The organism is Natronorubrum sp. A-ect3, from assembly GCF_041821125.1.
In the GTDB taxonomy this organism is placed as follows: domain Archaea; phylum Halobacteriota; class Halobacteria; order Halobacteriales; family Natrialbaceae; genus Natronorubrum; species Natronorubrum bangense.
Genome location: NZ_JBGUBB010000004.1, coordinates 168685 through 220793, shown reverse-complemented (window position 1 = coordinate 220793; position 52109 = coordinate 168685). Strand labels below are relative to the sequence as shown.

Annotated in this window: 49 protein-coding genes and 1 pseudogene (1 of these 50 running past the window's edge); 22 read left to right on the top strand and 28 right to left on the bottom strand. The window is 62.7% G+C overall.

The annotated features are described in order from the left end of the window. Positions 1–247, top strand: a 247-nt coding sequence (locus ACERJA_RS14990) for a nucleic acid-binding protein (protein ID WP_373609061.1), incomplete at its 5' end; no start/stop codon positions are given. A 131-nt stretch (positions 248–378) separates the two neighbouring features. Further along, positions 379–615 (top strand): hypothetical protein, encoded by a 237-nt coding sequence (locus tag ACERJA_RS14985; protein ID WP_373609060.1) that lies wholly within the window; start codon positions 379–381, stop codon positions 613–615. On the opposite strand, the gene ACERJA_RS14980 is transcribed toward ACERJA_RS14985, so the two are convergent. Next, a complete protein-coding gene (locus ACERJA_RS14980) occupies positions 612–866 on the bottom strand; it encodes a hypothetical protein (protein ID WP_373609059.1) in 255 nt (84 codons plus the stop codon). The two genes, ACERJA_RS14985 and ACERJA_RS14980, sit on opposite strands and share 4 nt — an antisense overlap. A 129-nt stretch (positions 867–995) precedes the next feature. Between ACERJA_RS14980 and ileS the strand changes: the two genes are divergently transcribed. The 4 genes from ileS (at position 996) to ACERJA_RS14960 (ending at position 8428) form a co-directional block, all read left to right on the top strand. Then, the gene (ileS, locus tag ACERJA_RS14975; RefSeq protein ID WP_373609058.1) at positions 996–4208 is read left to right on the top strand and encodes an isoleucine--tRNA ligase; all 3213 of its coding nucleotides are present in this window, start codon (positions 996–998) and stop codon (positions 4206–4208) included. Between the two features lie 596 nt (positions 4209–4804). Further along, positions 4805–5206: an ArsR/SmtB family transcription factor gene (locus tag ACERJA_RS14970; RefSeq protein ID WP_373609057.1), complete on the top strand. Its 402-nt coding sequence runs from the start codon at positions 4805–4807 to the stop codon at positions 5204–5206. Further along, positions 5203–6174, top strand: a complete 972-nt coding sequence (locus ACERJA_RS14965) for a permease (RefSeq protein ID WP_373609056.1) — start codon at positions 5203–5205, stop codon at positions 6172–6174. Before ACERJA_RS14970 ends, ACERJA_RS14965 begins: the two co-directional genes overlap by 4 nt. A gap of 88 nt (positions 6175–6262) precedes the next feature. Next, positions 6263–8428 carry a hypothetical protein gene (locus tag ACERJA_RS14960; protein ID WP_373609055.1) on the top strand — a complete coding sequence of 722 codons (2166 nt, stop codon included), beginning with the start codon at positions 6263–6265 and terminating at the stop codon, positions 8426–8428. A 55-nt stretch (positions 8429–8483) separates the two neighbouring features. Here ACERJA_RS14960 and ACERJA_RS14955 read toward each other — a convergent pair whose 3' ends face one another. The 4 genes from ACERJA_RS14955 to ACERJA_RS14940 form a co-directional block, all read right to left on the bottom strand. Beyond that, positions 8484–9026 carry a heme NO-binding domain-containing protein gene (locus ACERJA_RS14955; protein WP_006065283.1) on the bottom strand — a complete coding sequence of 181 codons (543 nt, stop codon included), beginning with the start codon at positions 9024–9026 and terminating at the stop codon, positions 8484–8486. 159 nt (positions 9027–9185) lie between these two features. After that, positions 9186–10040, bottom strand: coding sequence for a ribose-phosphate diphosphokinase (locus ACERJA_RS14950; RefSeq protein ID WP_373609054.1), 855 nt, complete (start codon positions 10038–10040; stop codon positions 9186–9188). Positions 10041–10130: 90 nt separating this feature from the next. Further along, positions 10131–10661 carry a hypothetical protein gene (locus tag ACERJA_RS14945; RefSeq protein ID WP_006065285.1) on the bottom strand — a complete coding sequence of 177 codons (531 nt, stop codon included), beginning with the start codon at positions 10659–10661 and terminating at the stop codon, positions 10131–10133. Between the two features lie 88 nt (positions 10662–10749). Further along, positions 10750–11619: a hypothetical protein gene (locus tag ACERJA_RS14940; protein ID WP_373609053.1), complete on the bottom strand. Its 870-nt coding sequence runs from the start codon at positions 11617–11619 to the stop codon at positions 10750–10752. A gap of 81 nt (positions 11620–11700) precedes the next feature. Between ACERJA_RS14940 and glmM the strand changes: the two genes are divergently transcribed. After that, positions 11701–13065, top strand: a complete 1365-nt coding sequence (gene glmM / locus ACERJA_RS14935) for a phosphoglucosamine mutase (protein ID WP_373609052.1) — start codon at positions 11701–11703, stop codon at positions 13063–13065. Between the two features lie 39 nt (positions 13066–13104). Here glmM and ACERJA_RS14930 read toward each other — a convergent pair whose 3' ends face one another. Then, on the bottom strand, positions 13105–14904 hold the full coding sequence (locus tag ACERJA_RS14930) for a site-2 protease family protein (protein WP_373609051.1): 1800 nt from the start codon (positions 14902–14904) through the stop codon (positions 13105–13107). A gap of 572 nt (positions 14905–15476) precedes the next feature. Here ACERJA_RS14930 and ACERJA_RS14925 point away from each other — a divergent pair. Next, on the top strand, positions 15477–15791 hold the full coding sequence (locus tag ACERJA_RS14925) for a hypothetical protein (protein WP_373609050.1): 315 nt from the start codon (positions 15477–15479) through the stop codon (positions 15789–15791). A gap of 90 nt (positions 15792–15881) precedes the next feature. Here ACERJA_RS14925 and ACERJA_RS14920 read toward each other — a convergent pair whose 3' ends face one another. Further along, complete coding sequence (locus tag ACERJA_RS14920; RefSeq protein ID WP_373609049.1) at positions 15882–17051, bottom strand: hypothetical protein; 1170 nt, start codon at positions 17049–17051, stop codon at positions 15882–15884. A gap of 6 nt (positions 17052–17057) precedes the next feature. Continuing rightward, on the bottom strand, positions 17058–17429 hold the full coding sequence (gene hisI / locus ACERJA_RS14915; protein ID WP_006065290.1) for a phosphoribosyl-AMP cyclohydrolase: 372 nt from the start codon (positions 17427–17429) through the stop codon (positions 17058–17060). A gap of 134 nt (positions 17430–17563) precedes the next feature. Here hisI and ACERJA_RS14910 point away from each other — a divergent pair, with 134 nt between their 5' ends. Beyond that, positions 17564–17884 carry a cupin domain-containing protein gene (locus ACERJA_RS14910; RefSeq protein ID WP_373609048.1) on the top strand — a complete coding sequence of 107 codons (321 nt, stop codon included), beginning with the start codon at positions 17564–17566 and terminating at the stop codon, positions 17882–17884. Positions 17885–17968: 84 nt separating this feature from the next. Here the strand turns inward: ACERJA_RS14910 and ACERJA_RS14905 are convergent, their stop codons facing one another. Continuing rightward, positions 17969–18739 (bottom strand): hypothetical protein, encoded by a 771-nt coding sequence (locus ACERJA_RS14905; RefSeq protein ID WP_373609047.1) that lies wholly within the window; start codon positions 18737–18739, stop codon positions 17969–17971. Between the two features lie 97 nt (positions 18740–18836). Between ACERJA_RS14905 and ACERJA_RS14900 the strand changes: the two genes are divergently transcribed. Next, entirely contained in the window at positions 18837–19448 is a 612-nt protein-coding gene (locus ACERJA_RS14900; protein ID WP_373609046.1) for a class I SAM-dependent methyltransferase, read from the top strand. Positions 19449–19524: 76 nt separating this feature from the next. On the opposite strand, the gene ACERJA_RS14895 is transcribed toward ACERJA_RS14900, so the two are convergent. Beyond that, on the bottom strand, positions 19525–20553 hold the full coding sequence (locus ACERJA_RS14895) for an NAD-dependent epimerase/dehydratase family protein (RefSeq protein ID WP_373609045.1): 1029 nt from the start codon (positions 20551–20553) through the stop codon (positions 19525–19527). A gap of 241 nt (positions 20554–20794) precedes the next feature. Here ACERJA_RS14895 and ACERJA_RS14890 point away from each other — a divergent pair, with 241 nt between their 5' ends. Further along, a complete protein-coding gene (locus ACERJA_RS14890) occupies positions 20795–21598 on the top strand; it encodes a sulfite exporter TauE/SafE family protein (RefSeq protein ID WP_373609044.1) in 804 nt (267 codons plus the stop codon). Positions 21599–21720: 122 nt separating this feature from the next. Then, positions 21721–22233 carry a hypothetical protein gene (locus ACERJA_RS14885; protein WP_373609043.1) on the top strand — a complete coding sequence of 171 codons (513 nt, stop codon included), beginning with the start codon at positions 21721–21723 and terminating at the stop codon, positions 22231–22233. Between the two features lie 78 nt (positions 22234–22311). Here the strand turns inward: ACERJA_RS14885 and serA are convergent, their stop codons facing one another. The 3 genes from serA to ACERJA_RS14870 form a co-directional block, all read right to left on the bottom strand. Next, positions 22312–23898: a phosphoglycerate dehydrogenase gene (gene serA, locus ACERJA_RS14880; RefSeq protein WP_373609042.1), complete on the bottom strand. Its 1587-nt coding sequence runs from the start codon at positions 23896–23898 to the stop codon at positions 22312–22314. A gap of 505 nt (positions 23899–24403) precedes the next feature. Next, positions 24404–24811, bottom strand: a complete 408-nt coding sequence (locus tag ACERJA_RS14875; protein WP_006065297.1) for a hypothetical protein — start codon at positions 24809–24811, stop codon at positions 24404–24406. A gap of 101 nt (positions 24812–24912) precedes the next feature. Then, positions 24913–25809 carry an EamA family transporter gene (locus ACERJA_RS14870; protein ID WP_373609041.1) on the bottom strand — a complete coding sequence of 299 codons (897 nt, stop codon included), beginning with the start codon at positions 25807–25809 and terminating at the stop codon, positions 24913–24915. Between the two features lie 147 nt (positions 25810–25956). On the opposite strand from ACERJA_RS14870, the gene ACERJA_RS14865 reads away from it, so the two are divergent. The 4 genes from ACERJA_RS14865 (at position 25957) to ACERJA_RS14850 (ending at position 28994) form a co-directional block, all read left to right on the top strand. Beyond that, on the top strand, positions 25957–27147 hold the full coding sequence (locus ACERJA_RS14865) for a mechanosensitive ion channel family protein (protein WP_373609040.1): 1191 nt from the start codon (positions 25957–25959) through the stop codon (positions 27145–27147). A gap of 115 nt (positions 27148–27262) precedes the next feature. After that, complete coding sequence (locus tag ACERJA_RS14860; protein ID WP_373609039.1) at positions 27263–27718, top strand: universal stress protein; 456 nt, start codon at positions 27263–27265, stop codon at positions 27716–27718. A gap of 97 nt (positions 27719–27815) precedes the next feature. Next, positions 27816–28472, top strand: a complete 657-nt coding sequence (gene serB, locus ACERJA_RS14855) for a phosphoserine phosphatase SerB (protein WP_373609038.1) — start codon at positions 27816–27818, stop codon at positions 28470–28472. A 108-nt stretch (positions 28473–28580) separates the two neighbouring features. After that, on the top strand, positions 28581–28994 hold the full coding sequence (locus tag ACERJA_RS14850) for a hypothetical protein (protein WP_373609037.1): 414 nt from the start codon (positions 28581–28583) through the stop codon (positions 28992–28994). 240 nt (positions 28995–29234) lie between these two features. Here the strand turns inward: ACERJA_RS14850 and ACERJA_RS14845 are convergent, their stop codons facing one another. The 4 genes from ACERJA_RS14845 to ACERJA_RS14830 all read right to left on the bottom strand — a co-directional run bounded on the left by ACERJA_RS14845 (position 29235) and on the right by ACERJA_RS14830 (position 33510). Further along, positions 29235–30011, bottom strand: coding sequence for a hypothetical protein (locus ACERJA_RS14845; protein WP_373609036.1), 777 nt, complete (start codon positions 30009–30011; stop codon positions 29235–29237). 136 nt (positions 30012–30147) lie between these two features. Beyond that, positions 30148–31359, bottom strand: coding sequence for a homoserine O-acetyltransferase (gene metX / locus ACERJA_RS14840; protein ID WP_373609035.1), 1212 nt, complete (start codon positions 31357–31359; stop codon positions 30148–30150). Positions 31360–31364: 5 nt separating this feature from the next. Then, complete coding sequence (locus ACERJA_RS14835) at positions 31365–32705, bottom strand: O-acetylhomoserine aminocarboxypropyltransferase/cysteine synthase family protein (RefSeq protein ID WP_373609034.1); 1341 nt, start codon at positions 32703–32705, stop codon at positions 31365–31367. 148 nt (positions 32706–32853) lie between these two features. After that, the gene (locus ACERJA_RS14830) at positions 32854–33510 is read right to left on the bottom strand and encodes a DUF6517 family protein (protein ID WP_373609033.1); all 657 of its coding nucleotides are present in this window, start codon (positions 33508–33510) and stop codon (positions 32854–32856) included. Between the two features lie 210 nt (positions 33511–33720). Between ACERJA_RS14830 and ACERJA_RS14825 the strand changes: the two genes are divergently transcribed. Further along, the gene (locus ACERJA_RS14825; protein WP_373609032.1) at positions 33721–34953 is read left to right on the top strand and encodes an MFS transporter; all 1233 of its coding nucleotides are present in this window, start codon (positions 33721–33723) and stop codon (positions 34951–34953) included. A gap of 128 nt (positions 34954–35081) precedes the next feature. Then, positions 35082–35585: a plastocyanin/azurin family copper-binding protein gene (locus ACERJA_RS14820; protein ID WP_373609031.1), complete on the top strand. Its 504-nt coding sequence runs from the start codon at positions 35082–35084 to the stop codon at positions 35583–35585. Between the two features lie 161 nt (positions 35586–35746). Here the strand turns inward: ACERJA_RS14820 and eif1A are convergent, their stop codons facing one another. After that, complete coding sequence (gene eif1A, locus ACERJA_RS14815) at positions 35747–36037, bottom strand: translation initiation factor eIF-1A (protein ID WP_006065309.1); 291 nt, start codon at positions 36035–36037, stop codon at positions 35747–35749. Positions 36038–36161: 124 nt separating this feature from the next. On the opposite strand from eif1A, the gene ACERJA_RS14810 reads away from it, so the two are divergent. Continuing rightward, positions 36162–36341: a hypothetical protein gene (locus ACERJA_RS14810; RefSeq protein WP_373609030.1), complete on the top strand. Its 180-nt coding sequence runs from the start codon at positions 36162–36164 to the stop codon at positions 36339–36341. 13 nt (positions 36342–36354) lie between these two features. Then, the gene (locus tag ACERJA_RS14805; RefSeq protein WP_373609029.1) at positions 36355–36558 is read left to right on the top strand and encodes a hypothetical protein; all 204 of its coding nucleotides are present in this window, start codon (positions 36355–36357) and stop codon (positions 36556–36558) included. On the opposite strand, the gene ACERJA_RS14800 is transcribed toward ACERJA_RS14805, so the two are convergent. The 10 genes from ACERJA_RS14800 to ACERJA_RS14755 form a co-directional block, all read right to left on the bottom strand. Next, positions 36524–38497 carry a DUF460 domain-containing protein gene (locus ACERJA_RS14800; protein WP_373609028.1) on the bottom strand — a complete coding sequence of 658 codons (1974 nt, stop codon included), beginning with the start codon at positions 38495–38497 and terminating at the stop codon, positions 36524–36526. The genes ACERJA_RS14805 and ACERJA_RS14800 overlap by 35 nt on opposite strands. A 42-nt stretch (positions 38498–38539) precedes the next feature. After that, positions 38540–40417, bottom strand: a complete 1878-nt coding sequence (locus ACERJA_RS14795) for a serine hydrolase (protein WP_373609027.1) — start codon at positions 40415–40417, stop codon at positions 38540–38542. Between the two features lie 369 nt (positions 40418–40786). Continuing rightward, positions 40787–40996 (bottom strand): DUF2892 domain-containing protein, encoded by a 210-nt coding sequence (locus tag ACERJA_RS14790; RefSeq protein ID WP_373609026.1) that lies wholly within the window; start codon positions 40994–40996, stop codon positions 40787–40789. Between the two features lie 163 nt (positions 40997–41159). Then, positions 41160–42272 carry an alanine--glyoxylate aminotransferase family protein gene (locus ACERJA_RS14785; RefSeq protein WP_373609025.1) on the bottom strand — a complete coding sequence of 371 codons (1113 nt, stop codon included), beginning with the start codon at positions 42270–42272 and terminating at the stop codon, positions 41160–41162. Positions 42273–42678: 406 nt separating this feature from the next. Then, positions 42679–43989, bottom strand: a complete 1311-nt coding sequence (locus ACERJA_RS14780; protein WP_373609064.1) for a TIGR00341 family protein — start codon at positions 43987–43989, stop codon at positions 42679–42681. A 129-nt stretch (positions 43990–44118) separates the two neighbouring features. Then, complete coding sequence (gene rnz, locus ACERJA_RS14775; RefSeq protein ID WP_373609024.1) at positions 44119–45045, bottom strand: ribonuclease Z; 927 nt, start codon at positions 45043–45045, stop codon at positions 44119–44121. 132 nt (positions 45046–45177) lie between these two features. Then, positions 45178–45387, bottom strand: a complete 210-nt coding sequence (locus ACERJA_RS14770) for a DUF2892 domain-containing protein (protein ID WP_373609023.1) — start codon at positions 45385–45387, stop codon at positions 45178–45180. Between the two features lie 326 nt (positions 45388–45713). Continuing rightward, positions 45714–46883, bottom strand: a complete 1170-nt coding sequence (locus tag ACERJA_RS14765; protein WP_373609022.1) for a poly-gamma-glutamate hydrolase family protein — start codon at positions 46881–46883, stop codon at positions 45714–45716. Continuing rightward, complete coding sequence (locus ACERJA_RS14760; RefSeq protein WP_373609021.1) at positions 46880–48124, bottom strand: Mur ligase family protein; 1245 nt, start codon at positions 48122–48124, stop codon at positions 46880–46882. Before ACERJA_RS14760 ends, ACERJA_RS14765 begins: the two co-directional genes overlap by 4 nt. 37 nt (positions 48125–48161) lie before the next feature. After that, complete coding sequence (locus ACERJA_RS14755) at positions 48162–49331, bottom strand: poly-gamma-glutamate biosynthesis protein PgsC/CapC (RefSeq protein ID WP_373609020.1); 1170 nt, start codon at positions 49329–49331, stop codon at positions 48162–48164. 727 nt (positions 49332–50058) lie between these two features. Between ACERJA_RS14755 and ACERJA_RS14750 the strand changes: the two are divergent. Together ACERJA_RS14750 and ACERJA_RS14745 are read left to right on the top strand one after the other, a co-directional pair. After that, positions 50059–51155 (top strand): annotated as a pseudogene (locus tag ACERJA_RS14750) (DUF4179 domain-containing protein). A 162-nt stretch (positions 51156–51317) separates the two neighbouring features. Then, a protein-coding gene (locus tag ACERJA_RS14745; protein ID WP_373609019.1) for an AAA family ATPase crosses the window boundary here: on the top strand, positions 51318–52109 show its 5' portion. The gene runs 213 nt beyond the window's last position; the window shows 792 of its 1005 coding nt (coding positions 1–792); its start codon is at positions 51318–51320; its stop codon lies beyond the right edge, outside the window.

The window sequence follows — 52109 nt, the reverse complement described above, 5'->3', positions numbered from 1 at the left end:
CGTCACGTGGACGACGAGTATGGCCACACCGCCCGGCGTCCGCGAGCCGAACACGCTCGCGATCGTCGAGTTCGACGTAGAAGGGACGACGGTGCGTGCGATCGGGCAGGCGACGACCGACGACATCGAGACCGGCGACAAAGTTGAACCGGTCCACGTCGAGGAACTCCGCGAACCCGGAGCTGGCATCCGAGAACCCGAGAGTCAAGACTGGGATGGCTATCGCTTCGAGCCGAGTGACACGTGACGGAGGTGAACGACGACACCATCTCCTCGGTCACCGCGGACCAACTCGCTTCGTGAGCCCCGCCCCGTCGACTCACTCGAGTCCTCTTCGAGGGGACAGATTTACCTTGACTGGGTGGCTTCTCAGTAGCAATGGACTCGGCTCCCCCAGAAATCCTCGCAGAACTGCTCCCGCTTGTCGTCTATACGATTCTCGGCGGTGCGTTGACGGCAGGCGGTCTCGCTGTCGAGTACGCGAGTCTCCAGCACTTCGGTTCGGGCGAGGCGATGGTTGGCATCTGGCTCGCCGCGATTGGCATGGTCATGCTCTATGCAGGACTCTACGGAATCGGCTACCAGAAGGTCCTCGCGTCGGTTCGCTCGAGCTAACTCGAGTTGGCTCGGCGGGACGCTTCGTACACGAGTTTGACCAACAACGCGAGAACGCCGCCGTAGTAGGTGACTGTCCCCGTAAGCCACGTGAGTGTGACCAGCCCGTCATAGAGGAATTGCATCGGCGCTGGATAGCCGCCCCAGCCCGTTGCACTCGTGGTACGCAACCACCAGCCAACCAAGGCGATTGTAATGAGTTTCAGAACCTCCTGATCGAACAGGACAGCAATGGCGTCACGTGCATCCATACGTCGGCCGTTTCGAGTCCCTCCCCATAGACACACCGACCGATCGATGGCGACCGATCGTCCCGGCGTCCCCGCAGTCGGACCTCTGATATCGATTCCTCTTTACTGTCCCAGCCAGTTACGTCACGTATGAGCAGGTTCGGCGAGGTCGACGACCAGTACGATCCCCACGCCCTAGAGCAGCGGGTGTTCGACTACTGGGACGACGTCGACGCCTACGAGCAGACGGTCGAGCATCGCTCCGACGGTGAATCGTTCTTCTTCGTCGACGGCCCGCCGTACACGTCGGGATCGGCGCACATGGGGACGACCTGGAACAAGTCCCTGAAAGACGTCTACATCCGCTTCCTGCGCATGCAGGGGTACGATGTCACCGACCGGCCGGGCTATGACATGCACGGACTCCCGATCGAGACCAAAGTCGAGGAGAAACTCGGCTTCGAGAATAAAAAAGACATCGAGGAGTTCGGCGAGGAGAACTTCATTCAGGAGTGTAAGGACTACGCCGACGAGCAACTCGAGGGTCTCCAGTCCGATTTCAAATCCTTCGGTGTCTGGATGGATTGGGATAATCCGTACCGAACGGTCAGCCCCGAGTACATGGAAGCCGCCTGGTGGGGCTTCTCGAAGGCCGCCAACCGCGGTCTCGTCGAGAAGGGCCACCGCTCGATCTCGCAGTGTCCACGCTGTGAGACCGCAATCGCGAACAACGAAGTCGAGTACGAGGACGTCGAGGACCCGTCGATCTATGTCAAATTCGACCTCGAGGACCGAGACGGCTCGATCGTCATCTGGACGACGACGCCGTGGACGATTCCGGCAAACACGTTCGTCGCCGTCGACGAGGAGGGCGACTACGTTGGCGTGCGGGCCGAAAAAGACGGTAAAGAGGAACTGCTGTACGTCGCCGAGGCCAAATACGAGGAGGTCCTCAAAGAGGGGCGCTACGAGGAGTACGAGATCGTCGAAGAGCTGACTGGCGAGGACCTGCTCGGCTGGACGTACGAGCACCCGCTCGCCGAAGAGGTGCCCGATCACGTCGACGGCGACGGCGTGTTCGAAGTGTATACCGGCGAGTACGTCGACACCCACGGCAACGGTACCGGACTTGTTCACTCCGCGCCCGGCCACGGTGAAGAGGACTTCGAGCGCGGGACCGAGCTCGGCTTGCCGATCTTCTGTCCCGTCGGCGGCGACGGCGCCTACACCGACGAAGCCGGCAAGTACGAAGGCCAGTTCGTCAAGGAGGCCGACGACGAGATCATGGCCGACCTCGAGGACAACGACGCGCTACTCGCGTCGGGGACGGTCGACCACAGCTACGGCCACTGCTGGCGATGCGATACAGGCATTCTCCAGATCGTCACCGAGCAGTGGTTCATCACGATCACGGATGTCAAAGACGAACTCCTCGAGAACATCGAGGACAGCGAGTGGTACCCACAGTGGGCTCGCGACAACCGCTTCCGTGACTTCGTCGAGGAGGCACCGGACTGGAACGTCTCCCGACAGCGCTACTGGGGCATTCCGCTGCCGGTTTGGACGCCCGAGGACCGAGATGACGACGAAGACATGATCGTCATCGCGACGCGCGAGGAACTCGCCGAACGGGTCGATCAGGATGTCGATCCCGAGGCCGTCGACCTCCACAAGGACACGGTCGACGACCTGACGATCACCGAAGACGGGACCACCTACACCCGCGTTCCCGACGTCTTCGACGTCTGGCTCGACTCCTCGGTGGCGTCGTGGGGTACGCTTGACTTCCCATCCGATGACAGTCGATTCGACGAACTCTGGCCCGCCGACTTCATCCTCGAGGCCCACGACCAGACCCGCGGCTGGTTCTGGTCCCAGCTCGGGATGGGTACCGCCGCAATGGGCGAGGTGCCATACGACAAAGTCCTGATGCACGGCCACGCACTGGACGAAGATGGCCGTAAGATGTCCAAATCCGTCGGCAACGTCGTCGAGCCCGACACGGCGATCGAGCGCCACGGCTCCGACGCGATGCGGATGTTCCTCCTGTCTGCGAACCCACAGGGCGACGACATGCGCTTCTCGTGGGACGAGATGGGCACGATGGAGAACCACCTCCGGACGCTGTGGAACGTCTTCCGCTTCCCGCTGCCGTACATGCGCTTAGACGGCTTCGATCCGTCCGAGACTGACCTCGAGGGAGTCGACGACGACCTCGAACTGGTCGATGAGTGGGTTCTCGCCCGGCTGCAGGCCACCAAGGCCGAGATGACCGAGCACTTAGAGGAGTTCCGACAGGACCGCGCACTCGAGGCCCTCCTCGAGTTCGTCGTCGAGGACGTCTCCCGATTCTACGTGCAGGCCGTCCGCGAACGGATGTGGGAAGAAGAGGACAGTGGCTCCAAAATGGCCGCATACGCGACGATCTACCGGGTGCTCCGGGAGAGCGTCACCCTGCTTGCCCCGTTCGCGCCGTTTGTCAGCGAGGAGATCTACGGTACGCTCGCCGGCAAAGGCGACCACGACACCGTCCACATGGAAGACTGGCCGGCCGTCGAGGAGTACTGGGTCGACGAACAGCTCGAGGAAGACGTTGCCCTGCTGCGAGCGATCGAAGAAGCCGGCGCGAACGCGCGCCAACAGGCCGGTCGCAAGCTGCGCTGGCCCGTCCCGCGGGTCGTCGTCGCGGCTGACGACCAGCGCGTCGTCGAAGCTGTCGAGCGACACACGACGCTGCTCGAAGAGCGACTCAACGCCCGCGAGATCGAACTCGTCTCGCCTGACAGTCAGTGGGGCGAACTCGACTACAGCGCCGAAGCCGACATGAGTAAGCTCGGCCCGGCCTTCGGTGGCCGTGCCGGCGAGGTCATGAACGCACTCAACGAGGCCCGTATCGAGGAGACGACCCTCGAGGCACTCGAGGACGCCGTTGAGGACGTGCTCGAAGACGGCGAGTCGATCACTGAAGAGATGGTGTCGTTCGTCACCGAGACACCTGACGGTGTCGCCGGGACCACGTTCGGCCTCAACAATGACGACCGCGGCGTCGTCTACGTCGACGCCTCGCTGACCGAGGACATCGAAAGCGAGGGCTACGCCCGTGAGGTCATCCGCCGCGTCCAGGAGATGCGCAAGGACCTCGACCTCGACGTCGAAGAACGGATCGCACTGGATCTCGCAATCGACGACGACCGCGTCGCCGACCTCGTCGCTGAGCGCGAATCCCTCATCCGCGAGGAGGTTCGTGCCGACGAACTGGGCGACCTCGAGGTCGACGACGGTGCCCGCAAGGAGTGGGATGTCGAGGGTGTGGCGATGGAGATCGCACTCGAGCCGCTGGCAGCTGCGGAAGCGTCGGACTAAACGCGCCGAGCGGAGCGGGGCGACTTTTTTGCTCTCTTGTGAGCGAAGCGAAGCAAGGTCAGCGAGAGCGTGCTCTCGCCAGACAGATTTTTGGAGGAGCGGTGAGCGCTAGCGAACCCGACGAAAAAAAGGTGGATGCCGAGGTCGCACTCGAGCCGCTGGCAGCTGCGGAAGCGTCGGACGAAGCCAACGTTCGCGTGTCTCCAAACGGAGATAACTCGAACCGAGATGGGGCTCGAGAGGAGCCGTCCAGCGTCGTTCATCGAGCATGTTCGAATCGGAAACTCTCGATTCGAGAGACGCTCCGAGACGACGGCGATGTGTCGACCAGCTGTGCGTGGCAGTCGACTCGAGATGAGCGTCGCGCTACCGGGTGTTTTCGAGAGGTATACCAGAACACAGGCAGTGGCCCCACTGGCGAACCCGTCTCGAATCAGCTCGGCTCGAGCAAAACGGTTAAGCCGAATCGGACTATCCCGATATGTATGGGACTACTCGATCGCCTCCTTGGACGCGATGCTGACGAGACGGATGATGACTGTTGCTGTGGTGTCGAAATCGAAGAGATCGACTCGAGCGACGAGGACTGATCGACAATGACCGATCAGCACGGACTCGATGCGGACGGACCGAGCGAATCGGCAAGCGGGACGATCAACCGAATGAGCGGTGGTGCTTGCTGTGAAGGGGCATTTCCCGCAAACCGCACGGCAAGCGACGAGCTGATCGACGACGAACTGCACGTTTTCAAGGCGCTCGCGAACGAAAAGCGACTCCGGATCATCGAGGCACTTCGGGATGGCGAGCTGTGTGCCTGCGAACTCGAGACGGTCCTCGATGCACCACAGTCGACCGTCGGCACTCACCTCTCACAGCTCCGCGAGGCTGGTATCGTACGCACCCGCAAAGAGGGGAAATGGACCTACTATCGAATCGCAGATACGGCGAGTCTCCAGCTGCTCGACCTCGCCGCCGCACTGGGTGAGTACGAACGGTGATTCCTGCCGGCTACGAGGCGGCGCTGATCGAGTCCGCCGAGTACTTCGTCCATCTGGCGCTCGTGCTCGCCCCGCTGTTCGTCGGGGCGTCGTTTCTCGTCGGCCTCGCACAGGAGTATCTGCCACCGGAGCGAGTCGAGGCGATGCTTCGGTCTCGAGACCACGGGAGCGGAAACGTCCTCGCTGCTGGACTCGGCGCAGTGACGCCGTTCTGTTCGTGTTCGACGATCCCGATTCTCGCGGGCTTGCTCGGTGCCGGTGCGCCGATCGGCCTCGCGTTCTCGTTTCTGCTCGCCTCGCCGATCGTCAACTGGATCGCCGTCATCCTGCTGTTCGGACTCTTTGGGGCCAGTGTGACCGTCGCCTACGTCGTGATGGCGCTGTCCGCAGCGATCGTCGGTGGCATCGTCATCGGCACGCTCAACCTCGAGAACTACGTCAAAGACGTTCGCATCACTGCTGGCGGACGCGAGATCACGACCGATGGGGGAGCGACAACTGGCGGCGCGAGCTGTGCGTGTAGCGGCTCACCATCTCGATCACATCGAGAGCGGGTTTCCGCGGCCGGTCGCGGGGCGCTGTCGTTTTTCTGGGATACGCTTCCCTACATCATCATCGGGATCACGATCGGGGCGCTCATCCACGGCGCGGTCCCGGAGGCGTTTCTCCAGCGGATCGCCGGCCCGTCGAACCCACTCGCGACGCCGATGGCCGCACTGGCTGGCGCACCGATCTACGTGAGCATTAGCGGCATGTTGCCGATCGCTCACTCGCTGGCCGAACAGGGGATTCCGATCGGGACGGTGATCGCCTTCGTCATCGGCGGCGCTGGAATCAGCATTCCGAACCTGATCCTGTTGAACAAGCTCTTCGAACGGCGACTGCTTGCCGTCTATGCGGGCACCGTCGTGACCACCGGGGTCGCCGTCGGCGTGCTGTTCAACACGGTGCTGGCTGGACTGCTCTGACGACGGCGCGTTTCGGTTCGTGGTGCAAGATTTTCTGAAAATAGTCACGTCGTAACAGTCATGGTTGCTGACTCGACAGAGCAGGGTAGTGATCACTCGAGTCGCCGTCTGTCTTGTCGTCGTGGTGTTGCTCGGGGCGATTCCAGCGGGTGTCGCCGGTGGATCGGCGACAGCACCGACGCCCGAGACAAGCGCCACACAACACACACTCGACGCCGGAATCAATAGTGGCGAATCGGCAGCCACGCCCACCGTGAACCGTGACGCGACGCGGCTGGCCAGCACGAGCGACGTCCTCGAGCGGACGACGACGCTCCGACAGCTCCCGGCACAACCAGGGACGTTCGAGACGGCGATGACGTTCGACGTGCCGGAGCCCATGACCGGCCTGGAGATCGACCTCGAGTCGGAAGCCGAGGTGCACACTGCTGCGGGTTTCGAGGCGACCGATCGAGGAACGTACCGGTGGGATGAGACAACCGAGTCGCCGACGGTGCGGTTTACGATGCCGGCGAACCGAACGGGGATGGTCGACGGCCACACGAGCCAGCCCGTCGCTGAGACAGCGGTGACGGCACCGACGATCGACGGAGAGCGCGGCTACAGCTTCCTCGAGACCGGCGAGTGGGGCGTCGTCCGGGTTCCCACCGTGGGCCTCTCCTATCGAACGGCGACCAGCGACCCGATCGGTATCGAGGAAACAGTTACCGTCGACGGCCCCGGCGCAGCCGGCACGGAACTGGCCGTCTTTGGGGAGGTGACCGAACACGAACGGACCGTCGACGGAGAACGGATCAGGCTGGTCGTGCTCGAGGCCGCCGACCTTCGAGAGCGACCGACCGAGATCCTTGACAGCCTCGAGGCCGCAAGCGGGCGTCTCGACGTGGGCTCGAGCACCACCGAGGCCGTCATCGTCGCCGTGCCGACCGACGTTGACTGGGGGTCACGAGGGTTGCAGTACGGCCCCAGTGACGCGTGGGTCGTCGCCGACGCGCCGCTTGCGGAGGCAACCAACGTCTGGCTCCACGAATACGTCCATATCCGACAGCGGTTTGCCAACCCCGGTGTCGGCACGGCAAGCGACAGCGAGTGGCTCATCGAGGCCCAAGCGGAGTACTACGCGGGCCTGCTCGCGTACGAACAGGAGTTGATCCCGTTTCGCGAGTTCAGTCGGTTACTCGAACGCGGCACGGCGTCGCCGGCCGCTGATGCCGTACTCACGGAGCCATCGACCTGGGGAGACAGTAACGCGAACTACCGCAAGGGAGCGCTGGTGTACGGTGATCTCGATCGACAGCTGCGACTCGCAACCGATGGCGACCGCAGTCTCGACGACGTCTTCCGGTCGCTGAACGCCAAGGATGGACAGGTACGCGAAGCCGACGTGCTCGAGGCCCTCGAGCGAGCCGGCAATGCGGCGATTCGGGAGCGTGCCGAACGATACACCCGAACCACAGAGACGCCGGAGCCGTGGACTCGATTCGAGCACCGTGACGCGTTCGACCAGCCACGGGCGACCATCGAGTACGGACTCGGCACAGACCCGATCAGCGTCGACGATCACTCCTGGGAGCGCTGGGATCGCACGGATATCGACGGCATCGATGACCGATGGCGTCCCGACAGCGGGACCGATCGCGGCGTGCTCGCAGTGCCGGCCGGCGAGCGCGTCACCGTTCCGGTCGCGGCCAGCAACGTCGGCGAGCGGGCCGGTACCGCTGATGTGGTTCTGCAAGCCGGCGGTGAGATCGTCGCCGAGAGCCAACACCACCTCGAAAGCGGCGAGCACGCGAGCGAGACGCTGTCGTGGACCCCGACAGATCCCGGCATCTACGACGTTCTGGTCGGAGACGATCGACTGACGGTGGTCGTTCGCTCGACGACGAGTCTGACCGTGACCGACCTACGGGTGAGTCCGGAGCGTATCGACCCCGGCGAGTCGGTGACGGCGACGGCGACGGTCACGGCCGGCGACGACCGGCCGGCCGCGGGCACACTCGAGTTCCAAACCGCCGCGGAGACCGTCAGCGGACAGCCGATCGCCCTCGCACCCGGCGAGACCGGCACTGTCGAGGTCGACCTCCAGTTCAACGAGGATGGGCGCTACGAGATCGTCGCTGGCGGGCAGTCGACGACGGTCACCGTCGGTGGCGTGCTCGGGAGCATCGAGTCGATGCCCGGCTTCGGCGGGATCGCCGGCATCGTCGCGCTCGCAGTGGCACTCGCCGTTGTGCTGGTCGGTCGACGACGATAACGGATCGAGCACCCACGGCAGCACATCGAGCCGTCCGTCACTGGCAGTGCACTCGTTAGACGCGTTCCACCCGAAACACACACGTCTGGTCACCGTCAGCAGTACACGACGTTTCGGTGACTGTCGCGTCCGTCTCGAGTGCATCGGCCATCCCCTCGAGAACGCCCTGTGCCACCCCGCAGTAACACGGCTCCCGGTGGGTTCGGTAGGTCACACGAACGCAGTCTGGCGACTCGCGGGTTCCCGAAACGGCTGGCACCGCGTTCGCGTTCGTCGTTGTGTCGACGCTCTCAACGATCGACTCGAGACGCTCGAGGACGGCGAACAGGTCCCCATCATCGCGAACGTGCGCGGCGAACGTCGACAGGAGTTCGGGAGCGAGCGTTCGACCGAAATCACGTTCGATCTGCCGGCGGTCCTGGACAGCCAGCGACGAGAGCGTCTCGAGGATGGCCTCGATTTCGGCGTCGTCGTACGACGAGACAGGGAGATACAACGTCGGCTCGATGCCAGCTCGGTCGACGATCGAGGCCCATGTCTCCTCATCGGTCTTTGCGATGACGTACTCCTCGAGTGTTTTGTGGATGATTCCGTGCATCAGGTCTCACTCCCTCCGGTTGCCTCTGCAGGCGACGGCCGGCTGCTCGAGTCAACCAACAGGCAGCCATCGGCCCGGGCCGAATAGTCTCTCCGTGAGAATGTAACGAGGAGTGACTTAACAGTTACACCCACCCGAACGCTGCCGCGTCGCGGTCGCTCAGAGGTGTTCGGCGATCGACGGCGCGACCGAGACACCACTCACCGGCCGTTCGATCGTATCCGTGCCGTAGATCGCCTCGACACCGGCTCGAGAGAGTTTCGTCACTGCGTTATCGGCGAGCAGCGGGTGGACGCAGGTGAGGAACACGCGGCCAACGCCACGCTCGTGCAGGACGGCGACGGACTCGCTCATCGTCGACCCAGTCGCGATGATGTCGTCCGCAACGACGACGTCGCGGCCGGCCACGTCGACATCGCTCGGGGTGATCTCGACGTCGGTGCCGGAGTGGCGTTTCTTCTCGAAGTAGTCCGTCTCGCCGTCACCGTAGGCGTCACGAACCGTCTCGGCGAGTTCGATCGCGCCCGCGTCGGGCGAGAGGAAGACTGGATCCTCGAGGTCGTCGGGAAGCGGTTCGGCGAGTCGGCCGGCAGCGTCGATAGCGGTCGCCGTCGGCTCGAAGAACTCACACACTGCTTCTTCGTGAGGCGTGACGGTCAGCACGCGATCCGCGCCAGTCGAGATGGCACGGGCAACCGCACGGGCGGAGATCGGGTGGCCCGCCTCGAACGCCTTGTCCTGGCGGCCGTAGCCCATGTACGGCAAGACGGTGACAACCTCTTCGGCACCGGCTTCGCGGACGGCATCCTGCAACTGGAGCAGTTCGATGTGGGCGTCACTCGAGACGGTCGAGGCGACGACGATCGCGCGGTCGTCGTCGAAGTCGGGCGCAGCAGCGAGCAGTTCGCCGTCGGGAAACCGATTGTACTCGGCAGTGGCGAGCGAGACGTCGAGTTCACGGGCAAGCGCAGCGGCAAGCGTCTGCGAGTCAGCACCGCTGACGATCGTGGTCATACTCGAGTGGACTGGACGAAGCATAAAACCCGTTTTCGTTCTCGCGTACACCGTGAGTGACTCGCAGTGTCGTGGTGGTGGCTCGAGCGATTACGACTCGGCGTCGTCGATATCGGCGTCGCCGTCGCCACAGGGGCCACCGCTAGTATCACTCAGGAACGTCAGTGTCCCCTCTCGGCCGATTCGAACGTAGAGATTGAGACAGTCGGGGTCGTTCCATCTGGCGGGCGTAATCTCGACGGGCTCGCCCTGATCGAGGCGGGCGACCACGCGAAACTGACCCGGCTCAGTCGGCCAGTTCCGATCGAGGGTCACGTCCTCGTTTGCCTCGAGGGTCTCGGTCGACCAGGCTTCGATCTCGCGATCGAACTCGACGAGGACGTCAACCGTGTGTGCGGTCTCGCCCGAGTTGTCGACGATGACATCGCCGAGCACGGTGCCCTCGACGCTGGTCGAACTGTCCGTTTCGCTCGGTTGAGAGTCGGCCTCGTCACCGGTATCCGGTTCGTCGGCCTCGGTGGAGTCGTCTGGGTCGTCGTCGCTGCCGGAACAGCCGGCGACGGCGCCGGTCAGGGCAGTCCCGGTGACGGCGAGGAGTTTGCGGCGTGGAAGTTCGTTCATGTTCGGAGCGAACGAATTCAGGATAGTTAAACAGTCCGGCAGAGACGACAGTATCAATCAATAGCCAGATCGGGACTGTGCCGGCCAGTTATCGCAGGACGGCGAGTCCTGTCACGTCTCCGACGCCAAGTGTTCGCGAGCGCCACGGACCGTTGGCGTCCGTCGGCGTCGCCGAGAGGAAGGTTCCCCGTTCGGTGACGGCGTACCACGTCTCGCCGTACCCGACGCCGACGATGGATGACCCCGAACGGTCGTACTCCTGCCAGTCGTCCTCGCCGTAGGCATAGACCGTCTCCCCGGAGACGGCGTGGGCCCGTGCGAGTCGGCCCCGATCGCTTCGGGGGTCCGCGGCGACGACCTCGAACGATCCCTCGAGGACCTGCATCCAGCCATTGCCGAGCTTGTAGAGGCCGTCGCCGGTGGCGGCAAGCGGGACGCCGGCCGCAGAGACATCCCGGACGGCCGTGAGCCCGGCGTGGTCGAGCGTGTCGTCGTGAACGCGGTAGACACCGTCATCGGTGCCGATGAGGTCGCCGTCGATGGCACAAACCGTGTCGATACCGGCGGCCTCAATCGACTCCCAGTCGCCGTCGTCGGCGGGAGCGTCTCCTGCCAGTCGGGCAATCTCGCCGTCGGGACTGGCCGCGAGCAATCCTGCGTCGTCGAGGCCGACAGCGACTGCGGGACCGAAGCCGGTTTCGATGAGAGCTGGATCGTCAGCTGCGGACTCGTCGCCCTCGGCTGGGGGCACCAAGAGCCGGACGTCCTCGTCGGTTGCGACCGCAACGATCCCGTCGGCCGCTGCAACATCGTGTGCGGTACAGCGGTCACAGAGGCCAAACTCGCCGACAGTGTCGTCGGCGACGCGGACACGGACGACACCGATCGAACTCGAGACGTAGGCCTCGGTGGCTCCCTCGCGATCGCCGTAGACGCGTTTCTCTTCGATCGAGTGCATACGTAGACGTCGAGTCCCCACCCCGAAAGCGTTCTGTCTGCTCCGGAATCCCTTTGAGGTGGCCCCGCGGACTAGCGACTAATGCAAGTGTTCGGATCGAGCGGGACACGGGGCGTCGCCAACGAGGAGCTGACACCCGCGTTCGTCCTGCGCGTCGCGAAAGCGGCGGGGACGGCCTGGGGGGCCGATCGGGTTGCCATCGCGCGCGATACGCGATACACTGGACGGATGCTCGCCGATGCGGCCGCAAGCGGACTGGCGAGCACCGGAACCGATGTCGATCGGATCGGGATCGTTCCGACACCGGGGGCACAGTCGTACGCCGAACGGGAAGGCGTCCCCGTCATTATGATCACGGCGTCGCACAACCCGCCACAGTACAACGGGATCAAACTCGTCGGCAGCGACGGGATCGAACTCGTCGTTTCGGAACTCGAGGAGATCGAAGACGTGTTGCTGGGAGAGAGGTTCACGGTCGCCCCGTGGGACGAGACCGGCCGCTCTCGAACGATCGACGGCGTCACAGAGACGTACGTCGACGAGCTGCTTTCGGCAGCCGACCGAGAAACGATCGCCGACGCCGACCTGACGGTCGCACTCGATCCCGGACACGGTGCCGGCGCGCTCACCAGCCCCGAGTTCTTCCGGACACTCGGCTGTCGTGTCGTCACCGTCAACGGCCAGCCCGACGGCAAGTTCCCCGGCCGGAATCCCGAACCCGTCCCCGACAACCTCGAGAATCTCGGCCAACTGGTCCGGGCGACCGACGCCGACGTCGGCATCGCCCACGACGGCGACGCCGACCGCGCCATCTTCTTCGACGAAACCGGTGCGTACGTCAACGGTGACGCGACGCTGGCTGCCCTCGCCGCCGCCGAACTCGAGGCCGGCGACACGACGGTCTCAGCAGTTAACGTCTCCCAGCGGCTGGTCGACGTCGTCACCGAAGCCGGAGCCGAACTCGAGTTGACACCCATCGGCTCGACGAACATCATCACCCGGATCGAAGAACTCGAGGCGAAAGGCGAGCACGTGCCGATCGCCGGCGAAGGCAACGGCGGGATCTTTTTCCCGTCGTTCCGGCTCACTCGAGACGGTGCGTTCACCGCAGCCCAGTTTCTCGAACTCGTCGCCGAACAACCGGTCAGCGAGATCGTCGCCCCCTACGACGGCTACGCGAACGTCAGACACAACCTCGAGTACGAATCGACGGCCGAACGCGACGCGATGTTGGACGCCGCCGCAAACCACGCCCAGTCGTCCGACGCCGACCTCAATACGCGCGATGGGTACCGACTCGACCACGGCGACGCGTGGGTGCTTGCCCGCCCCTCCGGCACCGAACCACTCGTCCGAATCTACGCCGAAGCCCGCGACACCGAGCGCGCACGCGAACTGGCCGACGGGCTGTACGAGACGCTGTCCGAGGCGAAAGCTGACGCCTAACTAGGATGCTCTCGAGGGCAGATTTACCCTACCCACGTCTCAGCCAAGCATTGGACTGACGAGTACGAGCGCGATTGCACCCGCTGTGAGCACGCTCGCAGCGACCATCGCCACGGTCGCGACTCGGTCAGGGTCGTCGAGTGACAGTCTCGAGCCGATGCCTTCGACGGTCGTCGAGAGCAGTTTGGCACCGTCGAGTGGATAGCAGGGAATGCAGTTGAACACGCCCAGCAACAGGTTGAGCCACCACGTCCAGAACAGGACGTTCGCGGCGAGGAAGACGCCGCCACCGAAGATCGACAGCGGCCCAGTAACGGTGTAGAAGTTCGCGACCGAGCCGACGAAGCCACCGAAGTTGGCCGTCGAGAGTCCGCCGATCAATCCGGCAAACGGGAGTGTAAACACCGCCAGCGCCCGCTCGAGTGCGGACGAGCCCAGCCCATCCGCCGCGGGCTGGCCCTGCAGGATGGCGAGGTGTTGCTCGCTCGGGTGTGGATCGACGCCGAGATCAGTCACTGTCACGCCGCTCGTTCCCGCGACTGGCGTGATGCCGAGGATCGCCTCGCCATCGTGGTCGCCGAGCGTGATGGCAGCCGTCTCGCGCTCACCGTTGGTAACGATCTCGACCGGGACCGTTTCGCCGGGCGTCGCGTCTGCAAGCTCCTCGAGCAGTGCTTCGGCGTCGACGACCCGTTCGCCATCGAGATGAGTGATGGTGAGCGCGTCGGCGTCGGTGACACCGGCTGCTGCGAGCGGCCCGTCGGGGTCGATCTCGGCGACGGCAACGCCAGCGACGATCGTCGTCGCGCCCTCGTCGGTCTCGAGGGTGGCGACCGTCTCGTTTTCGAGGGCGTCGGCGAACTCGCGTTCGGTGTCGACCGGCGTGTCGTTGACCGCCGTGATCGTGTCACCGGGCTCGAGGATGTGTGTGTCGTCGCTCCCGTCGAGACGTTCCGGATCTCCCTCGAGCGTGCTCGTGACAACGACGGAGCGCTCGAGTGGTACCGTCTCGGTGTCGTCCCGATCCCCTTCGACGGCGAGGGTGACGCGCTGGGTAGTCGCATCGAGCGCCTCACGCAGTTCGTCGCCATCCGCGATCGGGTCGCCGTCGACGGCCGTGATCACGTCACCGCGCTCGAGGCCCGCCTCGTCGGCTGGCGTTGCGGGATACACACCGGAGACGGCGAGACCGGGAACGGCAGCGATCGACGTCGAGACGAGTGCCAGCAAGATGACGACAGCGAGCAGTGCCACCACGAGGTTGTTCGTGATCCCGGCAGCGTAGATCCGGGCGCGGCTGGCCGTCGAGGCGGCGCGCTCGTCCGATTCGTTGAGGCCGACGAACGCGCCGAACGGAACGATCGCGAGGAAGATCACGCCCGCCGACTCGACGCCGACGTCCTCGATGCGACCGAGCAAGCCATGGCCGAACTCGTGGACGAACAGCCCGACGAACAGCCCGACGACGATCTCTGGAGCCGCAGCCAGCGGCAGGAAGTCGTTGACACCCGGGATCGCCAGCGCGTTTCGTGGCTGGTTGACGTCGCTTGCGCTCTCAGTTGTCAGTGCGGCGTAGGCCGCAAACAAGACGAGAGCGAACGTACAGACGAGCAACAGCACCGAAACGGCCACACCACCGGTGGTCACCGCCTGCCAGAGCCGACGCGAACGACCACGTGCCAGCGAATCGAGCCGCTCGAGGCCGTTTCGCGTCTCGAAGGTGACCAGCGGTCCGAAGACACTGATCCACGGCGGCAGCGAGCCACGAGCTCGAAGCCCCATTGCGATCGCCGTATAGATCACGAGCCCGAGAGAAATCCAGAGGGCAGTCGTCAGCATGCCAAACACTGTTCGCAGGTCTGATTATTGTGGCTTCGCCGATACGCCACAGCGAGGGCGGCCCCTGAAAGACAGCGGTCAGTCTCAGTGTCGTGTCTCCGACCGTCGCCGTTCCAGTCAGCAGTCGACCGTGGGCTGTCGATCCAGAAATCTCCGGTTCGATGTGAGAGTAGCCGCCGTCGAAACCTCGCTTCGTTCATCTTCGTGTGCTCGTGATCGGAACGAAATCGTATCAAGCGTGCGGTTGGCAGAGAGAGCGCTCGAGGACAGAGATTACCTCTATTGAAATCCTCGGTTAGTGAGAGGGTTCAGGAGCCATGCCGAATAGAAGGCGCGAGTCTTGCACGACAACTCAATTTGTTCGAAGTAGCTGAGAGCGGTCAATACTAGCTGTACACCGGCCACAACAAGTAACAACCTATATACAACCCATCAAAAGCCGGTGAAAAGTGGAGCAAATTTATGTGACAGGGAAAATGAATGAATGAATGACGACGCACCCGAGACGTCCCTAATCATTGTATCACGACTGGCCAAACGTCGGGTCGGGAAGTGAAGAGCATAATACAAAGATGTACGAGGAATACCGGAAAATTCTCCAGAACGAGAGCACGCGTCGGTTCTTCGTTGAGTTGCTCGTGGTGATGATAGTAATCGTCACCTTCTTGCAGTTCGTCGTCGAGCCGTTTTTGCTCTCCCGGTTTCCGTCAATTTTCCCCTCACCCTGGTCCCCGAGTGGGCCGCCGCAGGGGTGGGTACAGGATACCCGTGTCGGGTGGTTCAAGTTGGTTCTCGGTGCGCTAATGCTCGGTCCGTACATGTACTACCGGATCTATCTTACCGACCTCGGTGAGGACATGCTGGCGGTCTTCCACGAGAAGCGTTGATCGTCCGAGGACGTGTCGGGTTCCGATTATGTTTCCCCGTACGCTGATGCGGACCCGTAAGCGCCTCTGTTCAGAGCGGACGATAGTTACTCAGACCGGATCGTCAACCTCGAGTGCGTCCTCAAGAGCCTCGCGTTCGTCCCGCAACGCCTCGAGTTCGTCCGCGATCTGGCCGTCAGCAAGCCGCTCGCGTTCGTCGGGGGTGAGCTGGACGACAGCCTGCGCGGCGGTCTGCAGCCGATCGTAGTCGAACTCGGGGTCGGTCGTGAGCCGACGGAGGGATCGCAGCTGGGCGACGACGTCCTCGTCGGCGACACGAGCGACGAACGGACGGATCTCGCGTATCTTTCGCCGAAGCACCCCCGCTTCGCCCGGCGGCCACGAAATCGTCAGTGGCTCGGCATCGATCCCGTCGAGATACGTCTGCTGGGTCGCGACTCGGCGTTTGAGTTCGTCCGCGCTCTCGACGTAATGGGAGAGTTTTGAATGTGAGTAGTTCGCATACTCGAGCAGCTCCGGAATGGTGTACTCACCGGCAGGGTCGTCCTGAACGTAGTCAGCCAGCTCAGTCGGGGGCTGCTCGTAGGGGACAAACGGATACCAGCGGCTGCGCTCGACCAGCGAGAACACCTCGCGGGCCGACGCCTCGAGTCGAAACTCCTCGAACGCCGTCTCGATCGCGTCGTTGTACGCCTCAATCGGTTCGCGAAGCGCCTCGACGGGCGCGTCGAGGTCGGCGGTTGCGAGTTCGAGCAGGCGCTCGCGGTCAGCGATCTCGTCGTCGAGTTCCCGGCGCCGTTTGGCCGCCGCCGTCCGCGCATTGGCGACTGCTTCGCGGGCTGTCTCGCGCTCGTCGAGTAACTCGGCATACTGAGCCGCCGGCTCCAGGGCGTCGTGGGCGCGTTCGAAATCCGACTCGCTGAGCCGGCGTTTATCGATCGCCTCGAGCGCGTCGTCGAACGCCTCACGCCCCTTCAGATCGTCGGGAAGGTTCGTGACCAGCGAGTCGAACTTCCCCTCGAGTTCGACGTAGGCCTTGAAGTTCTCCCGGCCGGTTCCCGTCGCTCGGTCGACGTAGCTCTCGAGTAACTCCGTCGCGTTCCGGTATGCCTCGGCTGCGTCGGTCACCGCTCCACCACCGTGGGCTTCGACCCGGCTTTCGGCCTGTTCGAAGCGCTCTCGAGCCCGTTCGAGGGTCTCGAGTGGTGTCTGGTCGTCCGCAGTGGCGTCCGCATCGGGGTGGTGAACGCGTTCGCTCATCCGAGATCAGTCGTCGTAGATCGCGTCGGGGTCGAACACCTTCTTGCCGACGTTTTCCCCGTCGATCGTCCGGTAGAAACACGACTGGTGGCCGGTGTGACACGCCCCGCCTTCCTGGTCGACCAGATAGAGCAGCGTGTCGGCGTCACAGTCGACCCGAACCTCCGCAACGTCCTGTGTGTGCCCGCTCGTGGCACCTTTCTCCCAGAGTTCGTCTCGGCTACGGGAGTAGTAGTGGGCGACACCTGTCTCGCGCGTGCGCTCGAGTGCCTCCGGCGAGACGTAGGCGAGCATGAGCACCTCACCGGACGCTGCGTCCTGTGCAACGGCGGGGACGAGCCCGTCCTCGCCGAAGTCGACTGCAATCTCGTCGGTCATAGCTGGGTGGATGACCGTCAGGGCGATAGGTCTTTTGCCGAGAGGGTCACCTCGACAACGACGAACCGTCACCCATCGGCCCAATCACGAGTAGCGCCAACATTTATGCCGCGTGGAGTGGGCAGGAGACCGTGATGGCCGACTATACGAAAACCAACTATCACGACGTCGACGATCAGAACGGGATGCACTTCCTGCGTGACGAGCTGAACTGCGAGCATATGGGCGTGACCGTCGTGGAGTGTGAGCCCGGCTGGGAGGGTAAAGAACACGACCACGAGGAGGAAGGCCACGAAGAAGTGTACCTGCTGATGGAAGGCGAAGCGACGGTCACCGTCGACGACGAATCGATCGACATGGCCGAAGGTGACGCGATCCGAATTCCGCCGGACGCGACACACCAGATCCACAACGGCGACACCGAAAGTCGGTTCGTGCTGATGGGAGCACCGTAGAAGCGCCCGCCGTCGCAGACGGACTCCTGCAGTCAGTGTCAGTGTACCCGCGACGCGTTCGTTCTCACCGGCCAACAACTCGTCTCAGGGCCGATGGAACTCGATGCCGTCGGCCGTCGCGACCGCGAGGGTCACGCCTCGAGCCAGACGGCCACCCGTTCTGACGTGGTGTTCGGGGAGCAACGGCATCGCTACTGGCCGGTAGGCGTTTTCCCGCATTGCAGCGATACCGGCGTAGCGGCCGACCTCCCGATCCCGGTCGAAGACGTGGATGCGCTTGTCCGCGCCGCGGCCGTACCGGTAGGGGAACGCGTCCGGTTCGGGGCCGGGGCAGGTCAGTTCGGTGGCCGCGAGGACGGCGAGGACCGAGCCATCGGCCTCGAGCAACAGTCGTGGCTCGTCGGTCCCCGTCCTGTCGCGGTCGTCATCGGCTGTGGTCGTCGACGAATCTTCTCGCCACTGTGGCTCCGCGTCGGTTCGGACGCAGGCATACCGCCCGTCGGTCAGCGCGATCCGATCCGGGATCGAGTAGAACTGACGGCAGCCATCGACACGGCCACGGAGCAAGAACGGGTCACCGAGGATCGTGTGTGCGGCCTCGAGTCCCCACTCGTCGACGACGAGCACCGGCGCCCGACCGGCGTGGGCGGCATCCGCCACGCTGCTGGCGAGGGTCAACGGCGTGACGTCTCGGAGGCGCTCGACCGACAGCGGTACGTCGGGACCGTCTGCTGGGTGGTCGCCACCAGTCGCCACGACCGGCCCATCGGCCTCGGTCGGATCTGGACAGCGGTAGCCCCGGTCACGGAGTGCCGCAACGACGGCCGCGAGCCGCGAGGGTTCGTGGGATGTCATCATTACCCCTACGACGCCGAGCGATAAGAGCGTCTAGCCACCACAGGCCACACCCGTTTGGCACCAGCGCCATACCGTCTGCCGCCGTCTCCCAGCCATGGATCGACAGGAACTCCAACGGGCATGGGACGCCGTCGCCGACGACTACGCCAGAACCCGCCGCGCCGACGGCGAGGACGCCGCCCTGATCGCCGACCTCCTCGAGACACTGCCCGAAGCCGCGACCGTCCTCGACGTCGGCTGTGGCGATGGGATGCGAACGCTTGCAAACCTCGCGGGCGTCGATCGAATCGGGCTCGACCTCTCGAGTCGCCAACTCGAGCTGGCAGCCGGAAACGTCCCCGAAGCCCACCTGATCCAGGGTGAGATGACGAGGCTCCCGCTGGCCGCGAACGCCGTCGACGCGATCACGGCGTATCATGCCGTCTTCCACGTCCCACAAACCGAGCATCCGGCCGTCTACGACGAGTTCGCCCGCGTCCTCCGTCCGGGCGGGCGACTCCTCGCGACAGTCGGCTCGAGTCCGTACGAGACGGTCCAACGCGACTGGCTCGGGAGCGGCCAGTCGATGTTCTTCAGCACCCCCGGTCGGCGTCGGACCCGGAGCGCGCTCGAGGCGGCAGGCTTTGCAATCATCTGGGAGCGAGTCGTCGACGATCCGCTGGGGAGTTCGGTGCCGTTCGTGATGGCCGAGTATCGGGGACAGTGAACTGGGGCAAGGGGCTCCGATCAACTGCCACGGGCGCAATGATCCGTGGCTTGCCAGCGCAACTGATGGAGGCGATCTAGCGGTGAGTGGCTTCCTGGACCTCGCCTCCCGTGTCCCCCCGCATCTGCAGCTGTTTCATCTCCCACTCCAGATAGTCTCGGAGGCCTTCCTCGAGAGGCCTGTGAGTGATTCCCAGTTCCTCGGTCGCCTTGCTGGTATCGACCGGCCATCGGCCGCCGGCGAAAAACCGGAGCCCCTCGGATTCGAATCCGTCCGGCGGCGTAATAACCCGCTCTACTGCCCCCATTACGCTGGCGAACCCTGCGAATACCTTCGGGGAGACGGCTCGAGGGGCCGGAACGCCTGTTATCGCTTCTGCACACTCGAGGACGTCGACAGCGTCTCGAGGCGCCCCCGAAATGATGTACGTTTCCCCGGGGGCTCCTTGTCCCATCGCACGGAGGTGTCCGTCAGCGATATCTCCGACGTGGTCCCAGGGGACGTAGTGGCCGCGCGGAATCATCGGCAGCTCGCCCTGAAGGTAGCTCCGAAACAGGCCTCGAATCGATCCGTGTGACTTGTCTCCCGGGCCGTAGACGATGCCCGGTTGGACGATGACGAGTGGCAGTCCATCGTCGATCATGGGTTTGGCGACTTCGTAATGGGCCTCCCATTTCGTCCGGTAATACACGGCCGATTCCGGGCACTCCGGCGCAATCGTTTCGTCGATATACGCAAGCGATCGAAGTGGATACACGCCGAGCGTGCTGGTGTAGACGCCTTTCGGGACATCCAGTTCTGCCATCAACTCGAGAACGTTCCGGGTCCCCTCTACGTTGATCCGTTCGGCGTTTTCGGCCTCGCGAGGGCCCGGACCGAGATAGAACCATGCGGCAAGGTGAAACACGCCGTCCACACCTGTCATCGCCTCCCGCATACTCTCTTTCTCGGTGACGTCGCCTTCGACCACCGTGACCGTCTCCGGCAGGTGACTTGCGTTCGAGCGCGAACGGGTCAGCGCAACGACATCGTGACCAGTTGCGAGAAGTTCCTTTACAACGTGCGATCCGATCAATCCAGTTGAGCCAGTGACAAAATACTCCATTAGACGGTGTACGCCGCCAAGCGCTATATAGGTGCCTCGAACCGCTGAGCAGCCGATTTCCAGTGGATTTCACAGAATGAACGTGTCGCGAAATTTCATGTCCCGATCTACCGCGTGACCGCCTCCACATAGTGGCGTGATCGGACGCTCTCTCTTCAGCAGGCAATGCTTGTCAGTTATTGTAGATTTCAGCAGAGCCGGACAGGGTTATCTATCAAGCGAGCGAACGAGACGGACGAGCGTGTTCTTACAGCACGCGGCTGTCGGAGCCGTCGATCCGGTGACCGCCGCATTCATCCTCGCAGCGCTTCTTCTGGCCGGCGTTGTCACCGGCATCGCCGGCTTCGGCTTTGCCCTCGTCGGGACGATGGCGCTGGCGACCGTCGTCGACCCCTCGCTGGCCGTCGTGCTGATGATCGTCCCGATTCTCGCGACGAACGTCTCGCTGTTAGGCGAACTCGACGCCGACGCCGTCCGCTCGTGTAGCCGGCGCTTCTGGCCCTACGTGCTGGCGACCCTCGTCGGCACGCTCGTCGGTATGGCCGCACTCGAGTCGATCCCGGCCGATCCGCTGACGATCACACTCGGGTTCGTGACGCTTGCGTACGTCGGGGCGACACAGCGGGCGGTTTCGATCCCCGGACGTGCCGCGCTCGAGGATCGCTGTTTCGTCGAACGGCGGGGGATGATGGTCGGCCTCGGCACCATCTCGGGGGTCGTCTTCGGCGCGACGAACGTCGGCGTGCAGGTCGTCGCCTACATCCGAAGTCGTGACCTCGAGGCCGGGCTGTTCGTCGGCGTCCTCGCACTCGTGTTCGTCGGTATCAACGCCGTTCGAGTGGGTGCCGCGGTGGTTTTCGGCCTGTATCCATCGCTGGCGGTTGGCGTGCTTTCGGTGGCGCTTGCGATTCCGGCTCTCGCTGGTGTCCTCGCTGGCCGGCGCGTCCGACCGCAGCTCTCAGAACGAATCCAGCGACAGGGCGTGCTCGCGCTCCTCGCACTCATCGGCGGTCGACTCGTCCTCGGCGGGTTGGGAATCGCCTGAACGACCAGCGGTCGGCGACGATCCAACAGCCGTGTCGCAGTTCCGTGGGCGTCAACTGGTCCGGGTGCCAAAGAAGTGCGATCGGCACAACAACTGTGGCGAGCCAGTCCGTAGGGTGACACATGCTCCGTCGGCTTCGGGAAAACGGCCCCATCATCCTCGTTCCGCTCGCGTGGACGTTCGTCACCGCCGTCCACCTCGATCTCGCAAGCGAGCACGCCCTGTTTGTCGCCCATCTGGTGATGGCGGTGATCATCGTCGTCTTCACCGCCCTCTCGTGGTCGGCGATGGATCGCGGCGTCTTGCTTGCGTGGCGGCGCGTGCTGCTCGCCGGCCTCGTCGTCACCTTGGCCGGGGGTGTCGGCTTTCTGGTCCCGGCCGTGGCGACGCCACTCTTTGCGGTCAGTCTCGCTGGCTGGATGCTCATCCCGGCAGCGGGGCTTGCCTACACGAGCCAACACGTCGCCGAGGCGCCGCGGCGCTACCTCCTTGGGGCTGTTCTGAGTGTCCTCGGCTTGCTCGTCTACGCCAGCGCCTCGCTAGCCGGGAGCGATACCGGCGTGCTGGCCGCGGGACTCAGCCTGGTGAACATCGGGCAGACGATTGGCATCGCGACCGCGGTCTTCCAGTACTGAACACAGTCCCGACGGTAACCCGCGGACGCACACAGGACCAGTTTCAGAAAAACGGCAAAAACGAGCCGAACGAGCCGCTCAGTTCTGACCGTTCAGCGTGATGTAGTTGATCCCGATGATCCGGTCGTCGCCCTCGAGTTCCGCCTTCGCTTCCTCGGGGACCTCGCTGTCGACGTTGTAGACAGTCAGCGCCTCGCCGCCGATCGTCTCGCGGGCGTTGAACATGCCAGCGATGTTGACGCCGTGTTTGCCCATAACGGAGCCGATGAGACCGATGACGCCGGGTTCGTCGGTGTTTCGCGTGACGACCATCTTGCCGTGGGGGATGGCGTCGACACGGTAGCCGTCGACACGGACGATCCGTGGGTCGTCGCCGGCAAAGAGGGTGCCGTCGACGGAGACTTCGTCGTCGCCGTTGCTGACGGTCACCGAGATCAGGCTCTGGAAGTCCTCGGCCTGTCGGGTCTTCGATTCGGTGACGTCGACGCCGCGGTCCTCGGCGATCTGTGGCGCGTTGACAGCGTTGACTTGCCACTCGAGCGGTTCGAAGACGCCCTTCAGCGCGCTTGCGGTGACGAACTCGACGTCTTCGTCTGCGATCTCGCCCTCGTAGGAAATCTCGATAGACTCGACACGGCCGTCGAGCAGTTGGGCAGCGACCTTGCCACCGGTTTCGGCGATGTCGATATACGGCTCGAGGCGCGGGAAGGCGCTCTCGTCGATCGACGGTGCGTTGAGCGCGTTGGCGACCGGTTCGCCCGCGATTGCGGCGTTGATCTGCTCGGCCGTCGAGGTCGCGACGTTCTCCTGTGCGGCTTCCGTCGACGCGCCGAGGTGGGGCGTGACGATGACGTCGTCGTGCTCGAGCAGCGGCGAGTCAGCCGACAGCGGTTCCTCGGCGAAGACGTCCAGCGCGGCGCCAGCGAGGGTGCCGTCTTCGACTTTCGCGGCGAGGGCGTCTTCCTGAATAATGCCACCGCGGCCGACGTTGACGATGTAGCCGTCCTCGAGAAGGTCGAGTTCGTCCGCGCCGATCATGCCCTCGGTTTCGGGGGTCAGCGGCGTGTGGATGGTCAGGAAGTCGGCAGCCTCGAGACAGTCCTCGAAGTCGACGAGTTCAGCACCGAGGCGGTTGGCGCGCTCCTCGGAGATGTAAGGGTCGAAGGCGACGATGTCCATCCCCAGCGAGTCGAGTTTCTTGGCGACCTCTTGGCCGACGCGGCCGAGGCCGACGACGCCGAGCGTCTTGCTGTCGAGTTCGGTGCCGAGATACTCGCTTTTGGCCCACTCGCCGTTTTTCAGGCGGATGTGTGCCTGTGGGATCGAGCGTGCGGTCGCAAACGTCATCGCGACGGTGTGTTCGGCTGCCGCACGAACGTTGCCTTCGGGCGCGTTGGCAACGATAACACCCTCGTCCGTTGCGGCTTCGATGTCGATGTTGTCGACGCCGATGCCCGCTCGACCGACGATAACGAGTTCTTCGGCTGCCTCGAGTACTTCGTCGGTGACCTCGGTTCCCGAGCGAACGATCAGCCCGTGAGCGTCCGAGACTGCCTCGAGAAGGTCCTCGCCCTCGAGTTCATAGCCCGTCTCGACCTCGTGGCCGGCGTCTCTGAGTACGTCAAGACCCGCATCCGCGATGGGATCCGTGACCAGTACTTTCATGCGCGAGACAATCGTGCGGAGCAGGTAAACCCTTCCGTTGTCGTGCTTGGGTGGCAAAATATACCACCTCGATTCAGCCGAACATGATCGTTTATCGATGCACTCTCTTCGGGTGCAGTGGCCCGGAACGGTGGTTGATCCCGGAAATTCGAGATGGAGTATCAACTAATTTTCATTCGTCGTTGGAACAGGCCCGCTCCCACGGCGTCCACGGGACGACCCACAGCGCCTCGAGTGTCAAAAACGGTGATCAACACGGCAGGAAGAACAGGAGTTCGACGACGGCGACGAGTTCAGTCACTGCCTCACTGACAGTCTATAGTAACACCTGAAACGAGGTACACACTGATCGCACAGAGCTGTCGTGGGATCAGGTGTGCAGTGACGTGCAGTGACTACTATAGCAACCGCCATCGACACTGCTCAGTATCGTTCCGTCCTGCTTGCGTCGGAGAAGTAATCAACGTTCGACAACCAGCCTCGAGCACGCTCCGTTCAGTAGAGCTTACGCCTCCGTGTCGGCGTACAGATAGACGGCACACACTGCGAGCACGGCCTCAGCGGCTTTGGTGATGACCGCGATCGGGTTGAGATTACCCTCCATGTAGAACGCCTCAACGCCCCAGCCCTGGACCGGAAAGAGTGCGAGGATGGTGATGATCGAGTACGCGGCCGCGACGAGAAACAGCGAGCGCTGCCAGTATGGCGTCAGATACAGGATCGTGCCGCCGATGAACCCGAGTCCGTTGAGGACAAACAGGGCAGCGAGCACCTCGCTGAACTGAATCGCATTCATCGTAGCCAGCAGGTGTAACACACCCGTCACGAGTGCCATAACGATGGCAACGTATCCGATCGGGTTCGACGGGCGAACGAATCGTTGGTTCGCCTCAGTTGTGGGATTTGCGCACATAACTATGGCGTTTGCAGGGTCGAAGAAAAGTAGTCTGGTAAGAACGTCGAAAACGAGGGGAGTCGACCGAGACGGCGTGAGAGTAGTGAACGCCCGGTCGGTCAGAGCGTAATCAACACCGCACCGACGACTACCAGCGTCGCCCCGACGATGACGCCTTTCGTTACGCGCTCGAGGTCGCGCAAGAGGACGGCCGCAAACAGCAGCGTGAACAGCGGCGCGGTCGCGACCAGCGGATCGACGATGGCGATCCGCCCTTCCTCGAGCCCCAGCGCAGCCATCAGCGAAAGCATCGCAACAGTCGTCAGAAGACCGCTGCCGGCGAAATACGTGTATGACGCACGTGGACGCTCGAGGACGTCACGCCCACCGACGGCGGCCACGTAGGCGAGCAGCGCGATCAAGCCGGCCGTCTCGTTTATCGCGACGGCCTCGAGCGCCGAAATCGGCGTCTCGAGCATCCCGTACCGCCGAGAGACGTTCGCGACGGCGAAGGTGGCCGCAGCGGCGATCGGCCACAACAGATCGCGGGGCTGCCAGCCCGCGAGGTCGCCACCTTTCGAGGCCGTCAACACGGCAAGCCCAGCGACGAGGATGACGATGCCGACGCCAGTCACTGGCCCCAGTGGCTCGCCGAGAAACGCGAGGGCGATCAGCGTCGCAAACAGCGGCCGCGTGCTGAGAATCGTACTGTTGAGACTCGCGCCCACTTTGTCGACGCCGACGAAGATCGTGATTCGCCCGAGTGCAGTGCCGATAACGCCCGCAAAGACGAACACAGCGAGGACCTCGAGCGTGAGTCCCGAAAACGCCGACCGGCCGTAGAGGACAGCGATGAGCAGCCAGTAGATTGCCGAGTCGACGACCACGACGACCAGCGACGCCTGCACGGAGCCACCACCCGCGGCCATCCCTCGCTTGTCGAAAATCGGCGTAAATCCCCAGAAAATTGCTGGAATCAGGGCGAGGACCAGCACCTCGAGCGTGGCGCTCGCCATCACAGCACCTCCGAGTCCGACGAGACTGCCATCGACGACACTGGGGTCGGCTGAGGGGTCAACGTTGTGGTATACAGCCGACAGATGCAGCCAGCGCGGACATCAGACAGTATTTACCACTCGGTTAACTATGCGTTACCGACACTGATGGTCTCTCCGTCCGTCGGCACGTGGCCGCTTGCTGACACCGTTCCGGCGTCGCTCGAGCCGACGGGTTACGGAGCACTACTCGTCTGGACGGCGACGCGCCCGGCCCTGTTCGGGACTGGATTCGGGAGCATCGATCGATCCTGGCTGCTGGTCGCGCTCATCCTGATCGGGTCGGTCCTGCTGGCACGGTTCATCCAGTGGGGGAGCCGTCGGTATCTGGACGGCGAGACCGCCGAGACGACGTTTGGTCGCGCGGCGTTCGCCGAACTTCACACCCCGCTTGCGATCTCGACCGCCCTGCTCGGGGTGTATCTCAGCCTGGTCGTGCTCGATCTCCTCGAGTCGACGACGCTGATCGTCGGCGGGATCGCCACGGTGTTGGTTATCCTCTGGGCTCGAGCGTCGATCCGGATCGGTCGCCGCTGGATCGAAGTGCTTCAGGAAGGCCAGACCGGGTACGAGTTCGCGCCGATGTTCGGGAACCTCTGGACGATCACCGTTGTCGGCGGTGCTGTCCTGTTGTTGCTCTCGATCTGGAATCTCGATCTCACCCCCTTTCTCGCCTCGGCCGGCATTCTCGGGATCGTCCTCGGCTTTGCCGCTCAGGATGCGATCGGCAACCTGATCGGCGGCGTCGCGCTGTACTTCGACAACACGTACAAAGTCGGCGACGTGATCCGAGTCGAAGACGACATGCGCGGGACGGTCACCGACGTCGGCATTCGGAGTACGACCGTTCTGACCGAGGATAACCTGCTTGTAACGGTGCCAAACGCGATCCTGAACTCCTCACAGGTGGTCAACGAAAGCGCACCACAGCGCCACATGCGACTTCGGGTGCCGATCACGGCCGCCTACGGGACTGACTACGAGACGGTCGAGAAACTCGTGCTTGAGGTCTGTGAGGAGTGTCAGTTCGTCCGCGACACCCCGAAGCCGAAAGTAATCTTCGCGGAGTTCGGCGACTCCGCGCTTGGCTTCGAGCTCCGGGTCTATATCAACCATCCACTGGTCGAAAAACGCGCGCTCGACAGCATCAATCGAGGCGTCTACGACGCCTTCGATGAGGCCGGTATCACGATCCCGTTCCCACAGCGGGAACTCAGCTTTCTCGAGCAGCCATCGGACACCAGCCACGAGTTCGACGAACGACTGGCTGCGGACGAGCCGGCACCCGATCGCGACTGATCGCCTGTCGGCGGGAGTCGCAGACGGCCTCTCGGGATCGATCCCGGAATCGGCCGTCTATCACGATCTGAACCGACACCGAGCCTTATTTTAATTGGTCACGTAGGAACTGTCGATGTACGACCGCATTCTCCTTCCGACGGACGCCGAAAAGGGAGCCGAACTGGCAACCGAACACGCGATCGCCGTCGCAGAGTCGACCGGTGCCGAGCTCCACCTGCTGTACGTCGTCGACAGTGACGTCTACAGCTCCTACACCGGCGACGAGTACGTCCACGAGTTCGAGGGCCTCGAGGCCGCCCTCGAGCAAGAAGGCGAGGAAGCCCTCGAGTCGGCCACCAAGGCAGCACGGGAGGCCGGCCTCGAGCCGACGACGGCCGTCCGACACGGCACGCCACACGAGGAGATTCTCGCGCATGCTGAGGACGAAGACGTCGACCTCCTCATACTGGGGTCGAAAGCCCGCTCGGGCGAGTACCGCCGGCTACTGGGCAGCGTCACCGACCGCGTCGCACGACTTGCCTCACGACCAGTGACGATCGTGAAGACGCCGGTCGAAGACGGGGAGTGAACAATCGATCGAGGACGACACACAGTGGTTGGGAAGCCGACACTCGTCGAGACGGAAACCTGAACTGGTTTATCCGGGGCGCTACAAGCAGCGCCCGATGACAGTCGTCGCTTTCGACTTCGACGGGACGCTTTCAGACTCCGAGATGACCGTGCTGCTCGGCGATCGCTGCGGTGTCGCCGACGAGATGGCCGAAATCACTGAGCAATCGATGAACGATGAGATCGATTACGCCGAGAGCCTTCGCAAGCGGGCCGCCCTCCTCGAGGGGCTGCCAGCCGAAGATGCGCAGGCTGCCTACGACCAGGTCGAACTCCGTGAAGGTGCAGCCGACCTGATCGAGGAGCTAAACGAGGCTGGCGTGACGACCGCAATCCTCACCGGTGGCTTCGAACGCGGCGTCGCGGCCGCTCTCGAGCGCGAGGGAGCCGCCGTCGATCACATCGTCTCCAACCGACTGCCGATGAACGACGACGAAACCGAACTGACCGGCGACGTCGAGGGACCGCTCATCGAGGGCACCAAAGACGACGCGCTCGAGAGTCTCGCCGAGGACGTCGGTGCCGACATGGCAGACACCGTCGCCGTCGGTGACGGCGCAAACGATCTCCCGATGTTGAACGTCGCCGGCCTCGCGATCGGCTTCGTCCCCAAACCAGCGGTCGAACCCCACTGTGATGTCGTCGTCACCTCGATGGACGAGGCCCGAACGGAGCTGCTCGAGGCCGACGTCCTGCCAGCCGCCGACCAGTAACGGCTCGTTTCCCAGTTCGGACGAACGTCTTCTCTCGGCGAAAATCGGGCTCGAGAGCCGTTTTTGATACCGAGAGACCTATTAACTCGAGGTCGAGTAAGTGGTTGTATGATGTGGCAAGACCTCGTGTTCATGCTCGGCAGTGGCCTTTCGATCGTCTTTCTCGCGCCGACGCTTCGTGACGCCAGTGCGCGCGTGCCGCTCGGGACGAGTCTTCCCTCGATGGGGATCGGGTTCGTCTACGCGATAACGTTCGCGACGCTCGGCATGACCTTTTCCGCTGTTGGCGCGTTCGCAGCCGGAATGATGTGGTCGCTGATCGCCCTGATCCGGTCGCCGGGCGGCCTCGGCCTTTCACTGCGACTGTTCCGGGTTGAAAGTGTCTCCCTGTTTATCGCCGATCTGCGACGCTGGCTCGCCAGTTTCCGCTCGTCGTCGCCTGTCGAACAGTACGTCACCGCTGACGTCGCATACGACCAGCAACACGGCTATCCACACACGACGGAAACACCTGCAGACTGAGTTCTATCGGGCGTTTTCGACGGCAAAACTGCATCGGACCGGTCGGCAACACGAGACGGGTGGACTCACGGCCGGCCAGAGCCACACCAGTTGGCCGCCAGCGACCCAGACGGAAGCCACGTGGGTCCGCGCTGTACCGCTGTGCGGTGAGTTGCTAGCCGCCATCACGAAACGCGGCGGTGGACAATCCGTACAAACCGAACCGTCGCTGGCTGGTTCGGCAGTTCGTGATCGATGACGTTAGCGGTCGGTGGCTTTCGTCATCAGCGTCTCGAGGGCGTCCTGACGCTGGGTCAACACGCCACCGATAGCCGCGAGGACGGCAGGAACGACGAGTCCAGCAAGGAGAATCGCGCTCATGGTCGCCGGACCGAACGTAATCTCGCCCGTGACCTCACCCGAATCGTTTAGGAATGACTCAGCCTCGAGTGCACCGACACTGTCGAAGACGCTGCTGACGAGTGCCGGATCACTGTAGGTGGTCGTCATCAGGAACGCGGCAAGCACCGCAAACACCAGATACACTGGAACGACCGTCACGCTGGCTTTCACTGCCCCAACAGCGTCGTCGGCGTCGACGTACGTGGCGATCGCATATCCGGCCCCGACCACCAGACCGGCAGTGAGCAGGAACAGCGCCGTGTCGATCAGAAAGAACGGTGGGGACGCGGCCGCAGCGGCGTGGTTCGGCGCATCGCCGAGCGTCGCGGATTCGCCCTCCGCTTCGAATCCAGTCCCGAACGCAGCGAGGTAGCTCCAGCCAGCGGCTTCCCAGGAGGCAACCAGCTCCGTGACGACCAGCGACCCATCATCGGTGTACGTCGCTGGCGTCGTCTGTGCGGTTGAAACAATCGTCGCGAAGAGGTGTGCGAAATACGAGAGAACGACCGCAATCGCACCGAATACAGCACCCTGCTTGAACGGCAGATCGGCGTCCTGTCCGCCCGCCACACGCTGTGTCGGCTGTTCACTTGTCTGTTCGTCGTCGTCGTACTCGAGTTGGCTATTATCTGCCATCAGTGATACATCAAACGAATAGATATTATATATTTCTATATATTCTGTTGAGCTGTACTTTTCACTGAATTATCGTGTGATAGAAGCATGAATCGTCATTATCAGTATCGATAACAAAGCCGATCGTGTCGGTAAGCTATTCAGAAAAGAGGCTGGTGTGGACCGGGGCGAACGACGACTCGGGCTCGAGGTCGGGTTCGGGTGCCGTATCAGTAATCGTCCGCCCGGCGAGGCCGTCCTCGAGCAGTTCGTCCAGCGGCGGCCCGACTTTTTCGGGTTCGACGAGAAACGCGTCGTGGCCGTGGTCGGATTCGACGACGTGGTGGGCGACGTCGACGTCCGCCTTGCGGCAGGCTTCGGCCAGCGATTCTGACTGCTCGACGGTGAAATGCCAGTCGCCGGTAAACGAGATCAGCAGCAGTTCGCCCTCGAACGCAGCCAGTGCGTCAGCATCGGACTCATACCCCGCCGAGAGATCGAAGTCGTCCATCGCACGGGTCATGTAGAGATAGCTGTTCGCGTCGAAGCGTTCGGTGAACTTGTCGGCCTGATAATCGAGGTAGGACTCGACCTCCCGGTAGGGGAAAAAGGCGGCCGCTGGGTCCGGCGGCTTCTCTCGAACCGTCTCTCGGCCTGCGGAGCGGCGGCCGAACTTCCGGCCCATCGAGGCCTTCGAGAGATACATGATGTGGCCGATCTGGCGCGCTCGAGCGAGTCCGTCTTCGGGTTCGGGACCGTCGTAGTAGTGACCGCCGTTCCAGTTGGGGTCGCTGGTGATCGCCCGGCGAGCGACCGTATCGAGCGCGAGACACTGCGGGTCGAGTCGGGCGGCGGTGGCGACGGCGCCCGCCCGGTCGACGTCGTCGGGGAAGCGTCGCAGCCAATCGAGGACGTTCATGCCGCCGACGCTGCCGCCGATGACGGCGTGGAGTCGGCCGACGCCGAGTTCATCGAGCAGCCGGCGCTGGGAGCGCGTCCAGTCGCCGACGGTGACGGGCGGGAAGTCGGTGCCGTAGGGCTCACCGGTTTCGGGGTTTTCGCTTGCTGGTCCCGTCGTGCCATAACACGAGCCCGGCGCGTTCGCACAGACGACGTAATACTCGGTGGTGTCGATCGCTTTTCCGGGGCCGACGACGTCGCCCCACCAGGCCCGCGCTTGGCCGGCGGTGTCACCGCCAGCGTCGGGGCGACGGGCGACGTGGGGGCTGCCGGTCAGCGCGTGACAGACCAACACCGCGTTATCGCCGGTGAACTCACCGTAAGTCTCGTAGGCGACCTCGAGATTGGGGATCGACTCACCGGAACAGAACTGGAACTCGCCGAGGGTTGCGGTGTCTCTGGTTGTCATGGATATCAGTCCTCGCTCGTCGTGATGGTCGCGGCTCGTGTCGCCGTCTCGATCGCCTGCTCGAGGTCGGCCAGGATGTCTTCAGGGTCTTCGATCCCGACGGACATCCGGACCAGATCATCCGTCACGCCCGCTTCTTCGCGCTCGTCAGGTGTCAACTGTCCGTGGGTCGTACTCGCGGGGTGGATGACGAGCGTCTTCGCATCGCCGATGTTCGCGAGGAACGAGGCGATCTCGACGCTCTCACAGAAGACCTTGCCCGCCTGGTACCCTGCCTCGAGGCCGAACGCGACCATGCCGCCGAAGTCGTTGAGATAGTTCGTGGCATTGTCGTGGGTCGGATGGTCCTCGAGGCCTGGGTGGGTAACCCAGGCGACATCCTCGTGGTCGTCGAGATACTCGGCGACGATGGCGGCGTTCTCGCAGTGTTTTTCAACCCGGAGGGGAAGCGACTCGAGGCCCTGGAGGGTCTGCCAGGCGTCGAACGGTGACTGCTGGTTACCCAGACTGCGCAGCGACCGGAATCGAGCCGTCGCGGCGAAGGGGGCCTCGGGGAAATCCCGCGAGAAGTCGACGTCGTGGTAGGCGTGGTTCTGGCCAGCAATCTCGTCGTAGCCGTGTTCGCCCCACGGGAACGAGCCGCCGTCGACGAGGACGCCGCCGACCGTCGTGCCCGAGCCGTGGAGCCATTTCGTCGTCGACTCCCAGACGACGTCCGCACCGTGTTCGAGCGGTCGACAGAGCGCTGGGGTCGCGAAGGTGTTGTCGACAACGAGAGGGACGCCGTTGTCGTGGGCGATTTCGGCGACGCGCTCGAAGTCGGGGGTGACCAGCGAAGGGTTGCCGATCGTCTCGACGTGGACGAAGGCGGTGTTTTCGTCGATCGCCGCCTCGTAGGCGTCGTACTCGAGGGTGGGGACGAACTGTGTCTCGATGTTCCGGCGGCTTGCCGTCTTCGAGAAGTAGGCGGTCGTCCCGCCGTAGGTGTCCGTCGAACAGACGACGTTGTCGCCCGCCTGTGCGAGGATGAGAACCGCAGAATCGAGAGCCGCCATGCCGCTGCCCGTCGCAACTGCACCAGCCCCGCCCTCGAGCGAGGCGAGTCGATCCTCGAGGACCGTGACGGTCGGGTTGGCGATCCGAGAGTAGATGTAGCCGTCGTCCTCCAAGGCGTAGCGTTCAGCGGCGGTGTCGGCGTCGTCGAAGACGTAGGATGTCGTCTGGTAGATCGGCGGTGCCATCGCCCCCGTCTCCGGGTCGGGGGACTGTCCGGCGTGGACGCTTCGTGTCCCGAGACCGCGCTCGGGACAGCCTGTGTTCGTCCCGTCGCTCGCGTCGTCGCTCATGTTTAGTATGCATACTTCTACAGACTCATATGCGTCGCAGTAACGGCAAAAACCGTAGTCGATTCGGTCGCATTCACATACCGCTCGGGTCCGTACGGGTGTGCCGCCGGCGTGAGACGCTCGTGGCTGAACAGGGGCAGCAAGTAGCTTATTGATGCTCGAGTCCCTCGAGCAGCGTTCGAACAGCGGTCGACTCGGATTCGGCGTTCACCGCCTGTGGGTAGACCGCGACACAGACCACGAAGTCGTCACCGTTGGCGACGGCTTCGCTCACCCGAATGGTGACGTCGATCGTGGTTTCGACTGGAACCAGTCGGGCGCGTCCGCGATAGCGAGCGAGCGTCGTCTCGCTGCCAAGCACCGAGACGGGTTCCTCATCGACGTACTGGACGTCCTCGAGTTCGTCGTAGCGGTCCTGGATCAGAGCGACAAGTTCGTCCGTCGAGTACTCGCCGACGGGGTTGAGTGTGCGGCCGAATACGGAGATCTGTGGTGTGGCGAGCACGGAGACGACCGCGGTCTGGACACGTCCGAGGCCGAGTGCGTCAAGCGCGAGCGCGCGGTCGTACTCGGCGTTCCAGTTTTGAACCGAGATCGTCCGCTCGATTCCGAACCGGCCGATGGTTCGCTCGATGCGCAGCTCCTCGACCGTGTGTTCGCCGTAGCCGGTTTCGGCGAGGGCCGCCGGAGAGATGGTGGCCGGAGACGCGGCAAGCGAGTCTCGAGCGACATCGGTACAGCCCGCGAGGAGTCCGATCCCGGCCGTCACCCCTGCCGTAAGGACGTGTCTGCGCGTGAGTGCCATCGACAGAAACAGGGGACCGAGAGGCGAAAGGATATCGATTCGGGCCAGATTCGATTGGCGTCATAATTAAAAAGTGGACACACCCCTCGCCGAGCTGTCGTGCAGTGCAGTGTGCATGACGGCAGTGGCGACGAGAGATCGGAGAGATCGACCCAAGCAGCGCTTTCGAGACGGACGGGTTGATAGTCCTCGGGTGGCAACGTATCGGTCGTGCACTCGAGTGACCGTGATCGGGTCGTGCTCGCGGCCGTCGTTTTCGCGGTGTTGTTCTCACAGCTGTTGCTCTATCCTGGTGTTGCAACGCTCGTGGAGACGCTTGGGGCCGACGCGACGGCATCGCCGTTTGCGTCGACGGCACTCGATGCGAGCATGTGGTTTCTCGTCGCCGAGTTCGCCGCCTACATCGCCTTCGTCGGCGTCTGGGGGCTCGCAAGCGACGTGACAGGGCGGCGGACGCCGTTTATCGTCGCCGGCGCACTCGCTGGAGCCGTCGGCTACGCCATGCTCGCTGTCGTCCCCGCAGTGGGGTCGATTTCGTTCGAGGGCGTCCTCCTCTTGCGGGTCGTGCAGGGCGCGATGACCGTCGGCGCGTTCTCGCTGACGATGACCATGTTAATGGATTTAGAGGGTGGTCACGGCCGAAACATGGGTGCTGCAGGGATCGCAATCGGGCTCGGAGCAGCCCTCGGCGCCCCCATCGGCGGCCAACTCACCGAACTCGATCCGCTCGCGCCGCTGGTCGGTGCCGCCGTCTTGCTCGTCGGCGTTGGCATGCTCGTCTCGCAGGTCGACGACCGCACGCCGAACAGTCGCCGGAGCGCTCGAGCGCTCCTCGAGGGCGTGCGGCGACGGCCAACGCTGTCGATACCCTACGCCTTCGGCTTCGTCGACCGGATGACGGCTGGCTTTTTCGCCCTCGTTGGGACACTGTACTTCCAGGAGACGTTCGGGCTTGGGCCTGCCACGACAGGGCTGTTGCTGGCGTGTTTTTTCGCCCCGTTTGCCCTACTACAGTATCCCATGGGCGCGCTTTCGGACCGCATCGGTCGAACGATCCCGATCGTCGTCGGGTCGGTGTGTTACGGCCTCGGCATTCTCGCCGTCGGCGCTGCGCCGACGGTCACCACGGCTGCGGTTGCGATGGTCGCCGTCGGCGTTCTCGGGGCACTCGTCTCACCAGCGACGATGGCACTCGTCACCGACATCGCCGATAAAAACGAACGCGGCGTTGCGATGGCCGGCTTCAACATCGCCGGCAGCCTGGGCTTTCTTGGTGGCTTTCTCGTCGGCGGCACCATCGCCGGCAGCTACGGCTACGATCTCGCGTTTCTCACCGTCGGGAGCCTCGAAATCATGATCGCCCTGATTGCCGTCCCAGCGTTTCTCCGGCTCTCGATTGGCCGTCGTGGACGGCATCCAAGCGACGATCACGGAGAGATCTGATCGCTGTCTTGTAGATTCCAACTAGCTTCTCGGTGAGAACTACCAGTAATTGATATGGTATGGAAACGCATGACAGCGTCGCGGTGGAGGGTATCAATTTTTATGTACTCAACCCTTATCTGTCGGTGATGGCACGAGACAACCCAATTTCGCGGCGGACAGCGTTGAAGCTCACGGGCGCGGCAGCGGCAACCGCACTCGTCGCCGGTTGTTCCGACGACGACGACAACGGGAATGGTGACGAGGAAGAGGAAACCTTCGAGATGGAGCCGGGCGAGAGAATCGTCCTTTACGGCGACACGGCTGGCTGGGAAGGCGAAGAACCGTCGGAGATCGACGGCGTCCAGAACCCAACGCTCGTCCTCGAAGAGGGTGAAGAGTACGAGATCGGCTGGGAAGAAGGCGACGGTCAGTCCCACAACATCGAGATCCGAGACGCAGACGACCAGGTCGTCGACGACCTCGCAACCGACGAGACAAACGACACCGAACCCGACGACCAGTTCCTCGAGTTCGAAGCCAGCGAGGAGATGGTCGACTACGTCTGTCTGCCTCACTCCACCGCAATGCGTGGTTCGATCGAGGTCGAGGCAGCCGACAACGGCGACGACGAAAACGGCGACGACGAATAACGACCCGGTAGCGTTTTCATAGCGGCTTATCGAACCGATCGACCACCGACGCTGGTGTCGCTCGGCTCTTCTTTCTTTATCAAAACCGTTCCACTCGAGTCCATACCGTGTCGCCACTGACTCGAGTCAGTGGCATCGAACGATAGCAAAACCGTGTGTCGTTACTGAATATGGCCTTCGCGTCGGAGCTGATCGGCTTCGCTTTTTTCGTAGCGCCAGGTGATGTCTGCTTTCTCGTCCTGCCAGTCCCACGGCTCAACGAGAACGACGTCGTCTTCGCGAATCCAGATGCGCTTTTGCATCTTCCCAGGAATACGTGCAGTGCGCTCTTGTCCGTCTGCACAGCGTACTTTTACACGGTTCGCCCCGAGCATGTTAGTGACGGTCGCAAAGACCTCATCGTCCTCAGGCATCCGGAGGTTCTTCCGACCGCCCTCACCGTCGTCACTCATGGCCCATAGTTCACATTCGATCGGTTTAACCCTTTATCGATTCAGTTGACAGTCCATCGGGCAGCATCGGCCTCGAGGCCGAAAAACCAGGCCGTTTATTTCCCTTGGCTGGCCAGCCCTTCGTATGCTGAAAAATCTCGGTCCGCAGGGTATCGCCGGCCTGTTGATTCTTCTCGCCGGCATCGCACTCATCGCCTATCAAAACCTCGTGATCGCCGCCGGTATCGCACTCGTCCTCGCCGGCCTTGGCATCATCGTCAAGGCGCTGGTTTCGGGCATGCTCCAGAGTTTCGGGATGTTCTGACAGACAGCGAAAGATGTTGTCGCTTCGTTCCCTCAAGGCCGCGGTCGCCGTCTTCGGTCTCGTCGCGATCGGCTGCTTCGGGCACGCGCTGTTCGGCGACGAACTCGAGATCGAAGCGGTTCCACAGATGCTGTCGCCGAGGGGGTCGCCGAAGAGACTCCGAGCCGGCCCGCGAGCCCAGCTCACGCCTGGTTGTCGCCCGCTCGATGCTCGCTGATGAGTTGATCGACCATCGCCGCCTTGCGGTCTCGTTTGCGTTCTTCCGCACGTTCGTGCCAGTCGTCGATGACGGCCTCGACATCGTCCTCACGGGCAACAGCGAGTTCGTCGACTTCCTGCATCGCAACGTCGTCAGCGGGACCGACTGGAATGTCGGCGTCGAAGAGGATCTCGTCGGCGATCTCTGAGAGCCCGCCCTGTTTCAGGACGACTCGCGGCTCGAAGTCAGCGAGCAGTTCGGCCGTCGAACGGCCAGCCCCGCTTGCATCCCGCAGGAAGACGATATCGCCAGCCGCGATGCCGTACTGTTCGTTGGCCTCCCGGATCGCGCCTTTCGTAAACTTCTCCGCGACTTTAACCGGCACCAGCCCCTCTTTTTCGGCCGAGACGTCGCTGAAGTTCGAGTGATCGAGTTTCCAGAGCGCTTTCATCCGGTCGACTTTCCGCTCGAGGTCGTCGACCGCCTCACGGGCCGCGTCGCGTTCGCGCTCTAAGCGGTTGGCCTTTCGCTCGAGTCGGGAGACCTCCCGGTCCTTTCGCACCTTCGTTCGCTCCTCACGTCGGGCGACGCTGAGTTCGGTCTCAAGGTCGTCGATACGATCCTCGCGGTCCTCCAGGCGACCCTCGAGGGTCCCGACGTGTGATTGGAGGCGCTCGACCTGTCGCTCGAGGTCCTTGATTCGACGTTCTTCGGGCGTCAGCTCACGCGGTTCGTGTTCAGTCGACTCCGACTCTGGCTCTTCGTCGTCGTCTAACTCCCTGAGCACGGCTTCGACGCTTTCCTCGCCAGCGACGACACGGGCGGTTACCTCGCCACGGTCGAGCCCCGGCGGGAGTTTGGTGGCGATACGTTCGAACTGGTCTTCGTGGGCGTCGAAGGCATACAGCGCCGCAGCCATCGCGTCGCGCTGGTGGTCGTCATCGTAGGGATCGTGACGCGTGCGGTGTTGTTTCTCGTCGATCGGCAGATCGCTCGTCGGCGTCCAGCCCGCCGCATCGAAGCTCCGGCGGAACTTCTCGACCGTCTCGGGGATCGGCGTCACGTCCGCTGCAACGATGATCGGACGGCCCCGCTCGACGATCCACTCGATCACGTCGGCGGTGTCGCTGGTCCGCGAACTCCAGACATCGAGCACCTCACCCTCGAGAGAGACGATCGCGGCCGCGGTCGTCGTGCCGGGATCGATGCCGACGATGACGTGATCCCGGCGTTTGGCGAGCGGACGGAACTCGATGCCATCGCGGCGCTCGCGTTCGATCTCGACGCGGACGTCACCCGACCGGTTGCGCGAGACGGGGATGTCGCTGGGGCGGGCGGAGACGGTGAAGACGGCGTTTGCGTAGCCGCCGTAGGCTTCCCGGATCTCCCTCTCGTACTCGAGGTTTTCGTTCTCGAGTTCGGACTCGACCTCTCGTGTCCGCTTCCGAACCGAGCCGTGGATGCGCCGCGTGTAACGGTCCTCGCTCCAGCCGCCGCTACCGGTCGAGCGGCCCCTCGAGACCTTGACCTCGGTCGTATCCGTAAACGCAGAGACTTCGTGGCCGACGTTGTGGGCGGCCAGCCGGGCGGCGGCTTCGGCCTCCTGCATCGGCTGTTTGCCGTAGGGGATTCCGTGGCGTTTCGCGACTCGAGAGAGTGGTTCGGGCTGTTCGGCACCCGTTACCTGCACGAGCATCGTCTCGGAAGGCAGCGAGCCGAGGAAGTGAATTAGCTGGTCCTTGTCGGCCGCCAGCTCGTACATATTGTCCGTCGCGATGATCGCCGGCTCCTCGTCGTCGATCAGCCGCCGGAGTTTGCGGTGAGTGACGACATCTCGTGTGACATCGTCGCCGTCATAGACTACGAGCGCGTACGACGGCGCATCGCCCCGCACGTCACCGCTTTGGATATCGACCCCGAAGACGACTGCATCGAGGGCACTCGTTCGCGTACTCACAGGCGGCCCTAGGGGCGAGTAGCGTATAAATCCGACGCGGGCTCAGAGCGCTGCTGAGAATAAATTCCAGTACCACGCCTGCCAGAGCAAGATGGCGAGTGCTGCCACCAGAATGGTCAGATAGATGAGTCCGTACCGGTTCGTCGACCCCGCCTCGAGGTCGCGGGCAACGTAGACCCGTTGCCACTCGAGGCCGACCACGGTGGCCGCGACTGCCGTACCGACGGCCAGGACGGTGAGCAATCCAAACGTCACCCGTTGCCAAAGCGAGAAGCCGTAGACCCAGGAGGCCATCTCGAACGGCGGGTTCAGTACGACGCCACCGATGAACGCCGCCAGAAGACCAACGCATCCTAGGATTGCGAGTCGAGGTCGGTTCAGATACCCGCCCATTGCACCCCAGCCGCGGTGTCGATAGGCGTTGATCGGCCAGACCACGATCGTCGAGAGGAGCGTGAGGATCACTGCGCCGGCAAGCCCGACCTGGAAATTGGCCGTCTCATACCACGAGAGGCGTTCGAACGGTGCTGCTGGTGCGTTCATGTAGAGATAGCCGTCTTCGATTGCCATGCTCGTCTGTCCGACGCTCGCATCGTCGTCGGTTTTGGGCTCGAAGACGCCCGGTTCGACTTCGACCCATCGCGTCTCCGCACCCGTCGGCATCGTTAGTTCGAGAACGCCGTCGTCGGTCACAGAGACCGTCACTGTCCCCTGGGCCAGCCCCAGGAATTTTTCGTGTGTCGTCTGGAACGTCGTCATCCGATACTCTCCAGCATACTCGTCTGCTCGATCAGCTGTCGTCGGATTCGGTTCGAGCGAACTCTCGGCCGGTGCGAACCGCTCGTCAATGAATCCGTCGAGAACGTCGTCGAAAGGAGCCATCGTATTGAAGCTCACAAAGAGCCCGGCGTCGTGTTCGGGGAACAAGACGAACGCCGTATGGAAGTGTTCGGTTCCCCCGGTGTGCATGACGAGTTGCTCGCCACGGTACTCGCTGAGCATGTACCCGTACCCCACCCCGTGGACACCCGGATGATTCGTCGCCTGCTGTTCGAACAGTTCCTCGACTGATTCGGCCTCGAGGAGCTGGACATCTTCTCCGTCGTGTTCGACTGCCCCCTCTTGGAGTTTCGCGAGCGCAAACGTGCCCATGTCGGGTGCGGTGGCGCTTACCGAGCCGGCTGGCGGAATCCCAAGGATCGCTGGATCACGCGTCTCGAACCCGTCATCGACCGGGACGTGGCCCTCCGAGAGCGTTCGGTCTTCGGGAACGGGTTGGACGAACGTGGCGCTGTCCATCCCCAACGGATCGAAAATCTCGTTCTCGATGTGGGACTCGAACGGTTCGCCGTATGCTTCCTGAACGACGAGGCCGGCAAGGGCGGTACCATGGTTCGAATAGGAGATCGTCTCACCGGGCTCCCAGATCTGTGGCGGCATCTCCGACTCGAGTTTTCCTTCCCAGTCGTCGATTTCCCCGTGATCTTGGACGAAGAGTCCTTTGAAGCGGTCATCGTACCCTCCAGCGTGCGTTGCGAGGTGTGCAAGCGTTACCTCGTCGTCGCCCTCGAACTCGTACGCATCGAGATACGTCCCGACTGGCTCATCGAGGTCGAGCGTGCCATCTTCGACGCCTTGCATCACTGCGGTCCAGACCAGCAGTTTCGAGACTGAGCCGATCATAAAGGCGGTTTCGTTTGGATCGACAGCGTCGCCCGTCTCGTAGTCGGCATACCCATAGCCCTCGGCGTAGACGAGTTCGTCTCCCTCCACGTACGCGACCGTTGCCCCAGCCACGTCGTGTTCGGTCATCGCCGCTTCGATCAACGTATCGATATCCGCTGGCTCGAGCGGTTCCCCGGCAGAACCGGCATGTGTCTCGGGGCTTACTCGATCATCGGCAGCGGCCACGGGACCCATCGCAACCGGACCCACCGTGGCGAGTACTAGCAAACAGCAGATCGTTAGAACGGCAGTGTGTTTCACGAGAGACGTTTCATTTGATGTTACTTAAATCACAATTGTCGATCTTTTTCTCCGCTCAGGAGTGATCAGTGGGCGACTGACTCCTCGGGATTGCACACCGATAGTAGCCACTGAACGTCAATGTACCCTGACCGCACGACGGCTGTGCGGTCAGGTGTCCATCGTTTCAGTTGTTACGATATTCGCGATGTAGCAGCGAGCAGTGTGTAAGTCCTCGAGGGCCACCGGTGGGCTTCGGCTAGACTCCAGCGCCACCGACGAGGGTATCGGGACACCTCGAAGAGGCAGACGATCCGCGACGAATCACTCGTGGGTCGGACAGGTGTTGATTCCGAGCAGCGCGTTGACGGTACAACGACGTGTGACGACGCTCACGAGCAACCCGACGCCCACGACCAGGGCGGCGAAGCTGAAAGGACGCTTTCGTCCGGTTCGGGCTGCGACGGCGAGCAACAGCCCGCCGACGAGGAATCGAAGCGTGCGGTCCAGACCGCCGACGTTCTTCTCGAGCATACGTGTCTACTGGGCCGGAACCGAGTTCACTGTCATGGTTTTCTTCCCTCGCCAATTATTAGTTCCAAAGTGCGCTGGGAACGTCCATGTCCTCGAGTGCCGACGCAGACGGACGACTGTCCGTCAGGCCCGGTGGACCGGGCCATCGGTACAACAGCCCGTCTCAGAGGTCAGCGACGTCTTCGATGGCGTCGGTCAGTTCTTTGATCGACTCGAGGTCGTGTTCGCCCATGTGACCGATACGGAACGTTTTCTCGCCGAGTTGGGAGCCGTAGCCGTTCGAAAAGGCCATGTCGTACTCCTCGTTGACGGTCTCGATGGTCTCGGCGACGTCGATCCCCTGCGTGTTCTCGATACAGGCCACGGTCTGTGATTCGTAGCCCTCCTCGGGGAACATCGCGAAGTGTTCGTCGGCCCACTCGCGGACGTATTCGGCCATCTCGCGGTGGCGCTCGCTTCGTGTCTCGTGGCCCTCCTCGAGCATGTACTTCATCTGCTTGCGGTAGGCGAGCATGATCGGAATCGCCGGCGTCGAGTGGGTCTGCCCTTTGCGCTCGTAGTAGTCGATCGTGCGCTGGAAGCCGCCGTACCACGAGGCGGAGCCTTTCTCGAGTTCGCGCTCGTAGGCGTCGTCGCTGACGACACAGATCGCCAGCCCCGGCGGCATGGCGAAGGCCTTCTGGCTCGAGGCGAAGATGACGTCGATGTTGTGTTCGTCGATGTCGACGTAGTCGCCGCCAAGCGAAGAGACGGCGTCGACGACGAAGTAGGTGTCCGGATACTCAGCGACGACATCACCGATCTCCTCGATGGGGTTGCGGACGCCCGTCGAACTCTCGTTCATCACGGTCGCGACCACGTCGTAGTCGGTATCGCTGTCCTCGAGTTCCGCGCGGATGTCCTCGGGCTTGATGGCCTGGCCCCACTCGTACTCGAGGCGGTCGACGTTCTTGCCCAGACGCTCGGCGACGTTGGCGTGGCGCTCGCTGAAGCTACCACAGGTCGGGACGAGGATGTTCTCGTCGACGAGGTTGAGCGTCGACGCCTCCCAGAACTCCGTTCCCGAGCCCGTGAGGATGACGACCTCGTTGTCGGTGCCGAGGAACTCCTTCGTGTCCTCGACGATAGTCGTATAGAGGTCGGTCATCTGGTCCATGCGGTGGCCGAACATCGGCTCGCACATCGCCTCGATAACGTCCTCGCGTACCTCGGTCGGACCCGGAATATACAGCGTCTTGTTTGGATAGTCGTCTTTGTATTCGCGTTTTTCGGTCACGGAAACCACCTGATACGGTCTACTGAGTCGTGGGGTGGTATGGTACTTTTGATACCGCAGCGAAACTGCGTCGGGTGGCCGGCAAGCAACGCGACGACGGGGGAACTGTCCGTGCGTCGGCCACGAGACCGCGAGCGCACGCTAAACGCCGAGCCGGCTGACAGCCCAACACATTTGACCGCCCCGAATGTCGGACGACTATGCCGGGGGTATACAGATGCGATTCCTGCACGGCTCACTTCAGGGCGTCACGAAAGCAGTGTGGGGTCTGTGGCACGAGCGGTATCGAGACGGATCGTGAGACGTGCCCGAGTTGTGGCACGAGCTTCGATGAGTCACCGTTTCAGCAGTGTCCACGATGTGGCTCGGCCAGCATCGAACGCGTCGCCAGAGACTGATGGAACGGTCATCCCGACCCAGTCGTGACAAACCTGACCTGGACCGTCGTCTCGTCGGACGTATGCTGATTGATCCGCTCGTCGAGTTGCTCGATCACGGCAGAATCGTACGTCTCTGGCGGCCCGCCAACCTCGATGATGACGACATCAACCTGCTCGGTTGCATCGAGCGAGGACCCAAACGGCGCTCCATCTTCGTGGACCTCGACCGAGAGCTCGAGGAGTGTTAACGCGTCGTGCTCGGCCAGCACGTCTTCCGCTTCCTGAGACGCCGTCTCTTCGAACGCCGAAACCTGATAGGACGTGTACGTTATCCCAGCCAGAAACAGCGAGAGAACGGCGATGACAACGACGAAGATGCCGATCTGTTTGAGTAGCTTGCGTTGTGCGATCGACGTCTCGAACCAGTTTTCCGGACGATAGCCAATATACCAGAGCGTCAGGAGTCCGGCGAGATTGACCCCAAGGAGGTTCACCAGGACGAGTACTGTCGAACCCAGCGCCGCAACGGGGAGCCCCCACGCGAGCGCGATCCCGGCGGCAGCCATCGGAGGAACCAGCGCTGCAGCGATCATCACACCGACGATCGCCACCGAAAAGCCGGTTGCGAGGCTGAGGATGCCTGCGGCGCCGGCCCCGAGTGCCACAGGCAACAAGAGCAGCTCCGGCGCGATACGCTCCGCAACTTCGTCGATTTCGGTAATCTCGGCTCCGGGTGGTACGAGAAACAGTGTCTGGAACAGCCATGCGAAGATCGCCGCAGCGACAATGCCTCCAGCAACGCCCGCGAACTGATAACGCATCCCCGTAAAGAACACCTCTCGGTCGTTGACGACGGTACCGATGGACGCGCTCAAGGCGGGCCCGATCAGCGGGGCGATCACCATCGAGCCAACGACGACAGCCGGCGAGTCTAACAGGAGCCCAACGGTTGCGACGACGGCGCTGATCAGCGTCATCGTAAAGAACACGCTGAACGTCGGCGTCAGTTCGTTTGCCTGGGTGAGCAGTTCCTGTCTGGAGATCTGTTCTTCTTCGACGCTCTCGGTCGCATACGCTTCTTGAAGCTCGTCAAACCTCGTCGATACAACCGCCTCAGCGTCCATGACGACGGTATAGGACTCCTGATCGACGCCCACATTCTGGAGCGAATCGAGAATCGGCTCGACGGCGTTCGTCGGGAGCGGAAAGTAGACGACTGTGTCGTACTCTCGGCTACTGGTTTCGTCAGTAACGACGTAGTCGACTCCCTCCTCATCGAGCAACTCGAGGACAGTCTCCCGTTTGCCGATCGGTACTGTGACCTGAATGTGGCGCACTGTCACAGGGTCGTGTCCGGAAGCGAAAATACCTGGGTCTGAAACTGCGTGTGTCGGAGAGTTGACCCGCACAGTCGCCGGTTCGCTTCGAACACGACGCGCCCAGTTCGTTCAGTTTGCCGGGCCTGTTCAGTCGTCTGGATACGGAATCTCGAGTTTCTGCCCGTCCTCGGGGACGAACACCTCGCCGTCGAAGACCGCTCGAGCCTGTGTGAGATGGTCATCGGTGTGGCCCGCATACCGCGAGGAAAGATGCATCAAAGCGAGCCGATCCACGCCGGCTCTGTTTGCAATCTCAGCCGCCTGTCGTGCCGTGGAGTGGGCTGTCGTCGCAGCGCGATCAGCGCGATCATCAGCGAAGGTCGCGTCGTGGATCAGCAAGTCGGGTTCGTCGGCGACTTCGATCGTCGCCGTCGTCGGTCGCGTATCACCGGTGTAGACGAGCGAGCGCCCGGTCCGGGGCTCGCCAACGACCTGTTCGGGGTCGACAACGGTCCCGTCCTCGAGTTCGACCGACTCGCCCGCGTGGAGTTTCGAGAACTTCGGCCCGACAGGGACACCGAGTTCCTCGGCGTGTTCGCGGTCGAATCGGCCCTTGCGGTCGTCTTCGACGAGTGCGTAGCCAACCGATCGGGTGTCGTGGTCGGTCCCGAAGACGCGGACCTCGTACTCGTCGGCCCGGGAGGCGACGTCGCCGTCGCCGACCTCGTTGATTCGCACTGGAAACGAGGGGCGGTTGCCGAGGGCGTTGACCAGGCTATTGATCTGGCGGCGCGTGCCGTGGGGCGTGTGGATCGAAAGCGGCTCCTCGCGGTCGTTGAACGCCATCGTCTGGAGGAGCCCCGGAATGCCGAGCACGTGGTCGCCATGAAGATGCGTGACAAACAGGTGTGAGATTGAAAAGCCAGTCCCGAAGCGCATCATCTGGCGCTGGGTTCCCTCACCGGCATCGAACAACAGTTGGTCGCCCTCTCGAGCGACGAAGAGACTGCTCGGGTTTCGCTCAGTCGTCGGAATCGCCCCAGCCGTCCCCAGAAACGTCACGCATAATGACATCGCTCCATGCTCCGTGTGCCGTGACTAAACGCCCTTCGGATGGCCGGCGTCGTGTGGCTCGCCTGTCCGTGCAGGCGGTCGTCGGTGCCGTGGTCGGCAGGCGACCGGACGACCGCCAGAGACGCTATCGCGTTAGTTCGTGTTGATACCAAGCGCCGAGTACAGCCCGCACATGCTGGTGGCGGCGGTCCCAAGCAAGACGAGCGCGATCACACCGAGAATGAGTGAGTACACCATCGCCGTGGAGATGACGCCACCCAAAATCGCCAATGAGATCAGGCCACAGACTGCGCCGAGGGCGAAGCGCACGAGTCGATCCGTTTCGCCGACGTTCTGATTCATAAATGACTAGCGTCCATCACGAGTAAAGAGCATTGTGGTACTATTGACGAACGGTGTCGGCTGCCGTGGCTGTCGCCGCCAGAACCGTTCACGAAGCACCATCAGCTATAGTAGCCACTGCACGTCAATGCACACCTGATCGCACGACGGCTGTGCGATCAGTGTATAAATCGTTGCAGTTGTTACTATAGTGCGGTCTTCGTTCGCTCTACGGGCAGGTCTCCGCTCCCGCAGGATGCGCTGCCCGGGACGAGTCTGTGGCCATCGCTCCGGGTTCGTTCGAAAAAATGGAGTCAACGTGGTCGGGTACGTCGCTCGAGGGGCGACTACTGCTTACCGGGAGCGTCAGGACGGGATGGCCGTCGATCCTGTCCGGGGACGTCGGGACGGGACCGCCGTTTTCCCTGACCAGGTCGTTCTCGAGCACCTGGATCGAGGTCATCCTCGAGTGCGGCAGCGACACCGTAGGCGATTTCTTCGTAATAGGCGCGACGAGTCGTGTAGCTCTGGGAGATGAAGATCCCGTCGTCGCCTAAGCGATTGACCAGCATCGAGTCGGCGGTGCCATCGTCGGATAGCTCCGCCTTGAGGACACGGCTCGGCATCGCCTCGTTGATCGAGTCACGGACTGCTTCCCGGAGCGACTTGTCGGCATTCCCGCCGACGAGAACACCCCGCTCACAGACCCCACCGAAGTCGACAGCGACGTCGAAGTCGGTGTCGGCGATCCGTCCGAGTTCGGGGTACGATGCTGGATCGATTTCAGTTGATGGGACGTACCAGCGCTGGAACGCGCCACCTGCAGGGGTCGGCCCCCAGCCGAGCGCTCGCCAACTCGTCGCTGACGTGAGTTCGGCAGTGTACGCCGCTTGTTCGTCGGTCCACGGCTGCATGCCCCCGCCGTGGGGAGCGATCATGACGAGCGAGCTGTCACGCTCGTCGAGTTGCTCGACGAGTTCACCGTCTCGACGTGCCTCTTTGGCCGAGCGGTCGGGGGCCGGAACGGTCGTCGAAATCGCTGCTTCGAACTCGTCGCCGAGCGAGTGGTCGGTTTGCGGTCCGGGACAGCTGTTCCGGTCGCTCGGAAACGGCCGACCGTCGGAGAGGTCGAGCCTGGATTTCCCGCTGTCGGGCATTCGAAGCGTTTCTTCGGACGCTTCCGGCCGATCTTCGGTGACCGTGTACGCCGCAAACTCGTTGTCCGTTCGGGTGAGCCGGACCTGCTGGCCGACCGAGATGCCCTGTGCGTCGAGCAGTCGCGGATCGGCCGAAATCGCCGTCGGCTCGAGCACGAGGTCGTCCTGATTGTCGGCGAGTCCGGAAATCAGGCCGGTCTCATACGTTTCGTCGCTGGCGTAGCTCGAGGCGGCCTCGTAGGAGCCGACGCCGAGCCCGAGCAATGCGGGCGAGGCAAGCGCTGCCCCGAGGAACGTCCGTCGGGATGTAATAGAGCGGTGCTGCTCGTTCGTGTCGTTGTCTGTAGGTTCGTTTGTCATTGGTTTGGAGCAATTGGTTGGCGTTCTGTTGTGTTCGTGTCGCGTCGTTCAGAGCTGTCTGTGGATTGGGTAGACAGGTGCGTCGAATCGATCTGGCTGCTGTCGTCCGTTCCCCCGCAACGGTGGCGCTGTGTGACTGCCTCGTTTCGTCGCTGAATTTCGTCGTCGAGATCACGCATGAACCCCGCGACTGTGTTCCCCATGACGAGAACTGGCCAGCCGTCGGCAATCGCGTCATCGAGGACGTCGCCTGCGTCTTCTCGATCATCATCGTGGACGATGACCGGGAAGTCAGTCTTCTCAGCGAACAGTTCTGCGTGGCCGCCTGCAACGCGTGCTTGCTCGATCGCGCCCTGATCGGCAAGCGCCTCGAGATAGTCGCGAAACGAGGCAGTTCGGGCACGGCGATCACGACGCAGGTAGACGAACGGCTGGATCAGCTCGCCGTCGTCGACGAGCGATTGCCTGACGAGTTCCGTGCTTTCGACGTCGTTGACGTCAGCGGCATTGAACGCGTTCCCTCCTGGGAGTGCCTTCCAGTCGATACGGAACTCATCGAGCATGTCGTCGATCGCACGCTCCGACAGCGGCGGCTCGTCGATTGCGTCGAGAACCTCGTTGACGCCATACACCGTCTCCGCACCAGGCAGATCGCTGTGTTTGTCCGGGACAGTAACGTGAGAGATCGTCGCGCCAACCGTCTCGAGCTCGCGCTCGAGGTACGCCTGCAGGCGCGGATCCTGCTCACCGCTGACGACGTGGGTCCCCTCGGGGGTTGCCCGGGCGAACGCCCGAGCGATGTCGGCACGGCTGCCACCGAGGGTATCGCGGTGATCCTGGCGGACGTTCGTGACGACGAGGACGTCCGGCTTGCCGAACGCCTCGTTCATCATCCGGGTCGTGTAGTCCGTGATGCCCTGATTCTCGAGAATCAGCGCGTCCGCAGGTGTGTACTTGCGGAGTTCGCGGACGTTCTCGTAGAGCGTGACACGCTCACCGCGACTGATATCGTTTTCCTCGCCGTCGTACAGCGACAGCGGGTGATTACCAGTGATCTTCGCGTAGGCATCGTATCCGCGGGACCGAAGGGTGTGATACAGCCGTTCGGTCGTCCCGGATTTCCCACGGGTCCCCGAGACGACGATACGGACGTCGATCTCCTCCAACCGCTGGCGGTGTCTAACGCCGCGGTTGAACGGTTCAGCGAGTCGCTTTGCGATCTGTGTGAGTGGTTTCGTCACTGGTGGTGTGAAGCTGGAATATGACATGGTCGAAGCGTCAGGTGTGTTTGTGGGAGGTAATGCGTCTCCGTTCGGCCGCGCTGGGCCGGAGCCGCTCGAGTCGGAACGCAGTGATCGCGCCCGCAGTGACTGCAGCGGCCGCGAGGACGAACTCGAGAAGACCTGGATCGGCGAGTAGCCCGGCCTGTGCCGGGGATATCAGCACTCGCAACCCACCGAGGAAGCCGACGAACGCACCCGCAGAGAGTGCGAGCGACGTCCATCGATGTTCCGGCGGCATCCGGTGAAGGTTGTACGCACCGATGCCGATCAGAATCGCTGTAAAGAACAGGTGCAGTCCCGTCGTCACTGGCGCGACAATCGCAATCGGGATGGCACCGCTGACTGCGATTGCCAGTCCGATCGCGAGCAACACCCGTCCGTACAGGAGCGTCCGACGGTGGATCTGGGTGATCAACCAGTAGACGACTGCGAGCCCGGCGACGTACAGCGGGAGCACCGCAGCCGACTGAAGCGAGAACAGCGCCAGCAACGGCAGCGCGATGATGCCGTTGAGTCTGATCCCCCAGCGGAAGTAGACGCCCTCGGAGACGAACAACCCGATGAGGATGACACCGAGGATCAACGAGAACGACGCATCGAGGGTGAACGCAGATCCGCCAACCGTTGCCTGCTGGAGCGTGGCGATATCGGAACCATCACCGTACAACACTGGTGGTGTGAGCTGTCCAAGGTATGGGGCCAGGCTGAGGGAAACGAGCCCGACACCGAGTCCAGTCAAGCCAATCAGTGTCGCAACGCTCAACAACACGTCGTCACGGCGTCGATCCGACTCGAGTTGATGATAGTTGTAGGCGGCGACTCCTGGCAGAATACTCGCGACGAACGCGACTTCTGACAACATGAGTCCAGGAACGCCGGCCAGTGAGAGTCCACCGAAGACACCGAGTGGAACGGTCATACTGATCCCCATGCTGGCCAGCAGGAGCTGGCGTCCGAACAGGAACGTTCGGCGCTGGAGGATCGTCAAACCATAGTAGGAGGCAACGATGCCGAGTATAAACGCCGGGATCGCGATGAAGTCGTACAGTGCATACACTGCAAACAACGGAACGACGAGGACTCCGGATAACCGAAGGCCGTGCCGCTGTACGATGCCAATCCCAATCAACAACCCAAGTACCGTAAGCGTCGCAGCGACGATCATCGGTTATCGACGTACGTCGTCGTTCGGTTGCATCCATCTCGTCTGCCCCTCTCATCCAGTACGCATACTGTCTGTAGTGGTGCTGTCCGTCGGCGGTCCAACGACCGATACCGCGGGACGCGGTCATCGTCGCTGGTCGTTCGGGGGCAATTACTCGATGCCGGTGAACTCATAGATACAAGTGCTTGCCACCAATAAATAAACCTTTTCTAGACTAGTTTTTATATTTCCACCATATGTTTAAACATGTTTTTATATAATTACTATTAGATCAGCGCGAATATAACAACAGATAACGGATATTGATCTGCTCGAGAGGCAGAGTATCACAGAGAGCAACTGTGTCCGAGTATATTTCAATCACTCCGCAACCGTATATTTGTATAAATAGTTATATTCACGCTCAGTGTGTAGGTAACTATTGTCGTGAATGATGTTTCCACGCAACCGGTACCAAAAACGAGTGGCAATTCCCGCGCCCGAGAGAGGAGTCGCCGACAAGCAATCGAGAACCGTCAGTCACAGACTGGCAGCCGGTTTGCAAACCGGTTCGGCAGCCGCCTCGACCTGAACGGGGATCGTGGCCTCATGACGTTCATAAGCCCATGCTGAATCGACAGCAGTAGCGAATCACCTCGACGTTTTACATCGCTGCACCGCTAAACGGCTAGCAACGCCATTTGACTCCCACTCGGTGTCTCTCCGTGGCTAGCAACACCATCATACAATGAGTTCGAGATTGACGTTCGGAACCATCAAACGCGTCGGCGCGATCTTGATCGCAATCACGATCGTACTCGCCGCGGGGATCATCGTCGGGCAAGCTCCAGCCATTTTCGGTGTCGAGGAAGATCCCGAGGCATCGATCTCCTTCGAGGACCAGCAAGGCGACGGCGACTCCGTTGTCATCGATGAGGTCACGCTCTCGGATGGCGGGTTCGTCGTTATCACCGACGGCGGCGATGAGCCACTCGCGGTCTCAGAGTATCTCGGTTCGGGCAGCCACGAGAACGTGACGGTGGAAGCTGACGAGGCCGAGCTCGTCGGCCGCCTGACCGCGACGGTCCATCAAGATACCACCAACGACGAAACCTACGCATACGAGGAGAGCGACGGCGCAGACGATCGACCGTATCTCGAAGACGGATTCCCGGTTGCAGACACCGCGACAGTGCTGACGGTCGAAGACGACGACGCGCTCACCGACTCGTTCGTCGTTGACGAGATCAGCGCGCCCGCAGCAGCGACCACGAACGAGACGATCGAAGTCGCCGCTGAAATCACTAACCCAACGGAGTTAGAAAATCAGGAAAATGTCGTGTTCCGACTCGATGGGGCTGTTCTCGAGCAACAGGCAGTGACCCTCGAGGGTGGTGAAACTCGCGAAGTCAGCTTCGAAGTCGACACGACCGGGACCCCACCTGGCGAACGGATCCTCGGTATCTACACCGACGGCGACGGCGTGCTCGAGCCGATCGACCTCGAGCTACACACCGACCCGTACGTCGAGGTCGTCGATGCAAGCGACGAGAACGTCACGGTCGACATGGCAACACCAGAAGACGGCTTCGTCGCTATCGAGGACGAGGACGGCGCCGTGATCGAACGAGCGACGACCTCGACGCTGGCGAACACACCGACGTCAGCATCGAGTTCGATGAGAACGTCACGGTCGACGACGACGCGGAACTCACGGCCGTCGTCTACGACGGCGATCCAGACGACCTCGACGCTGCAACAGTGCTTGAGCACGAGGACGAGCCCGTTGAAACGACGTTTACGATCGCAGACGCGGCTGACGAGGAAGAAGACACCGACACCTAACCCACTGGGCGACGACCAACACTGCCAGACAACAGTCAGTACCCGTCCGATCGCGTCTCACAGCTCGTCGCGTTTGACGACGACCGCTCGCGTGCGATCGGTACGTGATATCCAGCAGTATAATCGACCGATTCTTACCCACCCCAGCCCTACCATCTGGCGATGGACGCGCCGCTGTGGACCGACACCCACGCCCCCACGCTGGCCGAGTTGCCACAGGACGATGCTCGTGAGTATCTCGAGCAAGCCGTCGACGAGCCGATCAACCTCCTGCTACAGGGCCCACCCGGAAGCGGGAAGACGGCGGCGGCGCGCGCACTCGCTCGGGAGGCACACGCTGACCCGGACAACGACTTGATCGAGATCAACGTCGCTGACTTCTTCGGACGCACGAAAACAGAGATCAAAAACGATCCCCGCTTCGCCCAGTTCCTCGTCGGCCGCTCGTCGATGAGCAAACGGGATATGATCAATCACGTCCTCAAAGAATCCGCAAGCTACGCTTCCGTCTCCGGCGAGTACAAAACGATCCTGCTCGATAACGCCGAAGACGTTCGCGAGGACTTCCAGCAGGCGCTCCGGCGGATCATGGAACAACACCACCGGACGACGCAGTTTATCATCGCCACCCGCCAGCCCACCAAGCTCATCCCGCCGATCCGCTCGCGATGTTTCCCCGTCTCCCTGCGCGCTCCCTCGAGCGAAGAGACCGTCACCGTCTTAGAACGGATCGTCGAAGCCGAAGGCGTTGCATACGAGCCCGATGGCCTCGAGTTCGTCGCGGGCTACGCCGGCGGGAATCTCCGGCAGGCGGTGCTGGCCGCCCAGACAACCGTCGAAAACGAGGGTGAGTTGACGATGCAGGCGGCCTACGAGACGATCGGCGAAGTCGGCCTCGAGGACGAGGTCGAGGCGATGGTCGACGATGCCGAAGCCGGGGCGTTCACGGACGCC

Excerpts from the sequence above, each read along its gene's own strand:
- ACERJA_RS14920 (WP_373609049.1), bottom strand. The coding sequence starts at position 17,051 with ATGAGCGAACGCGTTCACCACCCCGATGCGGACGCCACTGCGGACGAC.
- ACERJA_RS14930 (WP_373609051.1), bottom strand. The coding sequence starts at position 14,904 with ATGCTGACGACTGCCCTCTGGATTTCTCTCGGGCTCGTGATCTATACG.
- metX (WP_373609035.1), bottom strand. The coding sequence starts at position 31,359 with ATGACAACCAGAGACACCGCAACCCTCGGCGAGTTCCAGTTCTGTTCC.
- ACERJA_RS14830 (WP_373609033.1), bottom strand. The coding sequence starts at position 33,510 with ATGGCACTCACGCGCAGACACGTCCTTACGGCAGGGGTGACGGCCGGG.
- ACERJA_RS14865 (WP_373609040.1), top strand. The coding sequence starts at position 25,957 with ATGGTCTCTCCGTCCGTCGGCACGTGGCCGCTTGCTGACACCGTTCCG.
- ACERJA_RS14805 (WP_373609029.1), top strand. The coding sequence starts at position 36,355 with ATGTTGTCGCTTCGTTCCCTCAAGGCCGCGGTCGCCGTCTTCGGTCTC.
- ACERJA_RS14795 (WP_373609027.1), bottom strand. The coding sequence starts at position 40,417 with ATGGGTCCCGTGGCCGCTGCCGATGATCGAGTAAGCCCCGAGACACAT.
- ACERJA_RS14835 (WP_373609034.1), bottom strand. The coding sequence starts at position 32,705 with ATGAGCGACGACGCGAGCGACGGGACGAACACAGGCTGTCCCGAGCGC.
- ACERJA_RS14755 (WP_373609020.1), bottom strand. The coding sequence starts at position 49,331 with ATGATCGTCGCTGCGACGCTTACGGTACTTGGGTTGTTGATTGGGATT.
- ACERJA_RS14790 (WP_373609026.1), bottom strand. The coding sequence starts at position 40,996 with ATGCTCGAGAAGAACGTCGGCGGTCTGGACCGCACGCTTCGATTCCTC.
- ACERJA_RS14940 (WP_373609053.1), bottom strand. The coding sequence starts at position 11,619 with ATGCACTCGATCGAAGAGAAACGCGTCTACGGCGATCGCGAGGGAGCC.
- hisI (WP_006065290.1), bottom strand. The coding sequence starts at position 17,429 with ATGACCGACGAGATTGCAGTCGACTTCGGCGAGGACGGGCTCGTCCCC.
- ACERJA_RS14910 (WP_373609048.1), top strand. The coding sequence starts at position 17,564 with ATGGCCGACTATACGAAAACCAACTATCACGACGTCGACGATCAGAAC.
- ACERJA_RS14870 (WP_373609041.1), bottom strand. The coding sequence starts at position 25,809 with ATGGCGAGCGCCACGCTCGAGGTGCTGGTCCTCGCCCTGATTCCAGCA.
- ACERJA_RS14955 (WP_006065283.1), bottom strand. The coding sequence starts at position 9,026 with ATGCACGGAATCATCCACAAAACACTCGAGGAGTACGTCATCGCAAAG.
- ACERJA_RS14895 (WP_373609045.1), bottom strand. The coding sequence starts at position 20,553 with ATGGAGTATTTTGTCACTGGCTCAACTGGATTGATCGGATCGCACGTT.
- ACERJA_RS14945 (WP_006065285.1), bottom strand. The coding sequence starts at position 10,661 with ATGAACGAACTTCCACGCCGCAAACTCCTCGCCGTCACCGGGACTGCC.
- ACERJA_RS14850 (WP_373609037.1), top strand. The coding sequence starts at position 28,581 with ATGATGTGGCAAGACCTCGTGTTCATGCTCGGCAGTGGCCTTTCGATC.
- ACERJA_RS14885 (WP_373609043.1), top strand. The coding sequence starts at position 21,721 with ATGCTCCGTCGGCTTCGGGAAAACGGCCCCATCATCCTCGTTCCGCTC.
- ACERJA_RS14765 (WP_373609022.1), bottom strand. The coding sequence starts at position 46,883 with ATGACAAACGAACCTACAGACAACGACACGAACGAGCAGCACCGCTCT.
- ACERJA_RS14900 (WP_373609046.1), top strand. The coding sequence starts at position 18,837 with ATGGATCGACAGGAACTCCAACGGGCATGGGACGCCGTCGCCGACGAC.
- ACERJA_RS14980 (WP_373609059.1), bottom strand. The coding sequence starts at position 866 with ATGGATGCACGTGACGCCATTGCTGTCCTGTTCGATCAGGAGGTTCTG.
- ACERJA_RS14860 (WP_373609039.1), top strand. The coding sequence starts at position 27,263 with ATGTACGACCGCATTCTCCTTCCGACGGACGCCGAAAAGGGAGCCGAA.
- ileS (WP_373609058.1), top strand. The coding sequence starts at position 996 with ATGAGCAGGTTCGGCGAGGTCGACGACCAGTACGATCCCCACGCCCTA.
- ACERJA_RS14905 (WP_373609047.1), bottom strand. The coding sequence starts at position 18,739 with ATGACATCCCACGAACCCTCGCGGCTCGCGGCCGTCGTTGCGGCACTC.
- ACERJA_RS14985 (WP_373609060.1), top strand. The coding sequence starts at position 379 with ATGGACTCGGCTCCCCCAGAAATCCTCGCAGAACTGCTCCCGCTTGTC.
- ACERJA_RS14770 (WP_373609023.1), bottom strand. The coding sequence starts at position 45,387 with ATGAATCAGAACGTCGGCGAAACGGATCGACTCGTGCGCTTCGCCCTC.
- ACERJA_RS14925 (WP_373609050.1), top strand. The coding sequence starts at position 15,477 with ATGTACGAGGAATACCGGAAAATTCTCCAGAACGAGAGCACGCGTCGG.
- ACERJA_RS14810 (WP_373609030.1), top strand. The coding sequence starts at position 36,162 with ATGCTGAAAAATCTCGGTCCGCAGGGTATCGCCGGCCTGTTGATTCTT.
- rnz (WP_373609024.1), bottom strand. The coding sequence starts at position 45,045 with ATGTCATTATGCGTGACGTTTCTGGGGACGGCTGGGGCGATTCCGACG.
- ACERJA_RS14875 (WP_006065297.1), bottom strand. The coding sequence starts at position 24,811 with ATGTGCGCAAATCCCACAACTGAGGCGAACCAACGATTCGTTCGCCCG.
- serB (WP_373609038.1), top strand. The coding sequence starts at position 27,816 with ATGACAGTCGTCGCTTTCGACTTCGACGGGACGCTTTCAGACTCCGAG.
- ACERJA_RS14820 (WP_373609031.1), top strand. The coding sequence starts at position 35,082 with ATGGCACGAGACAACCCAATTTCGCGGCGGACAGCGTTGAAGCTCACG.
- glmM (WP_373609052.1), top strand. The coding sequence starts at position 11,701 with ATGCAAGTGTTCGGATCGAGCGGGACACGGGGCGTCGCCAACGAGGAG.
- ACERJA_RS14950 (WP_373609054.1), bottom strand. The coding sequence starts at position 10,040 with ATGACCACGATCGTCAGCGGTGCTGACTCGCAGACGCTTGCCGCTGCG.
- ACERJA_RS14845 (WP_373609036.1), bottom strand. The coding sequence starts at position 30,011 with ATGGCAGATAATAGCCAACTCGAGTACGACGACGACGAACAGACAAGT.
- eif1A (WP_006065309.1), bottom strand. The coding sequence starts at position 36,037 with ATGAGTGACGACGGTGAGGGCGGTCGGAAGAACCTCCGGATGCCTGAG.
- ACERJA_RS14970 (WP_373609057.1), top strand. The coding sequence starts at position 4,805 with ATGACCGATCAGCACGGACTCGATGCGGACGGACCGAGCGAATCGGCA.
- serA (WP_373609042.1), bottom strand. The coding sequence starts at position 23,898 with ATGAAAGTACTGGTCACGGATCCCATCGCGGATGCGGGTCTTGACGTA.